Source organism: Serratia sp. LACPHL-BACT-2024-00286 (assembly GCF_043109535.1).
In the GTDB taxonomy this organism is placed as follows: domain Bacteria; phylum Pseudomonadota; class Gammaproteobacteria; order Enterobacterales; family Enterobacteriaceae; genus Serratia; species Serratia sarumanii.
Genome location: NZ_JBICNA010000001.1, coordinates 1 through 55,027, shown reverse-complemented (window position 1 = coordinate 55,027; position 55,027 = coordinate 1). Strand labels below are relative to the sequence as shown.

54 protein-coding genes, 3 tRNA genes, 1 pseudogene and 1 riboswitch (1 of these 59 cut by a window edge) are annotated in these 55,027 nt (G+C 63.1%); of the genes and pseudogenes, 26 read left to right on the top strand and 32 right to left on the bottom strand.

Annotated elements, in window-relative coordinates; genetic code table 11:
• The 6 genes and pseudogenes from ACF8MC_RS00290 to pcaC all read left to right on the top strand — a co-directional run.
• Positions 1-200, top strand: partial view of a 3-oxoacid CoA-transferase subunit A gene (locus ACF8MC_RS00290; RefSeq protein ID WP_033647888.1) — the 3' end only. It extends 490 nt beyond the left edge of the window; only the last 200 of its 690 coding nucleotides appear in the window; the start codon falls outside the window, past its left edge; the stop codon is at positions 198-200.
• 10 nt (positions 201-210) lie between these two features.
• Positions 211-864: a 3-oxoacid CoA-transferase subunit B gene (locus tag ACF8MC_RS00285; protein WP_039565321.1), complete on the top strand. Its 654-nt coding sequence runs from the start codon at positions 211-213 to the stop codon at positions 862-864.
• A gap of 10 nt (positions 865-874) precedes the next feature.
• The gene (pcaF, locus tag ACF8MC_RS00280) at positions 875-2,077 is read left to right on the top strand and encodes a 3-oxoadipyl-CoA thiolase (protein WP_033647890.1); all 1,203 of its coding nucleotides are present in this window, start codon (positions 875-877) and stop codon (positions 2,075-2,077) included.
• A 3-nt stretch (positions 2,078-2,080) separates the two neighbouring features.
• A complete protein-coding gene (locus ACF8MC_RS00275; RefSeq protein ID WP_074027547.1) occupies positions 2,081-3,424 on the top strand; it encodes a 3-carboxy-cis,cis-muconate cycloisomerase in 1,344 nt (447 codons plus the stop codon).
• Positions 3,421-4,164, top strand: a pseudogene (pcaD, locus tag ACF8MC_RS00270) (3-oxoadipate enol-lactonase); the annotation flags it as partial. The gene ACF8MC_RS00275 and the pseudogene pcaD, both read left to right, overlap by 4 nt.
• Positions 4,165-4,575, top strand: coding sequence for a 4-carboxymuconolactone decarboxylase (gene pcaC / locus ACF8MC_RS00265; RefSeq protein ID WP_223182120.1), 411 nt, complete (start codon positions 4,165-4,167; stop codon positions 4,573-4,575).
• A 9-nt stretch (positions 4,576-4,584) separates the two neighbouring features.
• Here the strand turns inward: pcaC and ACF8MC_RS00260 are convergent, their stop codons facing one another.
• The 3 genes from ACF8MC_RS00260 to pcaH are packed head-to-tail and all read right to left on the bottom strand — an operon-like array spanning position 4,585 to position 6,933.
• Positions 4,585-5,517, bottom strand: coding sequence for a LysR substrate-binding domain-containing protein (locus ACF8MC_RS00260; protein ID WP_033635142.1), 933 nt, complete (start codon positions 5,515-5,517; stop codon positions 4,585-4,587).
• Positions 5,518-5,575: 58 nt separating this feature from the next.
• Complete coding sequence (pcaG, locus tag ACF8MC_RS00255; protein ID WP_033635143.1) at positions 5,576-6,196, bottom strand: protocatechuate 3,4-dioxygenase subunit alpha; 621 nt, start codon at positions 6,194-6,196, stop codon at positions 5,576-5,578.
• A complete protein-coding gene (gene pcaH / locus ACF8MC_RS00250; protein WP_033647894.1) occupies positions 6,196-6,933 on the bottom strand; it encodes a protocatechuate 3,4-dioxygenase subunit beta in 738 nt (245 codons plus the stop codon). Before pcaH ends, pcaG begins: the two co-directional genes overlap by 1 nt.
• A 229-nt stretch (positions 6,934-7,162) precedes the next feature.
• Between pcaH and ACF8MC_RS00245 the strand changes: the two genes are divergently transcribed.
• The 3 genes from ACF8MC_RS00245 to ACF8MC_RS00235 all read left to right on the top strand — a co-directional run bounded on the left by ACF8MC_RS00245 (position 7,163) and on the right by ACF8MC_RS00235 (position 13,241).
• On the top strand, positions 7,163-9,058 hold the full coding sequence (locus ACF8MC_RS00245) for a bifunctional sugar phosphate isomerase/epimerase/4-hydroxyphenylpyruvate dioxygenase family protein (protein WP_033647895.1): 1,896 nt from the start codon (positions 7,163-7,165) through the stop codon (positions 9,056-9,058).
• Positions 9,059-9,313: 255 nt separating this feature from the next.
• Positions 9,314-10,690: an aromatic acid/H+ symport family MFS transporter gene (locus tag ACF8MC_RS00240; RefSeq protein WP_049197318.1), complete on the top strand. Its 1,377-nt coding sequence runs from the start codon at positions 9,314-9,316 to the stop codon at positions 10,688-10,690.
• Between the two features lie 181 nt (positions 10,691-10,871).
• On the top strand, positions 10,872-13,241 hold the full coding sequence (locus tag ACF8MC_RS00235) for a glucose/quinate/shikimate family membrane-bound PQQ-dependent dehydrogenase (protein ID WP_164104875.1): 2,370 nt from the start codon (positions 10,872-10,874) through the stop codon (positions 13,239-13,241).
• A gap of 235 nt (positions 13,242-13,476) precedes the next feature.
• On the opposite strand, the gene ACF8MC_RS00230 is transcribed toward ACF8MC_RS00235, so the two are convergent.
• Positions 13,477-13,566: transfer RNA gene (locus ACF8MC_RS00230), tRNA-Ser, on the bottom strand.
• 92 nt (positions 13,567-13,658) lie between these two features.
• On the opposite strand from ACF8MC_RS00230, the gene mtfA reads away from it, so the two are divergent.
• Positions 13,659-14,459: a DgsA anti-repressor MtfA gene (gene mtfA / locus ACF8MC_RS00225; RefSeq protein ID WP_033635147.1), complete on the top strand. Its 801-nt coding sequence runs from the start codon at positions 13,659-13,661 to the stop codon at positions 14,457-14,459.
• A gap of 99 nt (positions 14,460-14,558) precedes the next feature.
• A tRNA-Asn gene (locus tag ACF8MC_RS00220) sits at positions 14,559-14,634 on the top strand.
• A 54-nt stretch (positions 14,635-14,688) separates the two neighbouring features.
• Here the strand turns inward: ACF8MC_RS00220 and gap are convergent.
• From gap to ACF8MC_RS00200, 4 genes are all read right to left on the bottom strand, one after another.
• Entirely contained in the window at positions 14,689-15,699 is a 1,011-nt protein-coding gene (gap, locus tag ACF8MC_RS00215) for a type I glyceraldehyde-3-phosphate dehydrogenase (RefSeq protein ID WP_047571446.1), read from the bottom strand.
• 76 nt (positions 15,700-15,775) lie between these two features.
• Positions 15,776-16,750 carry a GlxA family transcriptional regulator gene (locus ACF8MC_RS00210; RefSeq protein ID WP_164104876.1) on the bottom strand — a complete coding sequence of 325 codons (975 nt, stop codon included), beginning with the start codon at positions 16,748-16,750 and terminating at the stop codon, positions 15,776-15,778.
• Between the two features lie 126 nt (positions 16,751-16,876).
• Entirely contained in the window at positions 16,877-17,611 is a 735-nt protein-coding gene (locus ACF8MC_RS00205; protein ID WP_164104877.1) for an SDR family NAD(P)-dependent oxidoreductase, read from the bottom strand.
• A 13-nt stretch (positions 17,612-17,624) separates the two neighbouring features.
• Positions 17,625-18,647 (bottom strand): LLM class flavin-dependent oxidoreductase, encoded by a 1,023-nt coding sequence (locus ACF8MC_RS00200; RefSeq protein WP_033635151.1) that lies wholly within the window; start codon positions 18,645-18,647, stop codon positions 17,625-17,627.
• Positions 18,648-18,796: 149 nt separating this feature from the next.
• Positions 18,797-18,899, top strand: a riboswitch (TPP riboswitch).
• Between the two features lie 62 nt (positions 18,900-18,961).
• On the opposite strand from ACF8MC_RS00200, the gene ACF8MC_RS00195 reads away from it, so the two are divergent.
• Genes ACF8MC_RS00195 through ACF8MC_RS00180 form a run of 4 tightly spaced genes read left to right on the top strand, consistent with a single transcriptional unit; the run spans position 18,962 to position 22,117 of the window.
• Complete coding sequence (locus tag ACF8MC_RS00195; protein WP_047571442.1) at positions 18,962-19,645, top strand: TenA family protein; 684 nt, start codon at positions 18,962-18,964, stop codon at positions 19,643-19,645.
• Positions 19,642-20,382 (top strand): ABC transporter ATP-binding protein, encoded by a 741-nt coding sequence (locus tag ACF8MC_RS00190; RefSeq protein ID WP_164097776.1) that lies wholly within the window; start codon positions 19,642-19,644, stop codon positions 20,380-20,382. Before ACF8MC_RS00195 ends, ACF8MC_RS00190 begins: the two co-directional genes overlap by 4 nt.
• The gene (locus ACF8MC_RS00185) at positions 20,379-21,146 is read left to right on the top strand and encodes an ABC transporter permease (RefSeq protein WP_164104878.1); all 768 of its coding nucleotides are present in this window, start codon (positions 20,379-20,381) and stop codon (positions 21,144-21,146) included. Before ACF8MC_RS00190 ends, ACF8MC_RS00185 begins: the two co-directional genes overlap by 4 nt.
• A 35-nt stretch (positions 21,147-21,181) precedes the next feature.
• On the top strand, positions 21,182-22,117 hold the full coding sequence (locus ACF8MC_RS00180) for an ABC transporter substrate-binding protein (RefSeq protein ID WP_164104879.1): 936 nt from the start codon (positions 21,182-21,184) through the stop codon (positions 22,115-22,117).
• Here ACF8MC_RS00180 and ACF8MC_RS00175 read toward each other — a convergent pair whose 3' ends face one another.
• Positions 22,118-22,858 (bottom strand): transporter substrate-binding domain-containing protein, encoded by a 741-nt coding sequence (locus ACF8MC_RS00175; protein ID WP_164104880.1) that lies wholly within the window; start codon positions 22,856-22,858, stop codon positions 22,118-22,120.
• 286 nt (positions 22,859-23,144) lie between these two features.
• Here ACF8MC_RS00175 and opgB point away from each other — a divergent pair, with 286 nt between their 5' ends.
• Complete coding sequence (gene opgB, locus ACF8MC_RS00170; protein ID WP_164104881.1) at positions 23,145-25,448, top strand: phosphatidylglycerol--membrane-oligosaccharide glycerophosphotransferase; 2,304 nt, start codon at positions 23,145-23,147, stop codon at positions 25,446-25,448.
• 138 nt (positions 25,449-25,586) lie between these two features.
• A complete protein-coding gene (locus tag ACF8MC_RS00165) occupies positions 25,587-27,050 on the top strand; it encodes an AMP nucleosidase (protein ID WP_060436469.1) in 1,464 nt (487 codons plus the stop codon).
• A gap of 36 nt (positions 27,051-27,086) precedes the next feature.
• On the opposite strand, the gene nac is transcribed toward ACF8MC_RS00165, so the two are convergent.
• Positions 27,087-28,010 carry a nitrogen assimilation transcriptional regulator NAC gene (gene nac, locus ACF8MC_RS00160; RefSeq protein WP_041035809.1) on the bottom strand — a complete coding sequence of 308 codons (924 nt, stop codon included), beginning with the start codon at positions 28,008-28,010 and terminating at the stop codon, positions 27,087-27,089.
• A gap of 338 nt (positions 28,011-28,348) precedes the next feature.
• Between nac and ACF8MC_RS00155 the strand changes: the two genes are divergently transcribed.
• Positions 28,349-28,424 (top strand) — tRNA-Asn (locus tag ACF8MC_RS00155).
• A gap of 56 nt (positions 28,425-28,480) precedes the next feature.
• On the opposite strand, the gene ACF8MC_RS00150 is transcribed toward ACF8MC_RS00155, so the two are convergent.
• Positions 28,481-28,921 (bottom strand): DMT family transporter, encoded by a 441-nt coding sequence (locus tag ACF8MC_RS00150; protein ID WP_033654907.1) that lies wholly within the window; start codon positions 28,919-28,921, stop codon positions 28,481-28,483.
• Positions 28,922-28,937: 16 nt separating this feature from the next.
• Positions 28,938-29,456 carry a GNAT family N-acetyltransferase gene (locus ACF8MC_RS00145; RefSeq protein WP_033654908.1) on the bottom strand — a complete coding sequence of 173 codons (519 nt, stop codon included), beginning with the start codon at positions 29,454-29,456 and terminating at the stop codon, positions 28,938-28,940.
• Between the two features lie 38 nt (positions 29,457-29,494).
• Between ACF8MC_RS00145 and ACF8MC_RS00140 the strand changes: the two genes are divergently transcribed.
• Complete coding sequence (locus tag ACF8MC_RS00140; RefSeq protein ID WP_041035812.1) at positions 29,495-30,064, top strand: XRE family transcriptional regulator; 570 nt, start codon at positions 29,495-29,497, stop codon at positions 30,062-30,064.
• Positions 30,065-30,077: 13 nt separating this feature from the next.
• Here the strand turns inward: ACF8MC_RS00140 and ACF8MC_RS00135 are convergent, their stop codons facing one another.
• The 3 genes from ACF8MC_RS00135 to ACF8MC_RS00125 all read right to left on the bottom strand — a co-directional run bounded on the left by ACF8MC_RS00135 (position 30,078) and on the right by ACF8MC_RS00125 (position 32,055).
• Positions 30,078-30,371, bottom strand: coding sequence for a DUF2623 family protein (locus ACF8MC_RS00135; RefSeq protein ID WP_033654910.1), 294 nt, complete (start codon positions 30,369-30,371; stop codon positions 30,078-30,080).
• A 130-nt stretch (positions 30,372-30,501) separates the two neighbouring features.
• Positions 30,502-31,089, bottom strand: a complete 588-nt coding sequence (locus tag ACF8MC_RS00130; protein WP_039565279.1) for a nitroreductase family protein — start codon at positions 31,087-31,089, stop codon at positions 30,502-30,504.
• Between the two features lie 69 nt (positions 31,090-31,158).
• A complete protein-coding gene (locus ACF8MC_RS00125) occupies positions 31,159-32,055 on the bottom strand; it encodes a LysR substrate-binding domain-containing protein (RefSeq protein ID WP_164104882.1) in 897 nt (298 codons plus the stop codon).
• A gap of 115 nt (positions 32,056-32,170) precedes the next feature.
• On the opposite strand from ACF8MC_RS00125, the gene ACF8MC_RS00120 reads away from it, so the two are divergent.
• Positions 32,171-32,806 carry a flavodoxin family protein gene (locus ACF8MC_RS00120; protein WP_060425951.1) on the top strand — a complete coding sequence of 212 codons (636 nt, stop codon included), beginning with the start codon at positions 32,171-32,173 and terminating at the stop codon, positions 32,804-32,806.
• Positions 32,807-32,949: 143 nt separating this feature from the next.
• The gene (locus ACF8MC_RS00115; RefSeq protein ID WP_164104883.1) at positions 32,950-34,059 is read left to right on the top strand and encodes a glycosyltransferase family 9 protein; all 1,110 of its coding nucleotides are present in this window, start codon (positions 32,950-32,952) and stop codon (positions 34,057-34,059) included.
• Here ACF8MC_RS00115 and ACF8MC_RS00110 read toward each other — a convergent pair.
• Both ACF8MC_RS00110 and ACF8MC_RS00105 read right to left on the bottom strand, forming a co-directional pair.
• Positions 33,989-35,206, bottom strand: a complete 1,218-nt coding sequence (locus tag ACF8MC_RS00110; RefSeq protein WP_060425955.1) for an O-antigen ligase — start codon at positions 35,204-35,206, stop codon at positions 33,989-33,991. The genes ACF8MC_RS00115 and ACF8MC_RS00110 overlap by 71 nt on opposite strands.
• Positions 35,184-36,092 (bottom strand): hypothetical protein, encoded by a 909-nt coding sequence (locus ACF8MC_RS00105; RefSeq protein ID WP_060422474.1) that lies wholly within the window; start codon positions 36,090-36,092, stop codon positions 35,184-35,186. The genes ACF8MC_RS00110 and ACF8MC_RS00105 overlap by 23 nt, the downstream gene beginning before the upstream one ends.
• A gap of 304 nt (positions 36,093-36,396) precedes the next feature.
• Here ACF8MC_RS00105 and ACF8MC_RS00100 point away from each other — a divergent pair, with 304 nt between their 5' ends.
• Positions 36,397-36,639 (top strand): hypothetical protein, encoded by a 243-nt coding sequence (locus ACF8MC_RS00100; protein WP_033635174.1) that lies wholly within the window; start codon positions 36,397-36,399, stop codon positions 36,637-36,639.
• A gap of 19 nt (positions 36,640-36,658) precedes the next feature.
• On the opposite strand, the gene ACF8MC_RS00095 is transcribed toward ACF8MC_RS00100, so the two are convergent.
• Positions 36,659-37,288: a hypothetical protein gene (locus tag ACF8MC_RS00095; RefSeq protein ID WP_103772224.1), complete on the bottom strand. Its 630-nt coding sequence runs from the start codon at positions 37,286-37,288 to the stop codon at positions 36,659-36,661.
• A gap of 85 nt (positions 37,289-37,373) precedes the next feature.
• Between ACF8MC_RS00095 and ACF8MC_RS00090 the strand changes: the two genes are divergently transcribed.
• Entirely contained in the window at positions 37,374-38,309 is a 936-nt protein-coding gene (locus ACF8MC_RS00090; RefSeq protein WP_043147652.1) for a LysR family transcriptional regulator, read from the top strand.
• Here ACF8MC_RS00090 and alkB read toward each other — a convergent pair.
• Complete coding sequence (gene alkB, locus ACF8MC_RS00085) at positions 38,292-38,939, bottom strand: DNA oxidative demethylase AlkB (protein ID WP_060388008.1); 648 nt, start codon at positions 38,937-38,939, stop codon at positions 38,292-38,294. The two genes, ACF8MC_RS00090 and alkB, sit on opposite strands and share 18 nt — an antisense overlap.
• A gap of 139 nt (positions 38,940-39,078) precedes the next feature.
• Here alkB and rarD point away from each other — a divergent pair, with 139 nt between their 5' ends.
• Complete coding sequence (rarD, locus tag ACF8MC_RS00080; RefSeq protein WP_164104884.1) at positions 39,079-39,957, top strand: EamA family transporter RarD; 879 nt, start codon at positions 39,079-39,081, stop codon at positions 39,955-39,957.
• A 1-nt stretch (position 39,958) separates the two neighbouring features.
• On the opposite strand, the gene dhbA is transcribed toward rarD, so the two are convergent.
• From dhbA to citC, 13 genes are all read right to left on the bottom strand, one after another.
• Entirely contained in the window at positions 39,959-40,717 is a 759-nt protein-coding gene (gene dhbA / locus ACF8MC_RS00075; RefSeq protein ID WP_060427441.1) for a 2,3-dihydro-2,3-dihydroxybenzoate dehydrogenase, read from the bottom strand.
• 100 nt (positions 40,718-40,817) lie between these two features.
• Complete coding sequence (locus tag ACF8MC_RS00070) at positions 40,818-42,008, bottom strand: isochorismate synthase MenF (protein WP_164104885.1); 1,191 nt, start codon at positions 42,006-42,008, stop codon at positions 40,818-40,820.
• Positions 42,009-42,197: 189 nt separating this feature from the next.
• The gene (locus tag ACF8MC_RS00065) at positions 42,198-42,890 is read right to left on the bottom strand and encodes a 4'-phosphopantetheinyl transferase (protein ID WP_164104886.1); all 693 of its coding nucleotides are present in this window, start codon (positions 42,888-42,890) and stop codon (positions 42,198-42,200) included.
• A 34-nt stretch (positions 42,891-42,924) separates the two neighbouring features.
• Positions 42,925-43,296, bottom strand: coding sequence for a DUF86 domain-containing protein (locus ACF8MC_RS00060; protein ID WP_033654917.1), 372 nt, complete (start codon positions 43,294-43,296; stop codon positions 42,925-42,927).
• Positions 43,293-43,583 carry a nucleotidyltransferase family protein gene (locus ACF8MC_RS00055; protein ID WP_033654918.1) on the bottom strand — a complete coding sequence of 97 codons (291 nt, stop codon included), beginning with the start codon at positions 43,581-43,583 and terminating at the stop codon, positions 43,293-43,295. Before ACF8MC_RS00055 ends, ACF8MC_RS00060 begins: the two co-directional genes overlap by 4 nt.
• Before the next feature lie 120 nt (positions 43,584-43,703).
• Positions 43,704-44,933, bottom strand: coding sequence for a bifunctional glucose-1-phosphatase/inositol phosphatase (gene agp / locus ACF8MC_RS00050; RefSeq protein ID WP_164104887.1), 1,230 nt, complete (start codon positions 44,931-44,933; stop codon positions 43,704-43,706).
• 146 nt (positions 44,934-45,079) lie between these two features.
• A complete protein-coding gene (locus ACF8MC_RS00045; protein ID WP_015378437.1) occupies positions 45,080-46,543 on the bottom strand; it encodes an anion permease in 1,464 nt (487 codons plus the stop codon).
• Positions 46,544-46,568: 25 nt separating this feature from the next.
• The gene (gene citG / locus ACF8MC_RS00040) at positions 46,569-47,453 is read right to left on the bottom strand and encodes a triphosphoribosyl-dephospho-CoA synthase CitG (protein WP_164104888.1); all 885 of its coding nucleotides are present in this window, start codon (positions 47,451-47,453) and stop codon (positions 46,569-46,571) included.
• Positions 47,434-47,982: a citrate lyase holo-[acyl-carrier protein] synthase gene (gene citX / locus ACF8MC_RS00035; protein WP_164104889.1), complete on the bottom strand. Its 549-nt coding sequence runs from the start codon at positions 47,980-47,982 to the stop codon at positions 47,434-47,436. Before citX ends, citG begins: the two co-directional genes overlap by 20 nt.
• 3 nt (positions 47,983-47,985) lie before the next feature.
• Positions 47,986-49,491: a citrate lyase subunit alpha gene (citF, locus tag ACF8MC_RS00030; protein WP_043147660.1), complete on the bottom strand. Its 1,506-nt coding sequence runs from the start codon at positions 49,489-49,491 to the stop codon at positions 47,986-47,988.
• Positions 49,491-50,411: a citrate (pro-3S)-lyase subunit beta gene (citE, locus tag ACF8MC_RS00025; protein WP_016927085.1), complete on the bottom strand. Its 921-nt coding sequence runs from the start codon at positions 50,409-50,411 to the stop codon at positions 49,491-49,493. Before citE ends, citF begins: the two co-directional genes overlap by 1 nt.
• Complete coding sequence (gene citD, locus ACF8MC_RS00020; protein WP_019452464.1) at positions 50,395-50,703, bottom strand: citrate lyase acyl carrier protein; 309 nt, start codon at positions 50,701-50,703, stop codon at positions 50,395-50,397. Before citD ends, citE begins: the two co-directional genes overlap by 17 nt.
• Positions 50,703-51,773, bottom strand: coding sequence for a [citrate (pro-3S)-lyase] ligase (gene citC / locus ACF8MC_RS00015; RefSeq protein ID WP_004940809.1), 1,071 nt, complete (start codon positions 51,771-51,773; stop codon positions 50,703-50,705). Before citC ends, citD begins: the two co-directional genes overlap by 1 nt.
• Positions 51,774-52,086: 313 nt before the next feature.
• Between citC and dpiA the strand changes: the two genes are divergently transcribed.
• Both dpiA and ACF8MC_RS00005 read left to right on the top strand, forming a co-directional pair.
• Entirely contained in the window at positions 52,087-52,773 is a 687-nt protein-coding gene (gene dpiA / locus ACF8MC_RS00010) for a two-component response regulator DpiA (RefSeq protein ID WP_021505854.1), read from the top strand.
• Positions 52,774-52,875: 102 nt separating this feature from the next.
• The coding region (locus ACF8MC_RS00005; protein ID WP_314235168.1) for a beta-galactosidase at positions 52,876-55,027 on the top strand (2,152 nt) is incomplete at its 3' end.

Here is a 55,027-nt window from a genome sequence, read left to right as displayed (position 1 = left end):
GCTGGGGCAATCTGGTTTACCGCAAAGCGGCGCGTAATTTTGGCCCGGTGATGGCGATGGCCGCCGCCACGACGATAGCGCAGGTGGCTGAATTGGTGCCGTTGGGCGCACTGGATCCGGAAAACGTGATAACGCCGGGCATCTTCGTCCAGCGCCTGGTGGCGGTGGCGCGCCCCGCGACCTTTTCCCTCTCTGCCTGAGGAGTACAACATGCAAAAATTAACCCGCGACCAATTAGCCCAACGGGTGGCGCGCGATATTCCGGAAGGCGCCTACGTCAACCTCGGAATCGGGCTGCCGACCCGCATCGCTAACTACCTGCCCGCCGACAAAGAAGTGATTCTGCACAGCGAAAACGGCCTGCTCGGCATGGGGCCATCACCCGCGCCGGGCGAAGAAGATCCGGAACTCATCAACGCCGGCAAAGAGCTGGTGACCTTGCTGCCCGGCGGCAGTTATTTCCATCACGCCGACTCTTTTACCATGATGCGCGGCGGCCATCTCGATATCTGCGTGATGGGGGCGTATCAGGTCTCGGCTGCCGGCGATCTGGCCAACTGGAGCACCGGCGCCGAAGACGCGATCCCGGCAGTGGGCGGCGCCATGGATCTGGCCATCGGCGCGCGCAAAGTCTATGTGATGATGGACTACCTGACCAAGACCGGCGAATGCAAGCTGGTGGAACAGTGCAGCTACCCGTTGACCGGGTTGGCCTGCGTTAGCCGCATCTATTCGGATATGGCAATCCTTGATATCACCCCGGACGGCCCGCAGGTGCTGGAGCTGTGTCCGGGGCTCACCTTTGACGCGCTGCAAGCGTTAACCCCGATACGTTTACTGCAATCTGACCTGATCCCCGCTTGAGGAAATCGCCATGCAACAGGCTTTAATCTGCGATGCCGTTCGTACGCCCTTTGGCCGTTACGGCGGCGCATTATCCGCGCTGCGCGCCGACGATTTGGCCGCTCTGCCCCTGAAGGCGCTGCTTGCCAGGCTGCCGCAGCTGGATCCCCAGGCCATTGATGACGTTATTCTGGGGTGCGCCAACCAGGCCGGTGAAGACAACCGCAACGTGGCGCGAATGGCGCTGCTGCTGGCCGGATTGCCGCACTCCGTGCCGGGCACCACCCTCAATCGCCTGTGCGGTTCGGGATTGGACGCGGTAGGGATGGCGGCGCGCGCCATTAAATGCGGCGAAGCGGAGGTCATCATCGCGGGCGGCGTGGAAAGCATGTCGCGCGCGCCCTTTGTCACCGGCAAAGCGGACAGCGCCTTCAGCCGATCGCTGAAAATGGAAGATACGACGATGGGATGGCGCTTTATCAATCCGCAAATGCGCGCTCAGTTCGGTGTCGAAACCATGCCTGAAACCGCCGAAAATGTGGCTCGCGAATTCGCCGTCAGCCGCGCCGATCAAGACGCCTTTGCATTGCGCAGCCAACAACGCACCGCCCGCGCTCAGGAACTGGGCCTGTTTGATGAGGAACTGATCGCCGTCAGCATTCCGCAACGCAAAGGCGAACCGCTCAACTTGGTTCGCGACGAACATCCCCGCAGCACCTCTTTGGCCGCGCTGTCCGCACTGAAGGGCGTCGTACACGCCGAGGGGAGCGTCACCGCCGGCAACGCCTCGGGCATCAACGACGGGGCCAGCGCCCTGCTCATTGCCAGCGAACGCGCGGCGGTGCAGTATGGACTCGCCCCGCTGGCGCGGGTGGTCGCCATGTCCGCCTGCGGCGTAGAGCCGCGCATCATGGGTTACGGGCCGGTTCCCGCGGTCCGCAAGGTACTGGCGCAAACCGGTTTGAGCCTGGCGCAAATGGACGTCATCGAGTTGAATGAAGCCTTTGCCGCCCAGGCGCTGGCCGTGACGCGTGCCCTGGGGTTACCGGATGATGCGGAACAGGTCAACCCTAACGGCGGCGCCATCGCGCTGGGCCATCCTCTGGGCGCATCCGGCGGCAGGCTGGCCATGACCGCCGCTTATCAGCTGCGTCGCACCGGCGGGCGCTTTGCCCTGTGCACCATGTGCGTAGGTGTTGGGCAGGGCGTCGCCTTGATTCTGGAACGGATATAACCAATGTCACTCTATAGCGCAATGTTTATGACGTCGCCATTAACGCCCTGCTTCAGCGATACGGCCCTGCTACAGGGCATGCTCGATTTCGAAGCCGGCCTGGCGCAAGCCCTGGCATCTGCAGGGATTATCGATGACGAGTCGGCTCGAATCATACGCAGCCACTGCCGGGCGGAAAAACTCGACGCCGCCGCGCTGGCGCAGTCCGCCGGATTGGCGGGCAACTTAGCGATTCCGCTCGTCAAACAGTTGACGGCGCTGGTGGCTCAACGCTCGCCGGACGCGGCGCGCTTCGTTCACTGGGGGGCAACCAGTCAGGATGCGATTGACAGCGGGCTGGTGCTGCAACTGCGCAGCGCGCTCAGCCAAACCGACACGCTGCTCAATCAGTTGATTGCGGCGCTGACGGCGCAATGTCGGCGCCATAGCGCAACGTTAATGGTCGGCCGCACCTGGCTGCAACACGCGTTACCCACGACGCTGGGGCTGAAGTTGGCCGGCACGCTGGACGCCTTGCTGCGCTTTCGGGTTCGTCTGGCTGAGATCCGGCCACGCGTGCTGGCGCTGCAATTCGGCGGTGCCGCCGGCACGCTCGCCTCGTTCGGCGAGCAGGGAGAACGCGTCGAGCAGGCGCTGGCGGAAGCGCTGGCGCTGCCGCGCAGCGCCACGCCGTGGCATACCCAACGCGACCGGTTGCTGGAACTGGCCGGCTGGTATGCCGGACTCACGGGCACGCTCGGCAAGCTGGCGCGTGACATGTCGCTGTTGATGCAAACCGAGGTCGCTGAAATCAGCGAACCTTCGGCCCCGGGTCGCGGCGGCTCCTCCACCATGCCGCATAAGCGCAATCCGGTACTCTGCGCCGCCATCCTCAGCGCGGCTAACCGCTTGCCTGCGCTGATGGCGGGATTGTATGCCGGCCAGGTGCAAGAGCACGAACGCGCGCTGGGAGGCTGGCAGGCCGAGTGGCAAAGCCTGCCGCAGCTCCTGGTGCTGAGCGGAGCGGCAATGGCGCAAAGCCTTGACCTCGTTAACGGCCTGGAGGTGCATGAAGCGGCGATGCGGCGCAATCTGGCGCTGACGCAGGGGCAGATCATGGCTGAATCGGTTTCCCTGGCCTTAGCCCCGCTTCTCGGCCGCCAGCAGGCGCACCAGCATATCGCGCAATGTTGCCGCCAGGCTCAGGCAACGCAGCAATCCCTGTTAACCCTGCTGTGCGCCGATGCGGAAGTCTCTTCCCGACTCAGCCGGGAAGCTCTGGAGACGTTGCTCGATCCGGCCAATGCCACAGGCAGCGCACAGCGTTTCATTCAACAAGTTCTGGCATCGGCCGAAAAGGAGCAATGATGTTGAATTATGTCCTGGAAGGGCCCGAAAACGCCCCGGTCATTCTGTTCAGCAACTCGCTGGGGACGTCATTGGCAATGTGGCAACCGCAGCGCGACGCGCTCATCTCCCACTATCGCATTCTGCGCTACGACGTTGCCGGCCACGGCGCATCGCCGCCCGGTGAACAACCCGGATCGCTGGCGCTGCTGGGCAGACAGGTGCTGTCATTGCTGGACGCTCTGGCGATTGAGCGCGTCCATTTTTGCGGTATCTCCATGGGAGGGTTAACGGGATTATGGCTGGCGCGTTTTCATCCCGAGCGCTTGCTGACGTTGACCATCGCCAATAGCGCAGCAAAAATTGGAACGGCGGCGAATTGGCGACAACGCGCCGCGCAAGTGCGTCAGTCGGGGATGTCCGCCGTCAGCGATGGCGCAGCATCACGCTGGTTCACGCCGGCATTTTGCCAATCCGCCCCCGCCAGGGTGCAAGCATTATTGAATCAGCTGACGGCCTGCGATCCCAACAGCTATGCCGCTTGCTGCGAAGCATTGGCAAACGCCGATTTACGCGCCGAGCTGGAAGGGATCCTCGTGCCGACGCTGATTATCGCCGGACATGACGACGCGGTAACCACCGTCGATGATGCCAAAGCGTTAGTGGCGGGCATTCCCGGCGCTCAATGCGTCATCTTGCCCGCCTCTCACCTTTCCAGCGTCGAGGCCTGGCGGGCATTCAATCGCACTTTCCGGGCCTTTTTGGATGAACAGCTCACGCAGCGGCAACGCTATCAGCAAGGCATGACGGTGCGCAGAGCCGTATTGGGCGATGAGCATGTCGATAATACCCTCGCGGCGCTGTCGCCGTTCAACGAGGAATTTCAACATTTCATCACTCGCTACGCCTGGGGGGAAATGTGGACGCGTCCGGGTCTGTCGCGCCATACCCGCAGCCTGATCACCATCGCGATGTTGATCGCCCTGAATCGCGAAGCTGAACTGAAAATGCATATACGAGCCGCCTTCAACAACGGCGTCACGCGCGAAGAGCTCAAAGAAGTCCTGATGCATGCGGCGCTTTACTGCGGCCTGCCCGCCTCGAACGCCGCCTTTCATTTGGCGCAATCCGTCTTTGCCGAACACGATGCCGGGCAGCCGCCGGTCGAATAGAACAGCCGTTTATACCGGCACATCCAGTACTCTCTGACGCAGCGCTGCGACCAGGCGCTGCTGCTCAGGGGGCGTGAACGCCTCTTGCCGGGTAATGATGCCCAACGGTTCTGCCATTCCCTGAGTAGGCAACGGCAGCGCACGCAGGTGATTGCCGAACAGATCGTCGCGCACCGCGCCGTAAGGCACCAGCCAAACATAGCCATACTGCAACGTCAGGCAGCGCGCCAGCGTGACCGACAAGGTCTCGACACAGCCTTCCGGCACGGCCAGCCCGTGGCTGACAATGAGCGCCTCCGCATTCTGGCGCGGTACGGTCCCACGCGGTGAGAGCACCAATGGCCAACTCAGGGCCTCCGCCAGCGTGACATCCGCATGCAGCAGCGGATGATGGGGGGAAACCACCAGCCGCAGCGTTTCATGATACAGCAGCTCGAAATTGAGCCCCTCCATGCGAGAGGGGTCTGACATACGCCCTATCCCTAAGGTTAATTGCCCGGATCTCACCGCCATCATCAGCGCATCGTTGGCCAGCGTCGAAACCTGCATGCGCCAACCTGGCGATTGCTGCTGCAACCCCACCACGACCGGCGCGACCAAACTCACCAGCGTGGTGGGCAGCGCCCCGATATGCAGCGGCGCCGGCAGCGCCTCGCTGTCCGATGCGACCGTACGCCCCAACACATTCAGCGCATCCAAAACGCGCCCCGCATCCTGCAGGAAACGCGCCCCGGCGGCGGTCAGCTCTGCCCCCTGCCGGCTGCGCGAAAACAGGCGCTCGCCGGCCAGGCTTTCCAGTTCATTGAGCGTTTTGGAGAGGGCGGGCTGCGTGATGCCCAATTGCTGTGCGGCGCGCACCAGCGTCCCCTGCTGCGCGGTAGCGACAAAGGCGTGCAGATGACGCAGGCGGATGCGTTGGCTAAAGCGAGAAGTCATGTTCATGATTTATAGTATTAACTTGCCGCCGACGCGGCAAGCTCATTCACAGGGCAAACGGAGGTCAAATATCAAAAAAAACGGTCTCGTTCTCGCCCTGTAGCCAGATATCGAAATGGTATACCGTCTGATCACCGCGCTGCCGCCTTTGCGCCAATAACGTGCCGCGCCGTTTCTCCCATTCAATGAGGTTCAACACCGGATCTTCAGCGTTCGCCGCCTGCTCGTCGGCGAAGTAAAGACGCGTGTTCAACCCGATGTTGATGCCGCGGGCCACGATCCATAAATTGAGATGAGGCGCCATCAGCCGGCCGTCGCGCCCCATCACTCTGCCCGGTTTGATCGTCTCAAATTGCCACAGGCCGCTGGTGAAATCCGAACAGGTTCGCCCCCAGCCGCGAAAAGCGGGGTCGTCGGGTTTATCTCGTTGGCCGTCGGCGGGATGCTGATATCGTCCGGCGGCGTTGGCCTGCCAGACTTCAACCAGCGCGTCTCGCACCGGCGTGCCGGTACCGTCATAAACATGCCCTTCCACCACGATGCGTTCCCCGCGCGTTTCCGGTTGCGTCAACACATGGGTGAAATTACGCTCAAAAATGTCAAAACCGGCGGCATGCGGCGCCAAACCGATGTGCACATAAGGGCCGGCGGTTTGCGAGGCCGTTTCAGACAAATACTTTTTCATCACGCGGCTCCCTGTGTACGGTTCTCAAACCACGTGGCCCGATGGCCGCGCAGCACCAGATCGAAGCGGTAGGCCAGGCTGTCCAGCGGCACGGCGGCGTGCATATCCAGCTCGGCAATCAGCGTGCGCATCGCATCGTCGCTGCCTACCGACTGCAAGATGGGGCAACGAACGAGCAACGGATCGCCTTCGAAATACATCTGCGTGATCAACCGCTGCGCGAACGCCTCGCCGGAGAGCGAGAAGTGAATATGCGCCGGACGCCAGTCGCTGACCTGATTGCGCCAGGGGTACGGGCCCGGCTTGATGGTGCGAAAACAGTAATACCCGTTGTCGTCGGTCAGCATCCTGCCGCAGCCGCCAAAATTGGGATCGATAGGCGCCAGATACTGATCCTTCTTGTGACGATAGCGCCCTCCCGCATTGGCCTGCCATACCTCGACCAGGGCGTTGCGCACCGGCGCCCCGAAGGCATCGCGCACATATCCATGCACGATGATCCGCTCGCCGATCGGTAAGCCGTCTTTGGCGTAGTTCAGAATCAGATCGTGATCAATCGGGCCGATATCCGTTGGCGTGAACACGGGTGCGGTCAGTTCAGACAGCGAGTTTTGCAATGAAATTAATGCATTGCGCGGCGATCGCAGCACGCTGGTTTTATACAGCGGCGCCAGCGCAGGCGGGTGATGGCTGTAATCGCGATGCACCAGTTCTCGCGCCATCCAATCACTTTTCATCCCGGTATCCTTATTATTTGAGGGTACATGTCGACAGAGTGTAGGAAGCGCAATATGTAAAAGTAAAGTGAGAAAACCGATCGCTTTATATAACTAAAAGTCATGGAATGTTCTGAATTGACGAAACATTTCATTTGGTCCATAACAGGTTTCAATTCCCGTCGGTGGTCCGCCTCGCTACTGAATGGTCGCTTTCAGGTCATCCATGACCGCTTAACTGGAGGCAATGATGAAACGTTCTATCGCGACGGTCTCGGTATCGGGCTCGCTGCCGGAAAAACTGCGGGCTATCGCCGCCGCAGGCTTTGATGGCGTCGAAATTTTCGATAACGATCTGGTCTATTACCCCGGTTCACCGGCGCAAATTCGTGATCTGTGCGCCGAACTGGGCCTGGAAATTTTGCTGTTCCAGCCGTTTCGGGACTTCGAAGGCGGCCCGCGCGAAAGCCTGGCGCAGAACCTTTCACGCGCAGCGCGCAAGTTCGACGTCATGCAGCAATTGGGCTGCTCGCGCATGCTGCTCTGCAGTAATGTCTCGCCCGACAGCAGCGAAGACATGGCCACGCAAGTGAGCGATTTGCGCGCGTTGGCGGAGTTGGCCGCCGAGTATGATATTACTGTCGGTTATGAAGCGCTGGCATGGGGGCGTCACGTGAACCTGTGGCGCGACGCCTGGGCGCGGGTTAAGGCCGTAGACCATCCGGCGCTGGGGATCATTCTCGATAGTTTTCATATCCTGTCGCGCGGCGATAATCTTGACGGCCTTGATGAAGTCCCGCCCGAAAAAATTGTGTTTGTACAACTGGCGGACGCCCCGCTGCTGAAGATGGACGTGCTCGCCTGGAGCCGCCATTTCCGCTGTTTCCCCGGCCAAGGGGAGCTGAACCTGGCTCAATTCATGACTCAACTTTCCGCGCATGGCTATCGCGGCGCCTGGTCGCTGGAGATATTTAACGATGGTTTCCGCGCCTCGCCGGTGCTTCCCACGGCTCAGGACGGTTTCCGATCGTTGTTGTGGCTGGAGGAACAAACCTATGACTGGTTGGCCAAACAGCCTCTGCTGCCCAACGCCATGGCCTCGCTCATAGAACATTCATTATTTCATTCAGAAGCGCATCCCCCCTTGCTGGCGCTGGAGTTTATCGAATTTGCCGTCTCGCACAGCGATGGGCTGGCGATGGGCCAATGGCTGACGCAGTTGGGATTGGTTCACGCCGGCGAACACCGCTCCAAAAGCGTCGCCCTCTATCGCAACGGCAAAGTGAATGTCATTCTGAATGCCCAGCCGGAAAGTCAGGCCAGCGGCTATTATCACTTGCACGGCATTTCTCTTTGCGCCGTGGCGTGGCGGGTTCGCGGCGTAGCGCGTTTACTGCAACGGGCGCAAGACTACGGTTACGCCCTCTGGCAAGGAGAAACCGGCCCCAACGAGCGGCAAATTCCCGCCCTGTGCGCACCGGACGGCAGCCTGATTTATCTGGTCGAGGCGGACGAAGATCCCAAGAACGATATTTATCACACCGATTTTCATCTGACTCATCGCAGCGCGCCGCCGCCTGCACTGCAGAGCATCGATCACCTCGCGATAGCGCTGACGGACGAATCTTGCGGCAACTGGATCATGTTCCTGCGCAGCGTGCCGGGTTTTGTGCAGGACAACGAGTGGGAACTGCCCGATCCGTTGGGTTTGGTGCGCAGCCGCGTGTTGCGCAGCCCCAACGACGCCATCCGGCTGCCGCTGAATATGTCGGTGAGCCGGGAAACCCAAATCGCCCAGGCATTAACCACCTATCAGGGCGCGGGATTACAGCATGTCGCCTTTGGCTGTAATGATTTGTTCAGCGTCGTGAAAGCGGCTCAGCAGCGTGGATTAAAAACGCTGAGCATCCCCGATAACTACTATCAAGACCTCAGAGCGCGTTTCGATCTTGATCCCGTTTTCCTTTCGCAGCTGCAAGCGTTCAATGTGCTCTACGATCGAGACGAGCAAGGTGGAGAATTACTGCACGTCTATACCGTCGCCTACGAGAAAGGGCGCTTCTTCTTCGAGTTATTGGAACGTCGGGGCGGCTACCGCGGCTTCGGGGCCGCCAACGCCCCGGTTCGGCTCACCGCCATGCGTTAACCGTGCGGGCCATCAAGGCCCGCTCATTCTTTCATCTTACTGAAAAGGTTAATGATCGCGCTCACACTCTCAACCGCTTCCGGCTCAGCCATTCCCACGGCAATCCCTTTTCATAACATAAGGTTAACATTCCACCCTCACTTCCCTCTCACCTCATCGTCCGATAAACGCACATTATTTCGATAATCGACATTTATTGCCCCGCCAACGGCTGCTTATAGTGATGACACTCAACTACTGCACCGGGAGCCCCCCATGTCGGGAAACAACGCAATCAATGTTCGGGCGCTGATCGACAGCCGCCCCTTAGGGAAATGGCAAAAGATGGTCGTGCTGCTCGGCTTTTGCATCATTGCTCTGGATGGATTCGATATCGTTATCATGGGATTTATTGCGCCAGAGCTTAAGGCCGATTGGCAAATCACTAATCGCGAGCTGGGGCTGGTGATCAGCGCGGCGCTGATTGGCCTGTCGCTGGGCGCGATGCTTTCCGGGCCATTGTCAGACAGGTTCGGCCGCAAAGTGGTCATCATCAACAGCGTATTCTTTTTTGGCGTTTGGACGCTGGTGACGGCGTTTTCTCAAAATATGGAGCAGATGATGTTATTTCGCCTGCTCACCGGCTTGGGGCTGGGCGCCGCCATGCCGAATGTCGGCACCCTGGTGGCGGAATTCGCGCCTGCCCGGCGCCGCGCTTTCTTGATTACCGTGGTCTTCTGCGGCTTCACCTTTGGCGCCGCCTTGGGCGGATTCGCCGCCTCCTGGCTGATGCCACGCTTCGGCTGGCATTCCGTGCTGCTGCTCGGCGGGATCTTGCCCCTGCTGTTCGCGCCCGTGCTGATGGCGGCGTTACCCGAATCGGTGTGTTTCCTGGTGGAGAAACGGGCGAAAAACGACGGAATTCAGCGGATTTTGGCGAAACTGGCGCCCGACCTCGATCTTCGGCACAGCACCATCATATTGCCCCCGCCAAACCAGGCCTGCGCGCACCCCATCAAATTAGTGGTGAGCTCGCAGTATCGCTTCGGCAGTTTAATGCTGTGGGGATCGTATTTTTCCGCGCTGTTTCTGTTCTATACGTTGGGCAGCTGGCTGCCGTTGCTGATTAAAGACGGCGGCTTCAACGTCACGCAAGCGGCGATCATCACCGCCCTGTTTCAGGCGGGCGGCACGCTGGGCTCACTGTTTTCCGGCTGGCTGATGGACAGGTCCGAACCGCATCGCGCTTTGGCGTCCATTTATGGGATGGGGGCGCTGTTCACCCTGCTTATGGGGCCTGCGATGGGCTACCCCGTCCTGATGGGAGGCTGCGCGATGGCGATCGGATTCTGCATCGGAGGAGCCAACACCGGCATGAACGCCCTGTCGGCCAGTTTTTATCCCACCGAAGCCCGGGCTACCGGCTCCAGCTGGATGCACGGCATCGGTCGTTTGGGCGCCATATTGAGCGCGCTGGCCGGCGCTGAAATGCTGGCGCTCGGTTGGAGCTTAAGCACCATTTTCACCGTGCTGGCGCTGCCGGCGCTATTGACGGTGGCGATGATCGTCGCCAAAGGGCGCCATCAAGTTCGCCAAGCGGCAGGGCATGGGTATACGGCTTACCTTGACGCACGTTCAAATGACATGCGCTGAACGCGCGGAGTAGCCCCCGTTTGAACAGCGACGACAGGATAGCGGGAATGACATTCCCTCCCTTCCTTTCTTCGGTACAGACGCCTTCCGGCTGCAAACACGTGACGCCTGAGACGGAAGGCGCACCGCCACCTCATTCCCCTTTTTAACCGCCTCAGAGAAAAATCACTAAGGAGCTCATATGCAAAAAGCGCACAGGACGCGGGACGGGAAGAAGTACCTCCTGTGGTTTCTTGCCGGATTGATGTTCATTATCGGCCTGGCAATCTGCCTTCTCGGCGCCAGATTGGCCTTCGTCGGCGGAACGTTTTATTTCGTGGCGATGGGTCTGGCGATGATTATCGCCGCCGTACTGATTGCCCGGCGCCGTCGCAGCGGCATTATCCTGTACGCGATCGCCTTCGTCGCCTCCCTGTTTTGGGCCGTCGCCGATGCCGGCTGGCATTACTGGCCGCTGTTCTCGCGCCTTTTCACCCTCGGCGTTTTAGCATTTCTTTGCGCTATCGCCTGGCCATTGATGCCTGGCCATTCGGCCAAAAAAGGCCCGGCTTTAGGCTTAGCGGCGATCCTGGCCATCGGGTTGGGGGTCAGCTTCGGGTGGATGTTCAGATCCCAACCGCTGGTCAGCGCGACGAAAACCATCCCCGTATTTCCAGTAGCCGCCGGCGAGCAACAAAAGAATTGGGAGCACTGGGGAAATACCCCGCACGGCGATCGCTTCGCCGCACTTGATCAAATAAACAAGCAGAACGTTTCCCGCTTGCAGGTGGCCTGGACTGCCCATACCGGCGATCTTCCCGTGAGCAAAGGTTCGGGCGCGGAAGATCAGAATACGCCTTTGCAGGTCGGCGACACGCTTTATGTCTGCACCCCGTACAGTAAAGTACTGGCTTTAGATGTCGATAGCGGGAAAGAAAAATGGCGTTTCGATCCGCAGGCCGCCTCGCCGAACTGGCAGCGCTGCCGGGGCCTGGGTTACTACGAGGATCACGCCGCTCCTGCAGCAACAGGCTCGAGTCGCCCACCCGCGATCTGTTCGCGTCGTTTGTTCCTGCCCACAATTGACGCCAGACTCATCGCCCTTGATGCCGACACGGGGAAATTGTGCGACGCCTTTGGCGATCGCGGTACCGTCGATCTCGGCAGCGGCATGGGCGAAATCAAACCGGGCTATTATCAACAAACCTCCACGCCGCTGGTGGCCGGAGAAATCGTCGTCGTGGGGGGACGCGTAGCGGACAACTTTTCCACCGATGAGCCTCCCGGCGTTGTTCGAGCTTATGATGTTCACTCCGGCAACCTCGTGTGGGCCTGGGATCCGGGCAACCCTGAACTGAGCGGCCTGCCGCCGCAGGGGCAAACCTATACTCGCGGCACGCCGAATGTCTGGTCAGCCATGTCCTATGACAAGCGGTTGAACCTCATCTATTTACCCACAGGCAACGCGACGCCAGACTTTTTCGGCGGCACTCGCAGCGCGCTGGACGATAAATACAGCTCCGCCGTCGTCGCCGTAGACGCCGCTACCGGCAAAGTTCGCTGGCACTATCAGACGACCCACCACGATTTGTGGGACTTCGATCTGCCCTCACAGCCGCTGTTGTTCGATTTGCCCGACGGCAAAGGCGGCATTACGCCGGTTCTGGTGCAAACCAGCAAGCAAGGCATGATTTTCATGCTCAACCGCGTGACCGGCGAGCCCGTCGCGCAAGTTGAGGAGCGCCCTGTGCCGGCGGGAACGATCAAGGGTGAACGCTATTCCCCCACTCAGCCGTACTCAGTGGGGATGCCGATGATTGGCAATGAACAACTGAAAGAGTCGGATATGTGGGGCGCAACGCCGATTGACCTGCTGTTATGCCGCATTCAGTTTAAAGAAATGCGCTATCAAGGCATTTTCACCCCGCCGGGTGAAGACCGCGCCCTGCAATACCCTGGCTCTCTGGGAGGAATGAACTGGGGCAGCGTCGCCGTGGATCCCCACAATAACCTGATGTTCGTTAACGACATGCGTCTGGGATTGGCGCATTATCTGGTGCCGAGGGATAAGGTGCCGACCAACGCCAGCGGTATTGAAATGGGAATAGTCCCGATGGAGGGCACCCCGTTCGGGGCCCTGCGAGAACGGTTCCTCTCCCCGCTGGGGATCCCCTGCCAGAAACCGCCGTTCGGCACGATGTCCGCCGTGGACCTGACTACCGGCAAATTGGTGTGGCAGGTCCCTGTCGGGACAGTCGAGGATACCGGGCCGCTCGGCATCAGCATGCATATGCCGATCCCTATCGGCATGCCAACGCTGGGCGCGCCGCTGTCGACGCAGTCGGGTCTTCTGTTTTTCGCCGGCACGCAGGACTTCTATTTACGCGCCTTTGACACCGCCAACGGTAAAGAGATTTGGAAATCGCGCTTGCCGGTCGGGAGCCAATCCGGCCCGATGACTTACCTTTCGCCGAAAACCGGCAAGCAGTACATTGTCATCAATGCGGGGGGCGCACGCCAATCACCGATGCGCGGCGACTACATTATCGCCTATGCGCTGCCGGACAAGTAATCCCGCACGAGAAATATCAAGGCGCATCGGGTTTACAGAGTGAGTCAATCCCATCGGCAACGGGCGGCGTCAAACCCGCCCTATCGTTCACAACATGACAAACGGTAAGACGAAAAGACGGTTTGATAACGTCGGCAAAGGGTCGGCACAGGAAAATAAGGACGACAGCCGATAAGAACGGTGGTTTTACTGTGATGAGGATCGTTGAAAGATTTATTCGTAAGTGATTGAATAGTGGCGGAGAGAGGGGGATTTGAACCCCCGGTAGAGTTGCCCCTACTCCAGTTTTCGAGACTGGTCCGTTCAGCCGCTCCGGCATCTCTCCTGACAACGCTTGCTATCATGCCCGCTTTTGCGGCATTTTTACAGCATTAGCATACCGCTGAACGTTCAAGTGATGAGTTTACGAGCAACCTGATGATTAAATGGCCGTGGAAAGCGACTCAACCCTCTCAATCCCAGGCAGACATCGAGGCCCAGTGGCAGGACGCGCTGGCGATCCCGCTGCTCTCGCCGCTGAATGAGCAGGAGCGGCAGCGGCTGGTGGCCGTCGCCGGGCAAATCTTGCAGCAAAAGCGCATCGTGCCGCTGCAGGGGCTGCAGCTCACCTCACAAATGCAGGCGCGCATCGCCCTGCTGTTCGCCCTGCCGGTGCTGGAGCTCGGCGCGGAGTGCCTCGACGGCTTCAACGAAATCCTGCTCTACCCCACCCCGTTCGTGGTGGAAGACGAATGGCAGGACGAAATCGGCCTGGTGCACTCGGGGCCGGTAGTGCAGTCCGGCCAGAGCTGGGAACAGGGGCCGATCGTGCTCAATTGGCAAGACGTGCAGGACTCTTTCGATCTCTCCGGTTTCAATCTGGTGATCCACGAAGCGGTGCACAAGCTGGATATGCGCAACGGCGGCGTCGCCACCGGCGTGCCGCCGATCCCGCTGCGCGAAGTGGCCGCCTGGGAGCACGATCTGCACGCCGCGATGGAAAGTCTGCAGGACGAGATCGACATGGTCGGCGAAGAGGCCGCCAGCATGGACGCCTACGCCGCCACCGATGCGGCCGAGTGCTTCGCCGTGCTGTCGGAGTATTTTTTCAGCGCCCCCGAGCTGCTGGCAGAACGCTTTCCGGCGCTGTATCAGCACTTTTGCCGCTTCTACCGCCAGGATCCGCTGGCGCGCCTGCTGCGCGGCCAGGCGGAAAACGACGCGCAATGGGCTGATTGACGGGCACATTGCTCAGATACCGAGCAGTCGCACCACTCAAGGCAATTTAGCGTTGACACACCCGGGGCCGCTGGATATGATGCGCCCCGTTCACACGATTCCTCTGTAGTTCAGTCGGTAGAACGGCGGACTGTTAATCCGTATGTCACTGGTTCGAGTCCAGTCAGAGGAGCCATATTTAGAGAAGCCCGCTTAAGGAAACTTAAGCGGGCTTTTTGCTATGGGGCGTTTACAGCCCGCGTTTTTCCATCAGCAGCGCCAGATCGACCAAGCGGTTGGAGAAGCCCCACTCGTTGTCATACCAGGCGAGCACCTTCACCAGATTTCCGCCGATGACCAGCGTGGACAGGCCGTCGATGATCGACGAGCGCGCATCGCCCCGATAGTCGCTCGACACCAGCGGTTCATCGCTGTACCCCAGGATCCCTTTCAGCGGGCCGGACGCCGCCGCCGCGCGGAAAGCGGCGTTGATCTCCTCCACCGTCGCCGGGCGTTTCAGCGTCACCGTCAGATCGACGATCGAGACGACCGGCACCGGCACCCGCAGCGAGTAACCGGTCAACCTGCCGTCGAGATCCGGGATCACCTTGCCGAGCGCCTTGGCCGCGCCGCTGGAGTAAGGCACGATCGACTCCGCCGCCGCCCGCGCGCCGCGCAGATCTTTTTCCGGCTGATCGTGCAGCGCCTGGCTGTTGGTATAGGCGTGGGTGGTGTTCATCAGCCCGTATTCGATGCCGAACGCCTGATGCAACACCTGCGCGGCGGGCGCCAGCCCGTTGGTGGTACAGCTGCCGTTGCTGACCACTTTATGCCGCGCCGGATCGTAGAGCTGGTCGTTAACCCCCATGACGATGGTGATGTCGTCGTTCTTGGCCGGCGCCGAGATAATCACCCGCTTGGCGCCGCCGTGCGTGATGTGCACTTCCGCCTTGGCTTTATCGGTAAAGAAGCCCGTCGCTTCGATCACCACGTCCACGCCCACGCTTCGCCAGGGGATCTCGGCGGGATCGCGCTGCGAAAACACCTGAATTGGCCGGCCGTCCAGCAGCAGCTGGTTGTCACCGGCTTCCACTTTGGCCGCCAGCGTGCCGGAAAGCGTGTCGTATTTCAGCAGGTGCGCCAGCGTCTTGCTGTCCGTCAGATCGTTGATCGCCACCACTTCAAAATCGCTGCGCCCCAGCGCCGCGCGCAGCACGTTGCGCCCGATCCTGCCGAAGCCGTTAATGCCTACTTTCACCATGATGCTCTCCTCGTTTGGGCTTTGCCTCAAATCTAGCCCTGCCCCGAGGCGGCGTAAATGACGTTTAACGATCAATTTACGCCAAATTGCGCGCGTGGAAGCGTTCGCGGTATTCGCTCGGGGTCAGCTGCAGTTTGCGCTCAAACACCCGCCGCAGGTTAAGGCCGTTGCCAAAACCGGTGGCCAGCGCGATCTGTTCGATGTCTTCCGCGCTTTGCTCGAGGCGCTGCCTGGCAGTATGCAACCGCCCTTCTTCGACGAATTTGGCGGGAGAAATGCCCGTCTCGCGGGTGAATACGCGGGTAAAGTTGCGCGGGCTCATCGCCACGCGTTCGGCCAACCGATCGACGCTGAGATCGTCGGCGAGGTTTTCCAGGATCCAGGACTGCAGGTCGCGGATCGGGCCCGGCGATTTGGCCTGGTTGAGCGGGTAGCGGCTGAACTGCGCCTGCCCGCCGGGGCGGCGCAGAAACATCACCAGATCCTGCGCCACTTCGCGCGCCTGCACGAAGCCGTAGTCGTCCTCCACCAGCGCCAGCGTCAGATCGAAGCCGGAACTGACGCCGCCGGAGGTCCAGATCGGCCCGTCCTGCACGTAGATCGGGCCGTTCTCGACCTGCACCCGCGGGAAGCGCGCCTGCAGCGTTTCCGCCAGCCGCCAGTGGGTAGTCGCCCGCCGCCCGTCCAGCAATCCGGCTTCGGCCAGCAGCAGAGCCCCGCCGCAAACGGAGGCAATACGGCGCGCCTGCGGGGCCGCGCGGCGCAGCCAATCCGCCACCAGGGCGCCCTCTTCTTCGGTCGCCCCCTTGCCGGCGACAATGACGGTATCGCGCGGCAGGGCCGGATCGAGATCCGCCAGGCGGTGGTCGGCCAACAGGCTCAGCCCGGACAGGCCATGTACCACCCGATGGGATTGCGTGGTGGCGACAGCGATCTGATACAGCGGCGCTTCGGCAGGGTTCAGGCGGTTAGCCTGCATCAGGATATCGGCGATGCCCGCCGCTTCGAACAGCATGCCCCCTTCAGGGACGATAATCAGGAATGTATGCATGGCGATAATAGGAAGAACACGCAAAACAGGTCAGACAGCCACTGTATAAGAAAAGCCTCGCCGGTTCACCATGCGGGCATAAAAAAGCCCGCAGGCAAGCGCCGACGGGCCAACAAAGCACTGCCCTCAAGCCTGCGGCAGGTTCACCCCGCCGGCGCGCGCCAACTGCGCCAGCAGCGCCGTTTGAAACGCCTCGTCGTGCACCGCCGCGTGGGGGGCGAGGCGCTGCTGATGGTGCCAATAGCCGCCGGACGCCAGGGCCTGCGGCTCATCGCTGCTCACCAGCCACGCCTGCGTCACATGCCCCAGCGCCAGATCGTCGGGCGCGTCCGCGCCGCCCATTTTGGTCGGCACCCAGCCGGGATCGACCGCGCTGCTGATCACGTCAGGCCACAGGCGCGCCACGGCGGCGGCCAGCGCGGTGACGAACAGTTTGCTGTCCGAATAGGAGCCGGCTGCGCCGCCGAGCCAGTCCACGCCGCTCAGTTCCGCCACGCCGTCAAAGTGCATGCTGCTGCTCAGATAGACGATACGCTTGGGGCGTTCGATCAGGGCCGTCAGCAGGTAGGGCGCAACGACGTTCACCGGCATCACCTGCGGCCCGGTAAACATACCGGCGTTGTGGATCACCGCGTCCGGGCGGCCGAGGCGGTTGACCTGCTCGGCAAGCTGCCGGATCTGCTGCACATCGGACAGATCGCCAATCGCCGCCTGCGCACCGCGATCCAGCAGATCGCGCACCGCGTCCAAACGGCCGGGCTCACGCGCATGCAGAATTACCTGATGCCCTTCGTCCAACAGCGTTTGCGCGGCGGCGCGGCCCAGCCCGTCTACCGAACCGGTAATGAAAATGCGTGACATGCTACTCCTCCGTTTAGCGCCAGCCGAGCGCCGGCGCGACATGGGTTAAAATCGATTCGATGACGTGGGCGTTGTAATCCACGCCCAGCTGGTTAGGCACGGTCAGCAGCAGCGTATCCGCTTCGGCGATGGCCTCGTCCTGCGCCAGCTGCTTGATCAGCTCGTCCGGCTCGGCGGCATAGCTGCGGCCAAAGATCGCCCGGGTCTGCGCGTCGATATACCCCAGTTGATCGCCCTCCTTGCCGCCGCCGCCGAAGTAGTTGCGATCCCGCTGATCCACCAGCGCGAAGATGCTGCGGCTGACGGAAACCCGCGGCTCGCGCGCATGGCCCGCCTCTTGCCAGGCGGCGCGGTAGGCGCGGATCTGCTTGGCCTGCTGGATATGGAAGGGTTCGCCGGTTTCGTCGTTCTTGAGCGTCGAGCTTTGCAGGTTCATGCCCAGCTTCGCCGCCCAGACGGCGGTGGCGTTCGAACCGGCGCCCCACCAGATGCGGTCGCGCAGCCCGGCGGAAAACGGCTCCGGCCGCAGCAGCCCGGGCGGATTCGGGAACATCGGCTGTGGATTGGGTTCGGCGAACCCTTCGCCGCGCAGCGCTTCCAGGAACACTTCGGTATGGCGGCGGGCCATGTCAGCGTCGCTCTCGCCGTCGGCCGGGGCATAGCCGAAATAGCGCCAGCCGTCGATCACCTGCTCCGGCGAGCCGCGGCTGATGCCGAGCTGCAGCCGCCCGCCGGCGATCAGATCCGCCGCGCCGGCGTCTTCCACCATGTACAGCGGATTTTCATAACGCATGTCGATCACGCCGGTGCCGATCTCGATGCGTTGGGTTTTGGCGCCGATGGCGGCCAGCAGCGGGAACGGCGACCCCAGCTGGCGTGCGAAGTGGTGTACGCGAAAATAGGCGCCGTCCGCCCCCAGATCTTCGGCGGCGACCGCCAGATCGATGGACTGCAGCAGCGCATCCGCCGCGGAACGGGTGCCGGACTGGGCGGAAGGCGACCAGTGGCCAAACGAGAGAAAACCAATCTTTTTCATCGGGAATCGTCCTCAAAGGCAAATCATCGGCCTACAGTGACAAAAACCGCGCGCCCTGCGCCAGCAAAATCGCCCCCGATCGCACTAAACGAACCGATTGCCGCCGCGCCGCCCGGCGATTGTAATCAAAAAACAAATGTCGTATAACAAGCAGCTCCGAGGGGTGTCCTGTTACGGGCTGAGATGGCGCAAGCCGAACCCTTTGAACCTGATCTGGGTCATGCCAGCGAAGGGACGGTTAGGCAACAACGCTCTCACCCGTTGCCTGTTCATACCCCAGCGTGCCCGGATCTCCACTGACTCAAGGAGGTCCCATGTCCATCACCACCCTGTTCGAAAGCGGTCTTTACGGCCGGTTGCGCCAACAAGCCGGCAGCCACTGGCAAGATTACGTTGATCACCCGTTTCTGCAGCAGCTGGCCGCCGGCACCTTGCCCGAACGCGCGTTTCGCCGCTACCTGACGCAGGACTATCTGTTCCTGCTGCACTTCGCCCGCGCCTACGCGCTGCTGGTCAGCAAGCTGCGCACCCTGCCGGAGATGCGCGCCGCTACCGCCTCGCTCAACGGCATCGTCGCCGAACTGCCGCTGCACGTGGCCTACTGCGCCGAATGGGGGCTGAGCGAAGCGCAGATCGCCGCCCAGCCGGAAGCGGCGGAAACCATGAACTATACCCGCTACGTGCTGGATATCGGCCATGCCGGCGACGCCCTCGATCTGCTGGCCGGCCTGCTGCCCTGCGTGGCTGGCTATGCCGAAATCGGCCTGCGGCTGCTGCACGATCCCGCCACCCAAATGGAGGGCAATCCTTACGCCTCCTGGATCCGCAACTACGGCGACGAGGGCTATCTGGCCGGCGTGCGCGCCGCCATCGAGCTGCTGGAAACCGTCGGCCACCAGCGCGGCGCACCAGGCCGCTTCACCGAGCTGGCGCAGATTTTCACCACCGCCACCCAGCTGGAATCGGCATTTTGGCAAATGGGGCTGAACGCCTCATGACCTCCCCGCGTCTCCCGCCCGGCATCCAGGTGCGGGATCTCAGCCTGCGTTTCGGTCAGCAAATCGTCTTCGACCGGCTGAGCTTCGACATCGCCGGCGGCAGCTTCGTCGCCCTGCTCGGCGCCAGCGGCGCCGGCAAAACCAGCCTGCTGAAGATCATCGCCGGCCTGGCGCAGGCCACCTCGGGCACGGTGACCGGCAGCGACGGCCTGCCGATCGCCGGGCGCATCGCCTACATGGGGCAAAAAGACCTGCTCTACCCGTGGCTGACCGTCGAAGAAAACGTCGCCCTCGGCGCGCGGCTGCGCGGCGAAACGCCGGACCGGGCGTGGGCGGCGCACCTGCTGGAGCGCGTGGGCCTGGCCGCTCACGGCCGCAGCCTGCCCGCCGCGCTGTCCGGCGGCATGCGCCAGCGCGCTGCCATCGCCCGCACGCTCTATGAACGCCAGCCGATCGTGCTGATGGATGAACCCTTTTCGGCGCTGGACGCCATCACCCGCGCCGAGATCCAGAGCCTGGCCGCCGAACTGCTGGCGCAAAACACCGTGCTGTTGATCACCCACGACCCGATGGAAGCCTGCCGCCTGAGCCACCGGCTGCTGGTGCTGTCGCCCTGGCCGCTGGGCCTCGACGATACCCACCGCATCAGCGGGCGGCCGCCGCGCGCGCCGGATGACGCCGGCCTGCTGAAAAGCCAGGCCGAGCTGCTGCAGCAGATGGTGAGGGCCGCGCAATGAATATCGCCAAAGAGCGCGGCCTCACCCGCCTGCGGCGCGGGCTGACGGTGTTCGTCGGCCTGCTGCTGCTGTGGTGGCTGGCGGCGCAAAGCGGCATTCCGGCCTTTCTGCTGCCCACGCCGAGCGCGGTGGCGCAGGCGCTGTGGGACGGGCGCGGCTATCTCGCCTGGCACACGCTGATCACCGCTTCGGAGATCGTCAGCGGGCTGGCGCTGGGCGTGCTGCTCGGCGCGGCGCTGGCGCTGTGCATGATCTTCTCGCCGCGCCTGCAGCGCTGGCTGATGCCGCTGGTGCTCACCAGCCAGGCGATACCGGTGTTCGCCCTGGCGCCGCTGCTGGTGCTGTGGTTCGGCTTCGGCATGAGCGCCAAGGTGGCGATGGCGGTGCTGGTGATTTTCTTCCCGGTGGTGTCGGCCTTTTTCGACGGGCTGCGCCGGGTCAACAACGACTATCTCGATCTGGCGCGCACGATGCGCGCTTCGCGCTGGGCGCAGCTGCGGCACGTGCGGCTGATGGCGGCGCTGCCGGCCTTCGGCTCCGGCCTGCGCATGGCCGCCGCCGTCGCGCCGATCGGCGCCATCATCGGCGAATGGGTCGGCTCGGCCGAAGGGCTGGGCTACGTGATGCTGAACGCCAACGCGCGCATGCAGACCGACGTCTGCTTCGCCGCGCTGTTTATTTTGGTGCTGATGACCGTGCTGCTGTGGGCCGCGGTGGATGCGCTGCTGCGGCGCCTGATCGCCTGGGCGCCGGAAAACGACTGATGATTGCAACCATAACCAGGGATAAAGGAACGACCATGATCAAACAAACCGTTTGCGGGCTGCTGCTCGGCGCCGCCATCACCGGCCAGGCCGGCGCGGCCGACAAGCTGACGCTGGTGCTCGACTGGTACATCAACCCCGATCACGCGCCGATTATGGTGGCCGAGCAGATCGGCGCCTTCAAGGCCGCAGGGCTGGACGTCAAGATCGTGCCGCCGTCCGATCCGGCGCTGCCGCCGCGGCTGGTGGCCGCCAAACAGGCCGACCTCGCCATCACCTACCAACCTCAGCTGCATTTCTTCGCCGATCAGGGCCTGCCGCTGATGCGCGTCGGCACGCTGATCAACACGCCGCTGAATACGGTGATCGCGCTGGATAAAAACATCACGTCGCCGGCGGATCTCAAGGGCAAAACGGTGGGTTACTCGATCAGCGGCATCGAACAGGCGACGCTGGCTACCATGGTCGAACACGAGCATCTCAAGCCGCAGGACATCAAGCTCATCAACGTCAACTTCCAGCTGACCAGCGCCCTGCTGGCGGGCCAGGTCGATGCGGTGATCGGCGGCTACCGCAACATCGAAGCGCTGGAGCTGAAGCTGCAGGGCAAGACGCCGGTGGTGTTCAACGTCGAAGATTACGGCGTGCCGACCTACGACGAGCTGATCATCGTCGCCCACCGCGATGCGGTGAACGAGCCGAAAATCCGCAAGTTCCTCGCCGCGCTGAAGCAAGGCAGCGACTACCTGCATGCGCACCCGCAGGACACCTGGCTGGCGTTCGCCAAGGCGCACCCGGAGCTGAATACCGAGCTGAACCAACAGGCGTGGCAAGCCAGCCTGCCGCTGTTCGCACGCGATCCGGCCAAGCTGGATCGCGCCCGCTACCAGGCTTACGAACAGTTCCTGTTCGACAACAAGCTGATCAAGAAAATCACTCCGGTGGAACAGTACGCGGTGGAGTTGAACTGATCACGCCGAGGCGGCCGGCGGCGCCACCGTCACCTCACCCTGGCCGCTGCGCTGCAAGGCCGCCTTCACCAGCCCGTTGGCCTTGCAGCGCTCGATAAAATCGTTCACGTAGGCGGCGCCCTGCGTTTTTTGCCGCGGCACCGCCATTGCCTGGCGGATAGCGGTGAAATGCCCGTCCAGCACCCGGTAGCCGGGATGGACGACCGCAGCGGCCAGCAGCGGTTGGCGCACGCCGGCCGCCGCCTCCAGCCCCCGGTCGAAAAACAGCGCGATCGCCTCGGCAGAGGTTGCCGCCCGCACCAGTTGCGCCTGCTGCAGCGTGCGCGATAAAAACAGATCGTACGCCGCCCCCTGGCCGACCGCGATGCGCACCTCCGGCCTGTCGAGCTGCGCCACCTCAAAGTAAGGCGCGTCGTTCGCCACCAGGTAAGTCCCCTCGATGATCACGTACGGCTCGCTGAAGGCAATCTGCGCCGCGCGCACCGGCTCGATGGCCATAAACGCCAGATTCCAGGCACCGCTGTCCAGATCGGCGAACACCTTGCCCGCCGCGTCATAGGTCACCAGCTCGAGCGCCACGCCCAGCTCCTGGGCCAGCGCGGCGGCCAGCTCCACCGAAGCGCCTTGCGGTTTGCCGCCGGCTCCGGCCTGCGCCAGCACCGGATTGCCGTAGTTGATCGCCGCGCGCAACACGCCTTGCGGGGCCAGATCGTCGAGTACCGCTGCGGGAATCGTCTGCATACTTCCTCCTGAATGGCTGATGGGCGCGCCGTCGTGGCGCTCATTAAGCGTAGAGCGAAACCTCCGACCAGCAAGCTTTCGCCGCCGAAGCCGCCGCCGGCGTGATTAACGTCACACTATTGTCATAAAAATGTACAATAGCCGCCGTTCGTCGGCCGTAGCGGGAGATCGCGCGTTGTTCCGCCGCCGGCAATAGGCTATACCCTTCACTTTTCGCGCCGCGGCACGCTCGGCGGCGCAGACCAGGGCAGCAACGGTTTTATTTCAATCAGACAGGGTTTGGCGGATGGTTTTAGCAGTCGTTTCGTTTGTTCTCTTTTTGGCGTCGATTTTGATTTATCGCACCCGGGCCGCCGCCAACCGCTGGTGGTTCGCCATTCTGCTGACGCTGCTCGGCAGCTATCTGGTGCTGAACGTCATCCTGATCGCCAGCAACTACTTCACCGGCGACGGCATCACCGACGCGGTGATCTACACCGTCACCAGCAGCCTCAAAGGCGCGGGCATCAGCAAATACGTGCTGCCGTTTATCGGCCTGCTGGCGGCGCTGGGGCTTATCTTCGCGGTGCTGGCTCGCAGCCTCCTGCGCCGCAAGGCCAAAGGCAGCAGCGTGGCCTACAGCATCGTCGCCGTGCTGCTGGCGCTGTTTTCGGTCGGCACCACCCCGGCGTTTCAGGACATCTCGCTGCTGGTCAAGAGCCAGATCGTCGGCGATACCGCCGATTTCAGCACCTACTACAAGGCGCCGAAAAAGACCGTGCAGGGCAAGCGGCCGAACCTGGTGTACATCTATGCCGAAAGCCTGGAGCGCACCTACTTCGACGCAGAGCTGTTTCCCGGCCTGGCCGACGAGCTGAACGCCCTGCGCACGGACAGCATCGATTTCAGCAACACCCAGCAGCTGCCGGGCACCGGCTACACCATCGCCGGCATGGTCGCCTCGCAGTGCGGCATTCCGCTGTTCGCGCCCTTCGACGGCAACGCCTCCAGCGCGGTCTCCACCTTCTACCCGGAGAACGTCTGCCTGGGCGACGTGCTGAAGGCCGCCGGCTACAGCAACTATTTCTATCAGGGCGCCGAGCTGGCGTTCGCCGGTAAAGACACCTTCCTGAAATCCCACGGTTTCGACCACGTTTACGGCTTCAAAGAGCTGCGTGAACAGGTCGCCGATCCGAGCTACAAAAACGACTGGGGCTGGTACGACGACAGCGTGCTGGACGTGGTGTACGGCAAGTTCGTCGAGCTGTCCAAGCAGCGCCAACCCTTCTCGCTGTTTACCCTGACCGTCGATACCCATCACCCGGACGGCTTTATCTCCGCCGGCTGCAGCAAGAAAAGTTACGCCTGGCAGAACAAGGAAAACCGCTCGCTGAGCGCGGTGGCCTGCAGCCAGCAACACATCGCCGCGCTGATCGACAAGATCAAACGCTCGCCCTATTTCAGCAACACCGTGATCGTGGTGTCCTCCGATCATCTGGCGATGAACAACACCGCCTACGATATCCTGACCAAACAGAAGCGCCGCAACCTGTTCTTCATCATCGACGGCACCCGGCCGCTGGCGGAACAGCGCAACGAGAAGCGCAGCACGCTGGACAACGGCGCCACGGTGCTGGACGTGATGGGCGGCGACAACTACATCGGCCTCGGCCGCAGCAGCCTGTCGGCGCCGTCGCTGTCTACGGTGTTCCTGAACATCGAAGAAAAAATCAACGGCTGGAAACCGGCAGTGATCAACCAGTGGGGCCTGCCAAACCGCATCAGCGACTACAGCGTGGATACGCGCCAGCGCAGCTTCAGCTTCTCCGGCGTCACCTACAAGGTGCCGTTCATTCTGCGGGTGGGCGATAACCGCATCGAACCGATGTTCAACGTCTACCTTTCCACCCCGCTGCGCAAGCAGCTGGCCGGGCTGGGCGCGGGGGAGAAATTCGTCTGGGTCGATAAATGCTACGAGATCGGCCGGGTCTGGGCGCCGCAGCTGGCGCTGAGCACCGACATCTGCGTGGCCTCCGGCACCCTAGCCTCGCCGCCGCAGATCGTGCAGGCCAGCGGCGAACGCTTCCGCGGCAAGGTGAGCTTTACCGCCCCGCCGGCGGACAGCGTCGCCGATTACCAAAACGCCGTCGCTCGCCTGCAGGTGGACGACGCGGCGATGAAGTACCAAGCGGACAGCATCGAGTTCATGCTGCCCGGCCTGCCGGAGCAGGTGAAAGCCATCACCGGCGTTTCCGGCGTCGAGGAGTGGGGCCGCTGGTCCGACGCCAACCTGGCGCCGGCGGTCGACATCGATTACGTCGATCCGCTGCCGAAGACCTTCGATCTGGTGCTGCGCGCCCGCGCCTACGGCAATAACGTCGGCGAACCGATTTCGGTGCGCGTCGGCGACGAAGAGCGTTTCGTGTCGCTCGGCGAACAGGACAGCACCGTCACCCTGCGCTTCGACAACCCGCGCGGCGCGCAGAAGATCAGCATTACTCCGCCGGCGCCGACCGAGCCGAGAGAGAGTGCCAGCGGCGGCTTCACGCCGAAAAAGCTGGGCATCGGCCTGGTGTCGCTGAAGGTCGAGGCGGCCTCCCCCTCCTCCTGATCCCCACGCCTTCACGGGCGCGGTATTTTCTTTGCCGCGCCCGTCATTTCGACCAAGCTTTTACGCCCTTCTTCGGCTAACCTGTGACGGTAAAACGCCGCAACCCCGCTACAGAGCCGGGACATCCAAGGAGAAAGTATGAGCTATGCCCCACCTCGCAGCGGCCTCAGCGCCGATCAGGCACTCGATCAACTGGAAGCCCTGTATGACGCCGCGGTAGACGCGCTGCGTCAGGCGGTCAGCGACTTTATCAACCACGGCACCCTGCCGGATGCGCAGGCGCGCGCCGCCGGGCTGTTCGTGTATCCCGAGCTGCGCGTCAGCTGGGACGGGCAGCAGTCCGGCCCGAACAAAACCCGCGCCTTCGGCCGCTTTACCCATCCCGGCAGCTACAGCACCACCGTGACCCGGCCGCAGCTGTTCCGCCATTATCTGGCCGAACAGCTGGCGATGCTGGAGCACGATTATGCCGCCCATATCGAAGTGGCGCCGTCGCAGCAGGAGATCCCGTTCCCTTACGTGATCGACGGCTCCAGCCTGGCGCTCGATCGCTCGATGAGCGCCGGCATCGCGCAGCATTTCCCCACCACCGAGCTGGCGCAGATCGGTGACGAGACCGCCGACGGCCTGTACCACGCCACCGACAGCCATTTCCCGCTGTCGCATTTCGATGCGCTGCGCGCGGATTTCTCGCTGGCGCGGCTGCGGCACTACACCGGCACGCCGGTGGAACACTTCCAGCCGTTCGTGCTGTTCACCAACTACACCCGCTATGTGGATGAGTTCGTGCGCTGGGCCTGCGCCCAGATCGCCGATCCGGCCAGCCCCTACATCGCCCTCTCCAGCGCCGGCGGCACCTACATCACGCCGGAAACCCGCGCCCCGGAGCAGGCAGTGTCCGATCTGGCGTGGAAAAACCACCAGATGCCGGCCTATCACCTGATCTCGCGCACCGGCCAGGGCATTACGCTGATCAACATCGGCGTCGGCCCGTCCAACGCCAAAACCATCTGCGATCACCTGGCGGTGCTGCGCCCGAGCGCCTGGCTGATGATCGGCCACTGCGGCGGCCTGCGCGAAAGCCAGAAGATCGGCGATTATGTGCTGGCCCACGCCTATCTGCGCGACGATCACGTGCTGGATGCGGTGCTGCCGCCGGATATTCCGATCCCGAGCATCGCCGAGGTGCAGCGCGCCCTGTACGACGCCACCAAGATGGTCAGCGGCATGCCCGGCGAAGAGGTCAAACAGCGTTTGCGCACCGGCACCGTGGTCACCACCGACGATCGCAACTGGGAGCTGCGCTATTCCGCTTCGGCGCGGCGCTTCAACCTCAGCCGCGCGGTGGCGGTCGACATGGAGAGCGCCACCATCGCCGCCCAGGGTTACCGCTTCCGGGTGCCATACGGCACGCTGCTGTGCGTCTCCGACAAACCGCTGCACGGCGAAATAAAACTGCCGGGCCAGGCCAACCGCTTCTACGAAGGAGCGATCTCCGAGCACCTGCAGATCGGCATCTGCGCCATCGATCTGTTGCGCGCCGAGGGCGATCGCCTGCACTCGCGCAAGCTGCGCACCTTCAACGAGCCGCCGTTCCGGTAACGGTTCTCAGGCCCGCTGCGGCGGGCCATTTTTTCCTTAACGCACCAACGCCAGCGCGCGCTTCTCCTGGCTGCGGCCGCCGGCGATCGACAGCAGCAGGTCTTTGACCAGCAGCGCCGGGGCGGACAGCGCCTGTTGGCCCGACATGCACAGCGACAGCGGCACCGACATCGTCGGCGCATTGATGCGCGCCATCCAGGCCTTGGCCGGGCCGATCATCGCGCGCGCCACCGATTCCGGCAGCACGGTCGCCCCCAGCCCGCTGGCGATCGCGGCGCTCAGTGCGCCCGAGGATTCGATCTCCCCCACCACGTTGACAGCCAGCTTGCGCAGCGCCATCGCCTCTTCCAGCTGATTGCGCACCGCATCGCCCTCGCGCGGCAGGAACAGGTTTAGCCGCGCCACGTCCAGCAGCTCGACGCTGTTGCCGGGATGCGGCACCGCGCGCGTCGCCACCAGATAAAGATCTTCTCGCATCAGTGCGATGGCGTGCAGCCCGGCGGGCATTTTGGCGCCGTAGACCATCGCCATGTCCAGCGTCTGGTTAGCCACCTGCCCGGCCAGCGCCGCGCCGCCGTTTTCATGCAGGCTGAGCAGGATACCCGGCTGCTGATCGCGCAGGCTCTGCAGCAGCGGCAACGCCAGCTGCGCCGCGGTGCTGCCCGACGCCAGCCCGAGAGACACCTGGCCGCTCATCGCCTGCCCGGCGCTGTTGACCGCGCTCTGCGCCTGCTCGCACTGGCGCAGAATGGTTTGCGCGTGGGCATACAGAATGTTGCCGGCCTCGGTCGGCTGCACGCCGCGCTTGGTGCGGATCAGCAGCTGTTGCTTCAGCTCCCCCTCCAGCGTCGCCAGCTGCTGGCTGAGCGCCGGCTGGGCGATGTGCAACACCTCCGCCGCCTGGGTCAGGCTGCCGATATCGACGATTTTCACGAAGTACTTCAGACGTCTGAAATTCATAGTGCCTCCAGCGAGCCGCTAAATTGAGAATGCCGAAATCCGGTCAGGCAACCACAGCAAGATCCAGGCCAGAGTCGGTAAACGGCCACGGAAGCGGGATATACGGCGGTCAACGGCCGTTCGCCGGGCGGCGCGCGCCACCGTGCAGGGCAGCCGTTGCACCATCGGCAGGCAAATGCGCCAAACAGCGGGCAATCCGGCGGCGCTGCGCGCGGGATAAGCGATAAAAGCGAGAAAAAGCAGCAGGTTGGGCAATCTTGCAGCAAACGAACGCGTCGGGCGTTTTCACGCTTTACAAGCCGCAACCGCCCCGCTATTATTCGCCCCGTTCACACGATTCCTCTGTAGTTCAGTCGGTAGAACGGCGGACTGTTAATCCGTATGTCACTGGTTCGAGTCCAGTCAGAGGAGCCATATTTAGAGAAGCCCGCTCAGGGAAACCCGAGCGGGCTTTTTGCTTTCTGCCGCCGTCAAAAGCTGCGTTTCGCCACCAGATAGGCGCCCGCCACCAGCAACAGGGCGCCGACCAGCGCCGGCAGATTGTCGCGCAGCGCCGCCGGGCCGGCGCGGTAGACGTCTACCAGCAGCCCCATGCACAGCTGGCTGGCGACCAGGATCGAGATGGTGGCCGCCGCCCCCAGTTTTTGGTAGCCCAGGATGCCGGCGAACACGAACAGCGATCCCAGCAGCCCCGGCAGCAGCATCCACCACCTGGCGGCGCCGGTCACTTCCACCACCGCGCCGAGACCGTTTTTGGCCAGTAGCAACCCCACCAGCAGCAGCAAACCGACGCTGGAGTTGATCACCAGCGTGATAAGGATGGTCGAGACGCTTTCGGTAATGCGCACCATCAGCAGATTCTGCACCACCAGCCCCATTCCCGCCGCGATCAGCAGCAATAGCATATTCATCGCCCTGTCTCCAGGATCAGCGCGCCGGCGGCGCCGTTCGCTCGTCGAGCGTCAGCTGCAGGAAAGTCAGATCCAGCCATTGGCCAAATTTGGCGCCCACCTGCTCCATGCGCCCCACCTCGCGGAACCCGAGCGCCAGATGCAGCTTAATCGAGGCCTGATTGCCGGATTCGATACCGGCCACCATCACGTGCTTGCCGATCTCCCGCGCCCGTGCGATCAGGGCGATCAACAGCGCTTTGCCAATCCCTTCACCGCGATGCGCCTGATGGACATACACCGAGTGTTCTACGGTATGGCGATAGCCGTCCCAGGCGCGCCAGTCGCCGAACGACGCGTAGCCGATCGCCTCGTCCGCGCCGTTCACCGCCACCAGCACCGGGTAGCCCGCCGCCTGCCGTTCGCCGATCCACGCCGCGCGGTTGGCCGCATCTACGGTTTGTTCATTCCAGATGGCGGTGCTGTTCAACACCGCGTCGTTATAGATGGCGGCAATCGCCGCGCTATCGTTGAGCGTCGCATTTCGTATAATCATGGTTTACCCCGGCCAATTGTCCACTATAATAATACGATATGAATATTAAATTAGACAATCTAAATCAGCTGATCGGCGCACGCATTCGCCTTGAACGCGAGGCGCGCCACTGGTCGCTGTCCGATCTGGCCGAGCAGGCAGGCGTCTCACGGGCGATGGTTCATAAGATCGAGCGCGGCGAGAGCAGCCCGACGGCGATGCTGCTGGCCAGGCTGGCGGGGGCGTTCGGCCTCAGCATGTCCAAGCTGATCGCCCGGGCGGAAACGCAGGAAGGCCGGCTGCTGCGCCGGGAAGATCAGCCGGTCTGGGTCGATCCGGAGAGCGGCTACGTGCGGCGCCACGTGTCGCCGCGCACCGATCTGCCGCTCGATCTGGTGCGTATCGAACTGCCGGCCGGCGCGACGATCCCGATGCCGGCTTCGGTGTATGCCTTCAAGCGTCAGCTGATCTGGGTTTTATCCGGCGAGTTGGTCTTTGTGGAAGGTGACGCGCGCCATGACATGGCCGAGGGAGACTGCCTGGAGCTCGGCCCACCGGCGGACTGCCGCTTTGAAAACCAGAGCGATCAACCGTGCGTGTATATGGTGGCGGTGCTGAGCGCCGCCTGATGCCCCGCCCGCGCTAACCCTGCGTCGGCCGGTTATAGCCGGCGCGGAAAAACTTCTCCGCCAGCCGGCTGTCGCCGCCGGAAAAAAACTCGCTCATCGGCTCGCTGCCAAGGCCATAGGCGCGGCTCAGCTGCCCGGCTTCGAACGCCGCCCGATTCTCGTCGCCGCAGCGCTGCGCCAAATGGTGCGCATAGCCGAGCACAAAGCCGCGCTTATAGTCGGAGCAAAAGCGCGACAGCTCCGTCTCCGGCTTCAGACTCTCCGCCTTTAACCCCGCCAACAGCCCTTTGCCAAAATGGTCACCCACGGTTTCCTCCTCACTACGCCATCGCTATATAACAAAATATACAGCGAATGAGCGAGCGAGAACATACTCCCTAAGTTTTACTCGCCGCATAAAAAAGGCCCGCCAAGCGGGCCTGAGGGTAAGCGGGCAATCACAGCGTGAAATTCAGCCCTTCGCTGACGGTCTTGCCCAGCGGCAGGCGGCCCGAAGGCGCCTCTTTTTCCTGCAGGAAATCTGGCAGGCGGGCTTTGTCGCCCGGTTTGCCGATCGCCACCATGGCGTGCACCGCATAGTCGTCCGGCAGCTGCAGCGCCGCCTTAATCTTGTCGTGGTGAATGCCGCTCATGCAGTGGGTCAGCCAGCCTTTCAGGTGCGCCTGATGCGCCAGGCTGGCCCAGGCCGCGCCGGTATCGAACGCGTGGGTCGGGTTGTCCACCAGCCGTTCGCCGTTCAGGCTGGTGGTTTTGGAGACGATCACCACCAGCGCCGAGGCATGCTGCGCCCAGCCGCGGTTGAAGTCGATCAGGAATTCCAGGTAGTTCTCCCAGCTGTCGGAACCGTGCTTGCTGTAGGCAAAGCGCCACGGCTGAATGTTGTAGGCCGAAGGCGACCAGCGCGCCGCTTCAAAAAAGCTCAGCAGCGTTTGATCGTCGATGGCGTCGTTGGCCATCGCGCGCGGCGACCAGCGTTCGATAAATTGCGCATCAATCGGATAATCGGAAGTTCTTGGCTGGTTCATAGTCGGTTCTCGCAGTGAAGTAAAAACAAAAGTTCGCTGATATTCCCACAGCTTAGGGCGATAAAACTTTTATTTCGTGCCATTGCCCTGCGGCAGCTCCTGCTGCAGCCAGGCGAGAAACGCCCTGACCGGCGGATGCCGCTCGCGCCCCGCCGCGCACAGCACGCTGTACGCGGCGCCCGGTACGCGCACCTCCGGCCGGTACGCCACCAGCAGACCGTTGTCCACCATATCGGACACCATCACCGAGCTCGCGAGCACTATCCCCTGCCCGGCCACCGCCGCCTGCAGGGCGTAATGCTCCTCGTGATAGCTGCGCATCGCCGCATGGCGCTGCCACCAGTCCACGCCGGCGGCCCGGCACCAGTCGCGCCAGCCGCTGTCGTACAGCGCCGAATCCCCCCATTTGACGGTGATCAGCACCGGGTTTTCCGGTTCGGCGGCGGCCAGCCCCGGCGCCGCGTAGACGCCAAAGCTTTCCTCCAGCCGCGCCGTCTGATGCAGCGCGGGATAGTGCGCGCGGCTGTAGCGCACCGCCACGTCCACGCTGGCGTCCTGCTGCAGATCGATCACCTCGGCGCAGGCCTCCAGGCGCACCAGATAGTGCGGGTAGGCCTGGTAGAAACGCCCCAGGCGTGGCACCAGCCACAGCGCCGCGAAAGAGTGCGTGACCGAGACGCACAGCGATCCGGTGCTGGGCTGCGGCCGCAGGCCTTCGAGCGTAGCGGCGACGTCCAGCAGCGCGCCGTGCACCCCGGCAAACAGCGTTTCGCCTTTCGGCGTCAGCCGCACGCCGCGCGGCACCCGCTCGAACAGCGCAAACCCCAACTGTTGCTCCAGCGCTTTGATCTGGTGCGAAATCGCCGTCGGCGTCACCGCCAGCTCGGCCGCCGCCAGCTTGAAGCTGCGCAGGCGAGCGGCAGATTCAAAGGTGCGTAATGCGTTGACGGGCAGCGTGGCGAACATGGCGAAACCTCTAGAGATGAGTTGAGCTCATCCTGGCAGAAAAGCCGTCATTTGTCGCCTGCCACTACTTGTTTCTAGAGTAGAGCTGAATTCACTTCATACCGAGGAACATGACATGAGTACAACTCATCAATCCAAACGTTTGGTGGTGCTGGTCGGCAGCCCGCGCCGCGACGGCAACAGCGCCACGCTGGCGCAGGCGATCATGGCGGGCGCCGCCGAAGCCGGCACGTCCGCCAGCCTGCATTTTCTCGATGATTACCTGAGCGGTTTTCTGAGCGATGAGCGCCATACGCCGCCGCCGGCCGATCGCTACGCCGAACTGTTTCTGGAGCACTTCCTGCCGTCCGACGGCGCGGTATTCTGCACGCCGATTTACTGGTACGGCATGTCGGCGCAAACCAAGGCCTTTTTCGATCGCTCGTTCAGCTTCTATTCCAACGCCTACCCTCAGGCGGAACAGGTGCACCAACGCATGAGCGGCAAACGCATCGGGCTGGCGGTAGCGTCGGAAGAGACCTACCCCGGCGCGGCGTTGGGCATCGTACATCAGATCCAGGAGTTCAGCCGCTACACCCATTCCGCATTCGTTGGGCTGGTGCACGGCGCCGGCAATCAGCGCGGCGAGATCGCCCGCGATCCACGCAATCCGCTGCAGGCCGCCCGCGAGCTGGGGCGCGAGTTTTTCACTCGCCCCTATTCGGATTATCAGATGGACAGCCCGCGCAGCACGCAGGTGTGGGAGGAGTAAGCGCGGCGCCCGGAGGCAATTGCAAGCATAACGTTAGCATCTGTCGCAATCTGTTGCGGGCCATTGGCCCGCCGTTGCCGCGCTTGTATGATACGACGCGGCGCCAGACGGTGGCCGCCGATCTCAAGCGGAAGCGAACTGCAATGTCTAAACAGTGGAAAATAGCGGCGGCCAACGCCGGTTTATGTCTCTATACCCGCATCGCGGGCAATTTCCGGCCCGCAGCGAGCTTCGATCCGCAGCAATCCTTTGAACGCATCGTGATTTTCTCCACCAGCGCCCTCGGCGATCTGATGTTCAATACGCCCGCCATCCGCGCACTGTGCGAACGCTATCCCGGCGCGCAAATCACGCTGGTCTCCAGCCATAAAAACCGGCAGCTGGTCGAAGGCAGCCCCTGCTTTCATGACGTGATTTACTGGGACCACAAGGCCAAAGACATGTTGGGCGTTATCCGGCGCCTGCGAAAAAACCGGCCTCAGCTGGCGGTCATCCTGCACTCGAAGGCGCCTTACGATGTGCTGGTCGCCATCGCCGCCGGCTGCCAATACCTGTTCAAAGACATTTATGGCAACAAACCGAGCGGCATGGAGCGCTGGCTGACCGGCGTCAGCCGCAGCACCGGCGGCCATTTGATTCAGCGCAAGCTGGATATGATGGGGCAATTGGGCTGCCGCACCGATAACCCGGCGATGTTCATTCCCGTCGCTTTCCCTGCGCGCGCCAAACCGGCGGGCAAGATCCTGATCGGCTTTCAGATGGGCGCTTCCGAAACGCTGCGCCGCTGGCCGGTCGACCACTTTGTTCAGCTGGCGCAACGGCTGCTGGCGCACTCTCCCGACTGTCAGATCGAGTTGATTGGCAGCAAGGCGGAGCACAGCCTCGAGCGGGAGTTTATGGCGGGTTTGAGCGAGGCGCAGCAACAGCGGGTAGTAAGCCATATCGGCGCGACCACGCTACCGCAACTGCTGGCGACGATCGCCAATCTGCAGGTGCTGGTGACCGGCGATACCGGCCCGCTCCACCTCGCCGTGGCGTTGAAAACCGCCACCGTCAGCCTGTTCGTCACCGCTAACCCGCGGCATACCGGCCCCTATCAGGACAGCGAACGGCATCAGGTGATGCACGTGCCGGTTGACAGCGCCGCGCTGAGTGCCGCTGAGCGACGCCAACCGCTCAGCATCATCGCGGCGGAACAGGTGCTGGAGAAGACGCTGGCGGCGCTGCCGTCCGCACAGTCCCGATCCGTTTAGGCTGCGACAGCAGCAACGCCAGCGGCAGCCAAAACAGGTACCAAAACTCCGCCGGATTGGCGATCACAAACATGCCCTGCGAACTGTAAAATACCAGCATAAACAGAAACAGGCCCGCCTCCCAACGCCGCCCTGCGCGCCAGTGCGCGATGGCGAGCCGCGCGCCGTATCCCAACAGCGCCAGCAACAACAGGAAACCCACGCAGCCGCCCTTCAGCAACGCGCCAAGGTACAGGCTGTGCGTGGTGTGGTTCAGCTCGCCGGTGTAATTGAGAAAGTTAAGCTGCTTATCAAAGCCGTAGCCGAAGAACGGCGCCTGTTCGATCAGCGCCAGGCTGTGGCGCCAGATGCTGATGCGAACAAAGCTCTGTTGATACAGCTCGCCAAAACGCGTAAGCAACATTTCGCCGATCGCGCTGTAAACGACGGCGAGAACCACAGCCAGCGCGCCGGGCAACAGAAACCACAGCCATCGTCCCGGCCGGTGTCGATAAGGCATCGCCACCACCACCGCGAACGCTAGCGCGATCAGCGGGCCGCGGCTTTGCGTCAGCACCATGAACGCCAGCAGCGGCGGGATAAAGCACAGCGCCGCTTTTTGCCCGGTATCGCGGAAAATCATCAGGCTCAACAAAATGGCGATGGCGGCGTAACCGGCCAGATCGATCACGTTGCTCGGCCCCGGATTGCGGGCGGTGGTTTCCCGCAGATGATAAATCGACGGGGCGTCGACCAGCGTCAGATACAGGCACAGCGACGTTATGCCGGCCAGCATCGCCCACTGCAGTTGATGACGCCGCTCACCGTCTAGCAGCGTCACCAGCCAGGCGAGATAGAGCAGGATATAGGCGCTGTGGGTCACGGCCGACTGCATGTCACCCGGCGTCTCGCCCCACAGCGCGCTGAGGGAATAATAAAGCAAAAACATCAGCGCCAGCCCGCCGCCCCAACGCGCCTGACGATTGATCCACAGCTGCCGCCGCAGCGGCGGCCAGGTGAACACGGCGGCCAGCCACAGCAGCGCCGCCAGATGAAACAGGTTGTTGACGCGGGTCTGCCCGCAAAAGATCGCGCTTAAAAATGCGAAGGCTAAAAACAGCGCGCTGCCGAGGCGATAACACCGCTCAGGCTTGCTGAAAGTAAACATTGCCGTCCACCTTCTCGAAGATATCGCTGCCGATAGCGCTGTGCGGGGAAAGGTTTTTTATCGCGATCTGCTGTTTTTGCATGACCGCGCCGGCATGCCGAAAAGCGGGGATCACCAGCGACTCCACTTTGTCCGCCAGGAACGTCGGTAACCGATCCTGCTCCGTTTCGTAAAAGCGCGGCTGGTGGAAGTTGTTCATGTCCAACCCGGCGATAAACAACTGCCTGAAGCCAAGATAGGCGATGATTTGCAGCGCCCAATAGGCCACGGTGCCGGCATCGAAAATGCCGCAGCGGATATCCTGGCTGAAGCCGAGCGTGCGGTTCGCGATGCAAAACTCCACGCCGTTTTCCCGGCAGTAGTGATCCCACAGCGCGCCGCTGTCGATCCGGGGACGGTAAATCTTGCAGGCCGCGTCTTCGACAATCGCCAATCGGCAGCCGATCGCCGCCTGTCCAAAACGATCGAGAATGCGCGCCACGCCGTGCACGGTGGTGAACAGCGTCAGCGCCGGCCGTTGAATGACATCGCGCACGATCTCCGGGCGGTTATCGATAAACCCCATGTCCACGATGACGTAGAAGTGAAAATCCACCTGCCGATGCAGGCAATAGGCGCCGTTGACCCCGATCGCGGGCATGGCGGGAATATTTTCGAAGCGCAGCGCCTTCACCGACGGGCCGGTAGCCGTCAACAACGCCGGCCCCCGGCAACTGTTGCGCAGTTCGCTCAGCGGGACGATCGGCACCGGCCGGTGCTTGTACCATAAGGCGGCGATTTCACCGCCCTCGCCGCGCGCAATCTTCACGTAGGGCCAGAGGTTTTCGTTATGCCGATAAGGGCGCGCGTGGGAATAGCGGTAGATCTGCTTAAAAAAAGAGCCCATGGTGGCGATGTCCTGTCCAGAGTGCGTGACGATACCTACAGAGGCATCTTTCTGTATGCTCAGAATTTAAAAACGTGTCAGCACTGGCCAGGCCGCACAGCGAGTATCTAAATATTCGTTTAGTGAGGCAATTTTTGTAATTTGAATTATTAGTCAGCGTATCGGCAAGAAATGTGTCGAAGTGTTATTTGAATGAGGAACTGTTGCCGTGCGTAAAAATACCGTGAATGGCGGCAGCGCCGCCGCTTGGCATTGATGGGGTTTTGTTATAACGTATCATAACTTTAGCCAAAGGAAGACGACGATGAAAATCCAGCTGTCGCTGCTGTTTCTCTGCCTGCTGGCCGGCAAGGCCGCGGCGTTTCAGTCGAAAGTGCCCGAACCGCGCCCGGAACAGGCGCGCGCGGCGGAACAAAACATCGAAAATCTGTTTTACGGCTTTCACGCCATGGACGCCCAGCCGGTGAACATCGGCAGCTGCGCGGCGGTGCCGGTGGCGGGATGCCAATGCGCGTTCTGCACCCAGCTGCGGCAGGCCGGGCGCTGAGCCGCCCCCCTTATTCAATTCAACTCAGCGCATACTGCACGATCAGCTGCCCCTTCTTCATCTTTACGCCGGTGATAGCGATCGCGCCCACCTCGCCCAGCGTGGCGACATGGGTGCCGCCGCAGCCGTAAGCGGGCAGTTCGCCGAAACCGACCTGGCGCATCCCGTCCACCGCCTGTTGGCGGCGTGGCAGATCGGCGGCGATCAAGCGCGCCAGCTCCGCCTGCAAAAAGTCCGCTTCTATCGTCTGCGCATCCGGCCCTGGCGCGAATGTGATGCGCCCCTCCCCCGGCCAATGATGCGCCTTGACCGGCCGCCACCCCCGGCTTTCGCCCAGCCAGCCGATCAGATGCCCGCCGGAGTGCCAGCGGGCGTGCAGGCGGCGCTGCGCTTCATCGACTTGCAGCGTGACCGGCCCGAGCGGCAGCGGCGCGGCGGTAAAGTGCACCACGCTATCCCCCTGCTGCTGCACCCGCAGCACGGCAACGCCGCCTAACGTCCCCACGTCGGACGGCTGGCCGCCGCCCTGTGGGTGGAACAGCGTGGCGTCCAGCTCTACGGCGTAGGCGCCCGCCTCGGCCGGCGTACAGCTCAACACCTGCGCCTGGCCCTGTACATCGTCGCTGTAGTAATAACGTCGTTCGGTCATCATTTTTCTCCTCGGTTCGAAGAGCCATTATATTCATGTCATAATCGATGGATAATCCGCCGCCATCACAATGGACCTTTGCGTCATGAGCACAAATCTTTCTTACGCGCTGTTGCCCGAAATGGCCGTTTTCGTTCAGGTGGTAGAGAGCGGCAGCTTTTCCGCCGCCGCCCGCAAGCTGGATACTTCGCCTTCCGCCGTCAGCCGCAGCGTGGCAAGGCTCGAGCAGGCGCTGGCGCTGCAGCTGTTGCACCGCACCACCCGCAAACTTCGGCTGAGCGAAAGCGGCGAAGAGGCGTATGCGCACTGCCGCACCCTGCTGGCGGCCGCCGACGCGGTTATGGCGATCGGCGGGCGCGGCGCCGCGGAGCCCGAAGGATTGGTCAGCGTCAGCGTGCCCAAGGCGGTGGGGCGCTTCGTGCTGCATCCGCACATGCCGGAGTTCCTGCGCCGCTACCCGAAGGTGGACGTGCGGCTGCGGCTGGAAGATCGCTACATGGATCTGATCGACGATCGGGTCGATCTGGCGCTGCGCATTACCGATCGCCCATCGCCCGGGTTGATCGGCCGCCAGTTGATGAGAATAGACCATCTGCTGTGCGCCACGCCGCACTACCTGGCGCAGCACGGCACGCCGCAGCACCCGCACGATCTGGCGGCGCACAGCTGCATCTATCTGGGTGAAACGCCGAGCGACGCGCAATGGAAGTTCCGCCGCAGCGGCAAAACGGTGACGGTCAACGTGCGCGGCCGCTACGCCGCCAACCACACCGGCGTGCGGCTGGACGCGGTGAAACGGCATATCGGCATCGGCAGCCTGCCGTATTTTACCGCCCGCCAGGCGCTCGATGACGGCGAGATCGTGCAGGTATTGCCGGCGTGGGATTTCCTCAGCAGCTATCACGGCGGCCTGTGGTTGCTTTACGCGCCTAACCAGTATCTACCGCCCAAACTGCGGGTGTTTATCGACTATCTCGTCGCCTGCCTGGCGCAGGAGCCGCAGCTAAAGCGCCTTGCGTAGCGTGATGTTGATGCGGTGCGGCCCCACCAACGAGTGATAGCCTTCCTTGACCGGCAGGATGCCGTGAAAACAGAGCCGCGATGGGCCGCCCCACACCACCACGTCGCCGTGCGCCAGCGGGATGCGCCGCGCCCGGTCGCTGCGTTGCAGGCCGCCGAACTGAAATACCGCCGGCAGCCCGAGCGACACCGAAACGATGGGTGCGCCGAAGTCGTGCTCGTCTTTATCCTGATGCAGCGACAGCTTGCTGCCCGGATCGTAGCGGTTCATCAGACAGGAATCCGGCACGAAGCGGCCGAAGCCCGCCTGCTGCGCGGCTTCGTCCGCCAGCGCCATCAGGATCGGCGGAATGGCCGGCCAGCGTTTGCCGCTGCGCGCGTCGCGTTCCGAATAGCGGTAACCGCGGCTGTCGCTGGTCCAGCCGTTGCCGCACCAGCTCATCGCCACCGACATCACGTGCCCGCCGGGCGTGGTCAAATGCCGCCACGGCACCTGGGCGACGACGCCCTGCACCGCCGCCAGCAGTTCCGGCCCGTGATCGCGCACGAAGCCGTGCATCACCACCGCGCCGGGGGCGATCTCTTCGCGCCACGGCGGCGGCAGCGCGTCTTCAAAAAGATCGATTGTCATCGCCAAGGCCTGTATAAATACACAGTAATCATTGTAACCCGCCGCCGCCGATTGTCCAGCGCCCGGCAACGCCATTGTCGTTGGCGGCAAATTTCTCTACAGTAGCCGCCATAAAATCAATCACTCACCAGGAATGCGTGTGATTAAGGGCATCACTCTTTCGGTCGTCGCCTCCATCTTGTTCGGCGCGATGTATTACTTCACCTCTACCCTCACCCCGCTGAACGGCGAGCAGGTCTACGGCTGGCGCACGCTGCTGACGCTGCCGTTCCTGACGCTGTTCATGGCGCTGTCCGGCGATTGGCGCAAAGTGGGCGACACGCTGGGCTGGATCGGCCAACGGCCGCAGCGTCTGCTGGGCCTACTGCTCACCTCGGCGTTGCTGGGGGGGCAGCTGTGGTTATTCCTGTGGGCGCCGCTGCACGGCAAGGCGCTCGACGTGTCGCTCGGCTATTTTCTGCTGCCGCTGACCATGGTGCTGGCGGGCCGTTTGATCTACCGCGATCGGCTGTCGCTGCTGCAAAAGCTGGCGGTGGCGTGCGCCATGGTGGGGGTGGGCAATGAGCTGTATCAGGCGGGCGGCGTCTCGTGGCCGACGCTGGTAGTGGCGCTGGGCTATCCGCTCTACTTTATTTTGCGGCGGCGTTTCGGCACCGACAATCTCGGCGGGCTGTGGTGCGAACTGGCGCTGATGCTGCCGGCGGCGGCCTGGTTCGCCTTCGGCGACGGCGGCGCGGCGGCGTTGCCGACCAATGCCGAGCTGTATTGGCGCATTCCGCTGCTCGGCGTCATCAGCGCCGTGGCGCTGGTGTGTTACATCCTCGCCAGCCGCCTGCTGCCTTTCAGCCTGTTCGGCCTGCTGAGCTATGTGGAACCGGTGCTGCTGGTGATCGTCGCGCTGCTGCTCGGCGAGAGCATCGGCCAAAGCGAATGGCCAACCTATCTGGCGATCTGGCTGGCGGTGCTGCTGCTGGCGGCGGAAGGTGCGCAGCACCTGCTGCGCCGCCAGCGGGTCTGACTCAGGCGGCCAGCGTGGCGCCGCCGTCGATCACGATATCCTGCATAGTGATGTGGCTGGCCAAATCGGAGGCCAGGAACAACACCGCATTGGCGATTTCGTCCGGGCGGGCGATTTTGCCGAGCGGGATCCCCAGCTTGAACATCTCGGGGAAACCGGCGATGGTGCGTTGCGGCGCATCGTCGGTTTGCCACATGCCGCGCTGCATCGGCGTGTCGGTCGAGCCCGGCGACACCAGATTGCAGCGCACGCCGAACGGCGCCATCTCCAGCCCCACGCAGTGGTTCAGGCTGGTCAGCGCCGCCTTGGAGGCGCAGTAGGCCGCCATCTGCGTGCGCGGCACGTGCGCGGCGTTGGAGCCGATGCTGACGATCGCCCCGCTGCGCTGCGCCTTGAAGTGCGGCAGCACGGCGCGGAACAGGTAAAACGCCCCCGAGGCGTTGACGTTGATGCACTGATGCCAGTCATCCACGCTCAAATCTTCGGTATTGCCCATGCGCAGAATGCCGGCGGCGTTGACCAACACGTCCAGTTTTGGGTTCTCTGCCAGCTGTTGGCGGCACACCGCCTCCACCTGCTCCGGCCGGCTGATGTCCAGCGTCACGCAAGGGTAAGGCAGATCCGGGTTGGCGAACTCGCGGTCAAATCCCACCACCTCGGCGCCCTGCGTCAAAAAATGCCGGGCGATCTGCTCGCCGATGCCGCGCGCCGCGCCGGTCACCCACACGCGTTTGCCGGTGAAATCCATCTGAATGCTCATGCGCACACCGCCATCCGGGCGCACAGCCGGGTCATGTTGTTGTTCATCGTTGTCTCCTGCGAAAGCGTATGACGCGGCGCGCACTGCGCCGCAAAGAGGCCTACAGCGCGCCGCTGTTCAGGCCGAAAGCGTTGAGCATGGTGCCCAGTTTGGCGGCGGTTTCCATCCACTCGGCCTGCGGCGTCGAGGCGGCGACGATGCCCGCGCCGGCGAACAGCCGCACCCGGTTGCCGCGCAGCAGGCCGCTGCGGATGACGATCGCCCACTCGCCGTCGCCGTTGGCGTCGCACCAGCCGACAATGCCGCTGAACAGGCCGCGATCGTGCGGTTCCAGATCGGCGATCAGTTGGCGGGCGCTCTCGGTCGGGAAGCCGCACAGCGCCGGCGTCGGATGCAGCAGGCAGGCCAGCTGCATCACATTGAGATTCGGGTTCAGCAGTTCGCCGCGAATGCGGGTGGACAGGTGCCACATGGTGCCGGTGCTGAGCAGCGACGGGCCGCTGGGCACGCTCAGGCTGGCGCACAGCGGCGCCAGGTGACGGCGAATGTCGTCGATCACCAGCTTGTGTTCGTATTTGTCTTTGGTCGAGCGCATCAGGCGCTCGCTGCCGAGGCGATCCTGCTGCGGATCGTCCTGACGGCGCGCCGAGCCCGCCAGCGGATTGGTGTGGATCTCGCCGCCCTGCTTGCGGATCAGCAGCTCCGGGCTGGCGCCGATCAGCACGCCGCCATCGGCCAGCGGCAGGGAAAAGTGGTAACCGGTCGGGTTCTGCACTATCAGGTTATTGAGGATCTGGTGGCCCGCCACCGGCTGCTCCAGCTCGATGTCGAGGATGCGCGACAGCACCGCCTTGTCCAGCTTGCCTTGTTTAAAGCGGCTGACCGCTTCCGCCACCGCGTGCTTGAAGCGCGGCTCGTCCGGAATGCTGGTGCAGGCGGCCAGGCGATGCGGCTGTTGCAGCATCGGGCGCGCGGCGCGGGTAAAGCTGTCGTTGGCGACAAACTGGCAGTTTTCAGGCACGTACAGGCTGGAAGGCCGGCGCGTATCGAACGGAATGGCGCCCACCACCACCGGCGTCTCCTGGCCGGCGGCTTTGGCGCGCGCCAGCGCCTGGCGGATATGCTGCGCCAGCGCGCTGCCTTCCTGCTCGCCGCCGAACGCCGGCGTCTCAATCCGCTCGAACACGCCACTGGCGGAGAGGGAACGGAATTCGGACCGGTACAAAAAGGTCGATTGTTCGGCGTACGCAAACCCGGGGAAGGTTTGGTTTTCTGTCGTCAGTGTCGCCACAAGACCACTCCTTTGTCGCGCCTTACCAATGATAATGTTTATGCGAATAATTATCATTAGCTGTAAAAGGAGGATAAATTACACCGGATCCCCAGCGTGGGTCAATCTCCGATGAATGAATCTTTCCGCCCGCCGCGGCAAACCTGCGTTACGGCAAATAAAGAAATAACACACTGTTATTATTGGGTTTTAGCAAAAGATAAAAGTCGTGACATCGTCACCTTTACGCCAAAAACGCCCGCTAAACCGGCGACCGGCGGGGCAATTTGGCGTCAGCGTCTTAAGCAACGTTAATACAAACGTCTGCCGCTGCGCATCCACGGCGACCATGCGCGCATCGAGAAAATCGAAGTAACAGCGCACCTGCGGATACAGCGCCTTGAACAGGCTCTCTTTGGCGGAAAACGTCAGCGTCAGCAGTTCATTGAACGGCAGCGCCTCGCGCAGCAACGCCTCGCGCTCCGCCGGGGAAACGATCGCCCCCCACAGCTCCTCCGCCCGCACGTCGGAGAGCAGCGTCTCCACATCCAACCCAACGCCGCCCAGCCCGCGCTCGCGGTGCACGGCGCACAGCGCGGTATCCGAATTATGGCTCAGCGCCCCGGCGATGCCCGGCGGCCACTGCGGCGCGCGATCTTCGCCGCGCGCCAGGGTGAAGTCGGTAAAACCGAGCGGCGCCAACAGTTGCCGCGCCAGAACACGCCCGGCCAGATACTCCGCGCGGCGCTTCGGCACCGCGCGCGCCAGATGTTCCGGCAGTGCAAAACCCGCCTCGGGAAAACTGTCGTCGCGATACTCCGCCAGCGCAAAATGGCAGCGCGCCACCTGGCCCGGATAGCCGTCCGGCGTGAAAAATTCGATATTGCGGATAAAAGTGGGCAACCGGCAGGAACCAGAGTCACTGTCCAAAGAGAGTTTAATCACCGTCGTTTAACTTCTCGGCATCCTGGCGTACCGCCACCAGCTGTGTCAGCAGTTCCGGCAACGCCGTTTGCACCGTCGCCCAGACCACTTCAAGGTTGATATCAAAATAACCGTGCGCAATGCGATTACGCATGCCGCGCATGTTGCGCCAGGGGATTTCAGGATGACGTTGCGTAAACGCGGGGCTGCCATCCATGATTTTCGTCACGGCTTCACCGATGATAATCAGGCTCATAATGACGGCCTGCTGAGTGCGTTTATCTTCGATAAAATCTGCCGCCGCCAGGCCATCAACGAAATCGCAGGCATCCTGCGCCGCCTGTTGCATGTGGCTCAGATAATCGACCAACCGCGCATCTTTCATACCGGTTGGGCCTCCGCCAAAACCTGCTGGCGAAAGGTCGGCGGCAAATCGAGCGGCGTCAGCAGATCCACCTGAATACCCAGCAGCGCTTCCAGTTCCGACTGCAGCCCTCCCAGATCAAACAACGTGGCGCCCGGCAACGCATCGACCAACAGATCCAAATCACTGCCCTCCCGATCGGTGCCATGCAGCACCGAGCCGAAAATACGCGGATTAGCCGCAGGGAACAGCCCAACCGTTTCTCGGATCGCCTGGCGATGCTCTGCAAGAACAATGGATGGTCGCATGGTTTTCTCTCCCCGTTACATCTAACGAAATGCTAGGTGATCGGTTGAGGGGATTCAAGCACAATCCCCCCGGCAGCCGCGCCTTCGCCTCTCCCCCGCGCTCGGGAGAGAAGCTGGGCATTACAAGATGCCTTTCATGGTCTTTTCGAAATCGCTCCAGGCGCAGAAGCCGTCTTTGTCGATCGGGCAGCCTTTCAGCGCCAGCGTCACGCGCTGCGGCGGGGTTTGCAGCGTCAGCGGCGTCGCCTTGCGCAGTTGCTCAGTGGACTGATAGACGTACTCGATCTTCAGCAATTCACGGTCGTTCTGCGCGTCGCGCCAGCGCTGGAACACCAGTTTGCCGCCGATCGGCGTTTTCTCGTATTGCTGCGGCAGTTGATACGGCTGGAACTGCATGGCCGACAGCAGCGAGGCAATATTGGAATCGTGGCCGACCAGCACCGTCAGCTTCGGCGCGTCCGGTTTGCGCTCGCCGAGCAGCGCATTGTTGATGTAGGTCAGCAGCGGCTTGGCGACGTTCTGCGCCACCACCGGCGAGGTGAACAGCGAGTCCTGATAGCCGTCTTTCAGCTGCGCCAGCTGCTGCCACTGATGTGGGGTGGCGATTTTGCCCCAGGCCACCTCTTTCATCGGGAAACCTTCGTAGTACTGCAGCATAAAGGCGTCCACCAGCGAGTTGCCCACCCGCAGCGGGCCGGAGACGCCCGGCTCTTTGCCCGGCACCGCGCTCATCACGCTGGCTTCCTTGGTCAAGTCACAGTGTTTGTCGGTCTTACAGGCGGCGGAGTCCTTGTAGTCGATGATCTTCGCCAGCTGTTGGTAAGAGGCGTCCAGCTTCAGCGATCCCAGCGCGGCGTTCATCGCCGCCAGCGCCTGCTGGTTGAAGGCTTCGCTGGTGTCGGTGATGATCGGGTTGAAGGTCGGATCCATCTCGCCCATTTTGTCCTGATGATGCACGCCGACGTCGCAGCCGGGGAACGCGCCGTTGCTGAAGAACTGCGCGGTGGCGACCGTGCGCTGCAGGCTGTTGGCGTAGACGTACACGCTACCGGCGGTCGGGCAGCCCTCTTGCGGCAACAGGCCGGTCTGTTTCAGCCAGGCGTTGAAATAGTGCCCCATATACACTTCCAGCACTCCGCCCTTGGTGGTCAGTTGGCCGCCCGGCGTTTCCCAGGCCGGCCAGGCCTTCGGCGTAGACTGCGCCAGCACGCTGCCGTTGTTGGCCAGCGGCGCGCGCAGGTTATGGCGGCTCATCACCAGCACCTGTTCCAGTTGATAGCCGCTGGCTTCCGCCAGCGCGTTCCCGGTGAATAACAAAGGCAGGCACAGCAATAACGTTTTTTTTCTCATCCGCAGAGGCTCCCGGAAAATGATTATTTTTAAGGTGTTAGCGTTTGCCCGAGTATGATGGCGGGGTTAGTGTGACAAGTGTGTGACAGGGTTCACGGGAAAGGATCGTACCAGCGGCCACCGAGCGGCGGCCGCTGTGCGTCAACTCAGTACCACAGGCTCATGATTGGCCAGCCGATCAGCAGCAGCGCGGCGATGTACACCACGCCGAGAATGCCGCCCAGGCGCCAGTAGTCTTTCGACTTCACGTAGCCGCAGCCGTAGATGATCACCCCCGGCCCGGTGGCGTACGGCGTCAGCACGCCCATGATGCCGATCGACAGCACCAGCAGCATCGACAGCTGCTCCATCGGCACGCCCGGCAGCCCTTTGCCGACCGCCAGGATCACCGGCAGCATGGTGGCGGTGTGCGCCGACAGGCTGGCGAACAGGTAGTGGGCGAAGTAGAACACCAGCACCAGCGCCACCACCGTCATGTTCGGCGAGAAGCCGTCCAGGTGGGTGCTCATGGTCTGGGCGAACCAGTCGATAAAGCCGGAGCGCGTCAGGCCGTTGGCCATCACCACCAGCGTCGCCAGGTTAACCAGCGTGTTCCAGGCGCTGGAGTATTTGGTGATCTCTTTCCACGACACCACGTGCAGCGCCAGCATCAGCGACACCGCCAGCAGGCACACCGCGGTGGCGTCCAGCACTTTGCCGCCGAACACCCACAGGCACAGGCTGAGCAGCACCAGGCCGATCAGGGTGTATTCCTTGCGCGTCAGCTTGCCCATTTCCCCCAGCGCGGTATCCGCCCAGGCGGCCACTTCGCTGCTGTGGGTCACGCCCGGTTTGTACAGGTAGTAGGAGATCAGCGGCGCGATGATCAGCAGCAGCAGGCCGACCGGCAGGAACGCCAGGAACCACTGCATCCAGCTGATGTGCACCCCGGCGATCTTGCCGACGAACTCGATGCCCAGCACGTTCGGCGCGGCGCCGGTAACGAACATCGAGGAGCTGATGCTGGTGCCGACCACCATCATCCACATCAGGTAACCGCCGATGCGGCGTGAAGAGGGATCGTTGGGGAAGGAATCGAACAGCGGCGGCAGGTTTTTCACCACCGGGAACACCGTGCCGCCGGTGCGCGCGGTGTTGGACGGCGTGAACGGCGCCAGCAGGATATCGATGATCACCACCGCATAGCCCAGCGTCAGCGTGCGCTTGCCCATGAACTTCACCAGGAACAGCGCGATGCGCCGCCCCAGCCCGGTGGCCTCGTAGCCCAGCGCGAAGATAAAGGCGCCGAACACCAGCCAGACGGTGGTGCTGGAGAAGCCCGCCAGCCCCCATTTCAGCGCCTCTTTACCGGCCTTGAAGCCCGGCTCCGCCAGCTCCTGCGCGCCGAACAGCACCCAGTTGGCGCTGAGCACGCTGACGGTCACCGCGATAAAGCTGATGGCGGTGGCCGGGATCGGCTCCAGAATCATGCCGACGATCATCGCCACAAAGATGGCGAAGTAGTGCCACGCCTGTGGCGGCATGCCGTCGGGCACCGGTATCAATAACAGGATCGCGAGCACCGCCAGCGGCGCTATCGCTTTCCAGATCTTTTCCTGGGTTTGGGACATGGGGACTCTCCTGAAGGCTTGGTTATTATTCTTGGGCACCCAGCTGCGCCAGCAGCCAGGTCACTATCAACAGGTCGGCGCTGCCGCCGGGGCTGAGGTTGCGGGCGATGCAGTCGGCATCGAAGCGCCGCAGGCGCGCCAGGCCCGCTTCCCCCGCCGAGCCGCCCTGCGCCAGCAGCAATGCCGCCCGGCGCCGCAGCCAGCGCAGCCCGTGCAGGCCGCCGCGCGAGGCGACGTTGGTGTCGTCGTTGTGGGCCATCAGCCACAGCAGGCTGTCCAGCAGCGCCCGCTGTTCGTCGCCGCCGGCAGCCAGCCGTTGCCGATACAGCGGCAGCGCGCCGTCAATGACCAGCCGGAAACCGGCCTCCGCCTCGCCGCGCGCGCCGCTCAGCCCGTGCGCGGCGAACAGCCGCTGGCCGGCGGTCTGCCCGGCGTTGTTGCGCAGCAGCTCGCGATCCACCAGCCCCCGGCACATCGCCGCCACCTCGGCGCACAGCGCCTCTGCGCCGATGGCGCGCCCCTGCTGCTGCAGGCGGCCGAAGGCAGTGCACAGCAACCCGAGCGAGAACACGCTGCCCTTGTGGGTGTTAATGCCGCCGGTGGCGCGAAACATCTGGTTTTCGCAGGCCAGGCCGAGCGGCCGCAACCGCGCCAGCTGCTGCTCTGCCGGCAAAGCGGCGTCTTCGCGCCCGCGTTGGATAAAGCGCGGCAGCCACACGCCGATGGCGCGGGCGCTGCGGTAGAAATGCCCGAGATCCATATCGCGGTGGGCGCCGGTGTTATGGCGATCCACCAGCCCCGGCTTGGGCGTGAGGTTGACCTCCACCAGCAGCGCGCGGAAAGCGGCGCGTGCGAAGTCGCAGGCCGGTTCGGCACGGTGGGCGGGCAGGTTAATCGGCAGAGATCGCATCGTTGAACATCCTTTCCATTTCATGCAGCAACTGCTCGCTGCTGTGCCGCCGCTGGCGGGCGCAGATCTTGGCCGGTTGGCCGCACAGCAGGCAGCGCCGTTCCGGCAGGCCGATGTCGCGGCGCGACAAAATGCGCCCCTGCGTATCCAGCACGTCGATATCCCACAGCCGGCCGATCGGGCGGCTCACCTCCAGCTGCATGGCGCAGTCTTTCACCCGCAGGGCGTCGGCGCGCAGCGCGACAAACCCTTCGCAGCCAGTGGCGAGCGCCAGCGCCTCGGCCTGCGGGCTGGGCCAGCCCTGTTCGGCGCACAGCCGCAGCAGCGCCGCCCACCCGAGGTTGAATATGCCGCGCGTCAGCGCGCTGTCCTTCACCGGGCCGGGCACCACCAGCGTCAGCACCAGCAGCGTGCACTGGTGCTGCGCCAGCCATGCCTGCTGGCGTGCCTGGCGGCATTCGCGGCTGGTGAGCAACTCCGGCAGGCTGACCGCGCGTTCGGCGGCCAGTTGGGGATCGACGGCGGCCATCGGCTACTCCGCCACCTGATGCACCACATCGATCACCGAGCCGTCGCGGTAGCGCACCACCGCCACCACCTTATCGGTAAAGGCGATCGGCTGCGGTTCGCCGGTCAGCTGCAGCGCGCGGGCGCGCAGCCAGTCGATGCTCACCACCTCGAGGCCGGCCTCCCGCAGGCGCTGCGCCAGCTCCGGCCGCGCCGGGTTGACGGCGATGCCGTGGTCGGTCACCAGAATGTCGATGCTGGAGCCCGGCGTGACGCAGGTAGTCACCTGCTCCACCAGCGTCGGGATGCGCCCGCGCACCAACGGCGCAACGATGATCGCCAGCCGCGCGGCGGCGGCGGTGTCGCAGTGGCCGCCGGACGCGCCGCGCAGCACGCCGTCGGAGCCGGTCAGCACGTTAACGTTGAAGCCGGTGTCGATTTCCAGCGCGCTCAGCACCACCACGTCGAGCCGATCGACCGACGCGCCCTTGGAGCTGAAGTTGGCGTACTGGTTGGCGCTGATTTCGATATGGCGCGGGTTGCGCGCCAGCGAAGTCGCCGCCGCCCGATCGAAGCTCTGCACGTCCAGCAGCTTGCCGATCAGCCCTTTCTCGTGCAGATCCACCATGGTCGAAGTGATGCCGCCGAGGGCGAACGCGGCGCGAATGCCGCGGGCGCGCATCTTGTCCTCCAGGAACCGGGTCACCGCCAGCGAGGCGCCGCCGGTGCCGGTTTGCAGCGAGAAGCCTTCGGTGAAGTAGCCGGAACCGGCGATCACCTCGGCGGCGCGGCGGGCGATCAGCAGCTCGCGCGGGTTCGAGGTCATGCGCGTGGCGTCGGCGCCGATCTTGTCGGCATCGCCCACCCGCTCCAGCTGCACGATCAGATCCACCCGATCCTGCGCCAGGCTGGCGGGATGATGCGGATACGGCACCAGTTGCTCGGTCAACAGCACCACGGTGCCCGCCGCCTCGGCGTCCACCCGCGCATAGCCGAGCGAGCCGCAGCAGGCTTCACCGCTGTAACCGTTGGCGTTGCCGAACTCATCGCAGGCCGGCACGCCGAGGAAGGCCACGTCTATCCTCAGCTCGCCGGATTCGATCAGATTGACCCGGCCGCCGTGCGAGTGAATTTGCACCGGCTCCGCCAGCAGGCCGCGCGAAACCGCGTCCGCCAGCGGGCCGCGCAGCCCGGAGGTGTAAATGCGGCTCACCACGCCGTGGCGGATATGCTCAACCAGCGGCGCATGGCAGTCGGTCAGCGAGCTGGACGCCAGCGTCAGGTTGCGGAACCCCATCGCCGCCAGCGTCTCCATCACCTGATTGAGCGTCAAATCACCGCCGCGAAACGCATGGTGGAAGGAAATGGTCATGCCGTCCTGCAGTCCGCTGCGGCGCACCGCTTCCTGCAAGGAGTCGCACAGCTTGAGATCGCGCGGTTTGCGCGCCTGCAGATTGGCTTTGGAGACGTCCTGATAGCCCGGCAGATCCGCCGGGTTGGCGAAGGTCATCAATCGTTGTTGGCGGTTCATCATGCTTCCTCCCCGTGCTGCGCCGGTTCTTCCCGTAAGCCGGACAGCGCGGCGCGCTCCAGCACCAGCCGGGCGCGCTCAATCACCGGGCTGTCGACCATTTTTCCGTTGAGCGACACCACGCCGCGCCCTTCCCGCTCCGCCGCTTCGGCGGCGTCCACCACCCGCTGCGCGTGCGCCACCTCTTTGGCGGTCGGCGCGTACAGGTTGTGCAGCAGCTCAATCTGGCGCGGGTTAATCAGCGATTTGCCGTCGAAGCCAAGCTGTTTGATCAGCGCCGCTTCCTGCAGGAAGCCGGCCTCGTTGTTGGCGTCGGAATAGACGGTGTCGAACGCCTGAATGCCGGCGGCGCGCGCCGCCTGCAGCAGCGAGCAGCGGGCAAACAGCAGCTCGATGCCCTCCGGCGAGCGTTCGGTGCGCAGGTTGCGCACATAGTCTTCCGCCCCCAGCGCGATGCCGATCAGGCGCGGCGAGGCGTGCGCGATCGCCACCGCGTTGGTGATGCCCTGCGCCGATTCGATCGCCGCCAGCAGCCCGGTGCTGCCGACCGGCCGCCCGCAGGCCGCTTCGATGGCGGCAATCTCGCGCTCCATGTCGACAACATCCTGCGCGCTGTCGGTCTTCGGCAGGCGCACAATGTCCGCGCCGCCGCGCACCACCGCCTGCAAGTCCGCCAGGCCGTAGGCAGAGTCGAGCGCATTGACGCGCACGATGGTTTCCACCTCCTGGTACAGCGGGTGCTGCAGCGCGTGGTACACCAGCCGGCGCGCCGCGTCTTTTTCACGCAGAATCACCGAGTCTTCCAGATCGAACATCAGCGCATCGGCCTGGTAGATAAAGGCGTTGCTGACCATCGCCGCGTTGGCGCCGGGGACGAACAACATGCTGCGGCGCAGCCGGGTTTTATTCAGCGTTTTCATCTTTCGCCTCCCACGGCAGTTGGCCGCCCTCGCAGGCGCGCATCAGCGCCGTTTCCAGCCGGGCGCGCAGCACGCAGTCCAGCGCGCCCTTGTCGTCGACGATCACCTGCACCGGCTCCACCTCATAGCGCTGCAGCACCTCCAGCAGGGTGTGGCGGATCGCCGCGCCGAACTGTTTTTCCACGCTGCTGGCGATCAACAGATCGTGCTGCGGCCCCTCGGCGGGCGCGATGCGCACCATGACATCGCTGGATTCCAGCGTGCCGGCCATTGCTTCTCGGATAATTTTCATCATTCACCTGATTGTGCGGACTCAAAAGGATGCGGGGCCGCCTTGGCCCGGCGCTGCGTTTGCAGATCCTGCAGGTAGTACAGGGTGTCCGGCGGCACCAGCGGCGCGGCGGCGTGGAAGTCCCCCGCCGCCAGCAGCTTGCGCACCCAGGAGGCGGAGATCGCCGTGCCCTGATATTGCAAACGCTCGATTTCCACCAGCGCGATCGGCGGGCTGGGCAGCGCCGGCGTTTCCAGCCAGTAACGCATGTCGCGGTTGTATTTCGCGGTCACCGCGCAGAACGGCTCGTTGCCGACGAAGCGGTGGGTAATGCCCAGCGCGGGCGCCAGATACTGGCGGAAGATCTTCAGATCGATTTCGGTGTAACAGTCGTCGGCCACGCCCTGATCCTTGATGAAGTAACAGGGGAAGGTGGCGCGCGAGATCACGTACTGCGAGCCTTCGTGTACCGTAAGGTTGGGGATATCGGCGGTGCCGGCCAGCACCAGCCGGCGGCGGTCTTCATAGCTGAAGCGCGAGGTGTTTTCCTTCACTAAAAACAGGTGCAGCCAGTCGCAGCGTTTGGCCGCCTGACGCACCAGATACTGATGCCCGCGGGTGAAGGGGTTGGCGTTCATCACAATGCTGCCGATGGTGTCGCCCGGCCGGCGCTGGCTCGCCAGCTGGGCGGCGTAGCGCTTCAGGCGGCACGGGCTGTTTTCCATCAGCACCACGATGCCCGGCACGGTGGCGATCGGGTAGAAACCGCACTGGCGGAACAGCGGCTCGTTCTGCACCTTGGTGTAGATAAACAGCTGGGTGTGGTGGCGCTCGTAGGCCAGGTTCACCAGCTCGGTCGCCAGCGCCAGCGCCAACCCTTCGCCGCGCATCAGCGGGCTGATGGCGACGCATTTGATAATATTGTCGGCGATGCCGCCGCAGGCGACCAATTTGTCGTGCTGGGTAACGGTAATAAATATTTCAACCGTGGTGTCGATATTCAGATCGTTACTGCGCAAGAAGGCGCTTATTTCCGAAATCGCTTTATGATCCGATCGCTTTACCCGATTAAATACGGCATCGCCTAACATAACACGCTCTCTGGGTTAACTGGCAAACAACAAATTAAATACAAAAAGGCATTTTAATTAACATCAGCAAGGGTAATTAAAACCTTAAAAACCATGCAGATAAACGCAACTTTGCGTTCGATAAATTAATGGTAAACAGAAAAAAAACGCCGATTATTGACCTATTTCACAAACCGATTCCGGTTAATAAGTTATTTAATGTTCTTTATTTGCTTAATTAATCTTATGGTGTTTATTATTGAGATAATCTTTATTTTGCGCCGCAATTTACTTACATTCATTTAGCATCTTGATTGCAATAGCAGGTTTCATTATGGAATGGCTGAACATCCTGATCGTTGAAGACGAAACGCCGCTGGCGGAGATGCACGCGGAGTTTATCCGCCAGAACGGCGGCTGCCGCCAGATTTGGCTGGCCGGCACGCTGGCGCAGGCGCGCGCCATGACCGAGCGCTTCAAGCCGGACCTGATCCTGCTGGACAACTTTCTGCCCGACGGCCAGGGCATCACCCTGCTGCGCGAACTGACGCTGAGCGGGTATCGCGGCGGCATCGTGTTCATCACCGCCGCCAGCGACATGGCCACCGTGGCCGAGGCGTTGCGTTACGGCGTATTCGACTACCTGATCAAACCGCTGGCCTATGACCGGCTGAGCCAGACCCTGCAGCGCTTCAGCCAGCGCCGCGAAGCGCTGAAAGACAAAGCGCGCCTCAACCAGCGCCGCATCGACGAGATGTTCAACACCTACGCCCGCGGCGAACAGCAGGCGGCGCTGCCCGCCGGCATCGACGAGCTGACGCTGGGCAAGGTTCGCGCGCTGTTTGCCGAACCCGCCGCGCGCCACACCGCTGAAAGCGTTGCGCAAAAAATGGGGCTCAGCCGCACCACCGCGCGCCGTTATCTGGAGTTTTGCACCGCCGCGCAGCAGCTGCGCGCCGAGATCATTTACGGCAAGGTCGGCCGCCCGCAGCGGATCTACCGCGCCGGCGAACCGCATTAACGGTTATTTGATCGCCCTTGCAAGGTTGCGTGTAACCGCTTTACTTTTTATGTACCGGTCAGCATCTTGGTGAGCATCACCTAGCCGACTGGACGATCGCCGATGCCCGCTGCGCCCCTTGCTTCCCTGACCGAGATCCTCGCCCGCCGTGACTGGCAAAACCCGGCCTGCACTCACTACCGCCGGCTGGACGCCCACCCGCCGTTCGCCAGCTGGCGCACGGTGGAAGACGCGCGCGACGATGCCCCCAGCGCCAGCCGCCGATCGCTGAACGGCGAGTGGCGCTTCAGCTATTTCCCGCGCCCAGAGGCGACGCCGGAAGGCTGGCTGCAGCAGGATCTGCCGGACGCCGCCCCGCTGGCGGTGCCGGGCAACTGGCAGCTCGCCGGCTACGATGCGCCGATCTATACCAACGTGCGCTACCCGTTCCCGGTCGATCCGCCGCGCGTGCCGGAAGACAACCCAACCGGCTGCTACTCGCGCACCTTCAGCGTCGATCCGGCCTGGCTGGCCGCCGGCCAGACGCGCGTCATCTTCGACGGCGTCAACTCGGCGTTCTATTTGTGGTGCAACGGCCACTGGGTCGGCTATTCGCAGGACAGCCGCCTGCCGGCGGAGTTCGATCTCAGCCCGTGGCTGCAGCCGGGAGAAAACCGGCTGGCGGTGATGGTGCTGCGCTGGTGCGACGGCAGCTATCTCGAAGATCAGGACATGTGGCGCATGAGCGGCATCTTCCGCGACGTCAGCCTGCTGCACAAACCCGCCGCGCACCTGAGCGATGTGCGCATCACCACGCCGCTGCATGACCGCTTTACCCGCGGCGAACTGGTGGTGACGGCGCGCGCCAGTCGGCCCGGCCCGCTGCAGGTGCAGGTTCAGCTGTGGCGCGATGGCGCGCGGGTGGCCGAACGCACCCAGCCGCTCGGCAGCGAGATCGTGGACGAGCGCGGCGCCTATGACGATCGGGTCACGCTGCGCCTGCCGGTGGAACGCCCGGCGCTGTGGAGCGCCGAAACGCCCACGCTGTATCGCGCTACCGTCGCCCTGCTCTCACCCGAGGGGGAGATTATCGAGGTGGAGGCCTATGACGTCGGCTTCCGCCAGGTAGAAATCAGCGGCGGGTTGCTGAAGCTCAACGGGCAGCCGCTGCTGATCCGCGGCGTTAACCGCCACGAGCATCATCCGCGCCACGGCCAAGTGATGGACGAGGCGACGATGCGCCACGACATCCTGCTGATGAAGCAGCACAACTTCAACGCGGTGCGCTGCTCGCACTATCCCAACCACCCGCTGTGGTATCGGCTGTGCGACCGCTACGGGCTGTACGTGGTGGACGAAGCCAATATAGAGACCCACGGCATGCAGCCGATGAACCGCCTGGCTGACGATCCGCTGTGGCTGCCGGCGATGAGCGAGCGCGTCACCCGCATGGTGCAGCGCGACCGCAACCACCCCTGCATCATTATCTGGTCGCTGGGCAACGAGTCCGGCCACGGCGTGAACCACGACGCGTTGTACCGCTGGGTGAAAAGCCAGGATCCGACCCGCCCGGTGCAATATGAAGGCGGCGGCGCCGACACCGCCGCTACCGACATCATCTGCCCGATGTATGCGCGGGTGGATCAGGATCAGCCGTTCCCGGCGGTGCCCAAATGGGCGATCGGCAAGTGGATCGGTCTGCCGGAGGAACAGCGGCCGCTGATCCTGTGCGAATACGCCCATGCGATGGGCAACAGCTTCGGCGGTTTCGAACGCTACTGGCGCGCGTTCCACCACTATCCGCGCCTGCAGGGCGGCTTTGTCTGGGACTGGGTCGATCAGGCGCTGATCACGCGCGACGCCCAGGGCGAAGAGTACTGGGCCTACGGCGGCGACTTCGGCGATACCCCCAACGATCGCCAGTTCTGCCTGAACGGGCTGGTGTTCGCGGATCGCACCCCGCACCCGGCACTGTTCGAAGCGCAGCGGGCGCAGCAGCTGTTCCGCTTCGCCTTCGACGCCGCCTCGCTGACGCTGACCGTCACCAGCGATTACCTGTTCCGCCACACCGACAACGAGCAGCTGAACTGGCGGCTGGAGCTGGACGGCGTGGAGCGCGCCAGCGGCAGCTTCAATCTGGCGCTGGCGCCGCAGGGCAGCGCTCGCTTCACCCTGCTCGACCGCCTGCCGATGCTGCATCAGCCCGGCGAACTGTGGCTGAACGTGGAGGTGGTGCAGCCGAAGGCCACCGACTGGTCCGAAGCGCACCACCGCT

What these genes read in the sequence shown, in the direction of transcription:
- agp (WP_164104887.1), bottom strand. Translation starts at nt 44,933, where the DNA reads ATGAGAAAAAAAACGTTATTGCTGTGCCTGCCTTTGTTATTCACCGGG.
- ACF8MC_RS00275 (WP_074027547.1), top strand. Translation starts at nt 2,081, where the DNA reads ATGTCACTCTATAGCGCAATGTTTATGACGTCGCCATTAACGCCCTGC.
- ACF8MC_RS00185 (WP_164104878.1), top strand. Translation starts at nt 20,379, where the DNA reads ATGAATATCGCCAAAGAGCGCGGCCTCACCCGCCTGCGGCGCGGGCTG.
- ACF8MC_RS00235 (WP_164104875.1), top strand. Translation starts at nt 10,872, where the DNA reads ATGCAAAAAGCGCACAGGACGCGGGACGGGAAGAAGTACCTCCTGTGG.
- citX (WP_164104889.1), bottom strand. Translation starts at nt 47,982, where the DNA reads ATGGCCGCCGTCGATCCCCAACTGGCCGCCGAACGCGCGGTCAGCCTG.
- ACF8MC_RS00245 (WP_033647895.1), top strand. Translation starts at nt 7,163, where the DNA reads ATGAAACGTTCTATCGCGACGGTCTCGGTATCGGGCTCGCTGCCGGAA.
- ACF8MC_RS00195 (WP_047571442.1), top strand. Translation starts at nt 18,962, where the DNA reads ATGTCCATCACCACCCTGTTCGAAAGCGGTCTTTACGGCCGGTTGCGC.
- ACF8MC_RS00045 (WP_015378437.1), bottom strand. Translation starts at nt 46,543, where the DNA reads ATGTCCCAAACCCAGGAAAAGATCTGGAAAGCGATAGCGCCGCTGGCG.
- mtfA (WP_033635147.1), top strand. Translation starts at nt 13,659, where the DNA reads ATGATTAAATGGCCGTGGAAAGCGACTCAACCCTCTCAATCCCAGGCA.
- pcaG (WP_033635143.1), bottom strand. Translation starts at nt 6,196, where the DNA reads ATGAAAAAGTATTTGTCTGAAACGGCCTCGCAAACCGCCGGCCCTTAT.
- citD (WP_019452464.1), bottom strand. Translation starts at nt 50,703, where the DNA reads ATGAAAATTATCCGAGAAGCAATGGCCGGCACGCTGGAATCCAGCGAT.
- alkB (WP_060388008.1), bottom strand. Translation starts at nt 38,939, where the DNA reads ATGACAATCGATCTTTTTGAAGACGCGCTGCCGCCGCCGTGGCGCGAA.
- pcaH (WP_033647894.1), bottom strand. Translation starts at nt 6,933, where the DNA reads ATGAAAAGTGATTGGATGGCGCGAGAACTGGTGCATCGCGATTACAGC.
- ACF8MC_RS00285 (WP_039565321.1), top strand. Translation starts at nt 211, where the DNA reads ATGCAAAAATTAACCCGCGACCAATTAGCCCAACGGGTGGCGCGCGAT.
- dpiA (WP_021505854.1), top strand. Translation starts at nt 52,087, where the DNA reads ATGGAATGGCTGAACATCCTGATCGTTGAAGACGAAACGCCGCTGGCG.
- ACF8MC_RS00060 (WP_033654917.1), bottom strand. Translation starts at nt 43,296, where the DNA reads ATGAAAGATGCGCGGTTGGTCGATTATCTGAGCCACATGCAACAGGCG.
- ACF8MC_RS00175 (WP_164104880.1), bottom strand. Translation starts at nt 22,858, where the DNA reads ATGCAGACGATTCCCGCAGCGGTACTCGACGATCTGGCCCCGCAAGGC.
- citF (WP_043147660.1), bottom strand. Translation starts at nt 49,491, where the DNA reads ATGAACCGCCAACAACGATTGATGACCTTCGCCAACCCGGCGGATCTG.
- ACF8MC_RS00210 (WP_164104876.1), bottom strand. Translation starts at nt 16,750, where the DNA reads ATGCATACATTCCTGATTATCGTCCCTGAAGGGGGCATGCTGTTCGAA.
- ACF8MC_RS00095 (WP_103772224.1), bottom strand. Translation starts at nt 37,288, where the DNA reads ATGACCGAACGACGTTATTACTACAGCGACGATGTACAGGGCCAGGCG.
- ACF8MC_RS00110 (WP_060425955.1), bottom strand. Translation starts at nt 35,206, where the DNA reads ATGTTTACTTTCAGCAAGCCTGAGCGGTGTTATCGCCTCGGCAGCGCG.
- ACF8MC_RS00200 (WP_033635151.1), bottom strand. Translation starts at nt 18,647, where the DNA reads ATGAAAAAGATTGGTTTTCTCTCGTTTGGCCACTGGTCGCCTTCCGCC.
- nac (WP_041035809.1), bottom strand. Translation starts at nt 28,010, where the DNA reads ATGAATTTCAGACGTCTGAAGTACTTCGTGAAAATCGTCGATATCGGC.
- opgB (WP_164104881.1), top strand. Translation starts at nt 23,145, where the DNA reads ATGGTTTTAGCAGTCGTTTCGTTTGTTCTCTTTTTGGCGTCGATTTTG.
- ACF8MC_RS00100 (WP_033635174.1), top strand. Translation starts at nt 36,397, where the DNA reads ATGAAAATCCAGCTGTCGCTGCTGTTTCTCTGCCTGCTGGCCGGCAAG.
- ACF8MC_RS00180 (WP_164104879.1), top strand. Translation starts at nt 21,182, where the DNA reads ATGATCAAACAAACCGTTTGCGGGCTGCTGCTCGGCGCCGCCATCACC.
- ACF8MC_RS00055 (WP_033654918.1), bottom strand. Translation starts at nt 43,583, where the DNA reads ATGCGACCATCCATTGTTCTTGCAGAGCATCGCCAGGCGATCCGAGAA.
- gap (WP_047571446.1), bottom strand. Translation starts at nt 15,699, where the DNA reads ATGGTGAAAGTAGGCATTAACGGCTTCGGCAGGATCGGGCGCAACGTG.
- ACF8MC_RS00240 (WP_049197318.1), top strand. Translation starts at nt 9,314, where the DNA reads ATGTCGGGAAACAACGCAATCAATGTTCGGGCGCTGATCGACAGCCGC.
- ACF8MC_RS00105 (WP_060422474.1), bottom strand. Translation starts at nt 36,092, where the DNA reads ATGGGCTCTTTTTTTAAGCAGATCTACCGCTATTCCCACGCGCGCCCT.
- pcaF (WP_033647890.1), top strand. Translation starts at nt 875, where the DNA reads ATGCAACAGGCTTTAATCTGCGATGCCGTTCGTACGCCCTTTGGCCGT.
- ACF8MC_RS00190 (WP_164097776.1), top strand. Translation starts at nt 19,642, where the DNA reads ATGACCTCCCCGCGTCTCCCGCCCGGCATCCAGGTGCGGGATCTCAGC.
- citG (WP_164104888.1), bottom strand. Translation starts at nt 47,453, where the DNA reads ATGCGATCTCTGCCGATTAACCTGCCCGCCCACCGTGCCGAACCGGCC.
- citC (WP_004940809.1), bottom strand. Translation starts at nt 51,773, where the DNA reads ATGTTAGGCGATGCCGTATTTAATCGGGTAAAGCGATCGGATCATAAA.
- citE (WP_016927085.1), bottom strand. Translation starts at nt 50,411, where the DNA reads ATGAAAACGCTGAATAAAACCCGGCTGCGCCGCAGCATGTTGTTCGTC.
- ACF8MC_RS00125 (WP_164104882.1), bottom strand. Translation starts at nt 32,055, where the DNA reads ATGTTCGCCACGCTGCCCGTCAACGCATTACGCACCTTTGAATCTGCC.
- ACF8MC_RS00260 (WP_033635142.1), bottom strand. Translation starts at nt 5,517, where the DNA reads ATGAACATGACTTCTCGCTTTAGCCAACGCATCCGCCTGCGTCATCTG.
- ACF8MC_RS00145 (WP_033654908.1), bottom strand. Translation starts at nt 29,456, where the DNA reads ATGATTATACGAAATGCGACGCTCAACGATAGCGCGGCGATTGCCGCC.
- ACF8MC_RS00150 (WP_033654907.1), bottom strand. Translation starts at nt 28,921, where the DNA reads ATGAATATGCTATTGCTGCTGATCGCGGCGGGAATGGGGCTGGTGGTG.
- ACF8MC_RS00130 (WP_039565279.1), bottom strand. Translation starts at nt 31,089, where the DNA reads ATGAACCAGCCAAGAACTTCCGATTATCCGATTGATGCGCAATTTATC.
- dhbA (WP_060427441.1), bottom strand. Translation starts at nt 40,717, where the DNA reads ATGAGCATTCAGATGGATTTCACCGGCAAACGCGTGTGGGTGACCGGC.
- ACF8MC_RS00140 (WP_041035812.1), top strand. Translation starts at nt 29,495, where the DNA reads ATGAATATTAAATTAGACAATCTAAATCAGCTGATCGGCGCACGCATT.
- ACF8MC_RS00165 (WP_060436469.1), top strand. Translation starts at nt 25,587, where the DNA reads ATGAGCTATGCCCCACCTCGCAGCGGCCTCAGCGCCGATCAGGCACTC.
- ACF8MC_RS00205 (WP_164104877.1), bottom strand. Translation starts at nt 17,611, where the DNA reads ATGTCACGCATTTTCATTACCGGTTCGGTAGACGGGCTGGGCCGCGCC.
- ACF8MC_RS00115 (WP_164104883.1), top strand. Translation starts at nt 32,950, where the DNA reads ATGTCTAAACAGTGGAAAATAGCGGCGGCCAACGCCGGTTTATGTCTC.
- ACF8MC_RS00090 (WP_043147652.1), top strand. Translation starts at nt 37,374, where the DNA reads ATGAGCACAAATCTTTCTTACGCGCTGTTGCCCGAAATGGCCGTTTTC.
- ACF8MC_RS00120 (WP_060425951.1), top strand. Translation starts at nt 32,171, where the DNA reads ATGAGTACAACTCATCAATCCAAACGTTTGGTGGTGCTGGTCGGCAGC.